38 protein-coding genes and 1 tRNA gene are annotated in these 43,571 nt (G+C 62.7%); 14 read left to right on the top strand and 25 right to left on the bottom strand.

Annotated features, from left to right (window positions below; translation table 11 throughout):
• The 3 genes from G7A66_RS14295 to msrB form a co-directional block, all read left to right on the top strand.
• A partial coding sequence (locus tag G7A66_RS14295; protein WP_232366833.1) for an ABC transporter permease occupies positions 1–809 on the top strand: 809 nt, incomplete at its 5' end.
• Between the two features lie 107 nt (positions 810–916).
• Positions 917–2,239, top strand: coding sequence for a cytochrome P450 (locus tag G7A66_RS11855; protein WP_174295845.1), 1,323 nt, complete (start codon positions 917–919; stop codon positions 2,237–2,239).
• 43 nt (positions 2,240–2,282) lie between these two features.
• Positions 2,283–2,774: a peptide-methionine (R)-S-oxide reductase MsrB gene (gene msrB, locus G7A66_RS11850; RefSeq protein ID WP_174295844.1), complete on the top strand. Its 492-nt coding sequence runs from the start codon at positions 2,283–2,285 to the stop codon at positions 2,772–2,774.
• A 46-nt stretch (positions 2,775–2,820) separates the two neighbouring features.
• Here the strand turns inward: msrB and G7A66_RS11845 are convergent, their stop codons facing one another.
• The 4 genes from G7A66_RS11845 to G7A66_RS11830 form a co-directional block, all read right to left on the bottom strand.
• Entirely contained in the window at positions 2,821–3,651 is an 831-nt protein-coding gene (locus tag G7A66_RS11845) for a PilZ domain-containing protein (RefSeq protein ID WP_206675178.1), read from the bottom strand.
• A gap of 94 nt (positions 3,652–3,745) precedes the next feature.
• Positions 3,746–3,832 (bottom strand) — tRNA-Leu (locus G7A66_RS11840).
• A gap of 68 nt (positions 3,833–3,900) precedes the next feature.
• On the bottom strand, positions 3,901–4,182 hold the full coding sequence (locus G7A66_RS11835) for an integration host factor subunit beta (RefSeq protein WP_174295842.1): 282 nt from the start codon (positions 4,180–4,182) through the stop codon (positions 3,901–3,903).
• 184 nt (positions 4,183–4,366) lie between these two features.
• Positions 4,367–4,723, bottom strand: coding sequence for a GntR family transcriptional regulator (locus tag G7A66_RS11830; protein ID WP_174295841.1), 357 nt, complete (start codon positions 4,721–4,723; stop codon positions 4,367–4,369).
• A gap of 257 nt (positions 4,724–4,980) precedes the next feature.
• Between G7A66_RS11830 and G7A66_RS11825 the strand changes: the two genes are divergently transcribed.
• From G7A66_RS11825 to G7A66_RS11805, 5 genes are all read left to right on the top strand, one after another.
• Entirely contained in the window at positions 4,981–6,630 is a 1,650-nt protein-coding gene (locus G7A66_RS11825; protein WP_174295840.1) for a peptide MFS transporter, read from the top strand.
• Positions 6,631–6,701: 71 nt separating this feature from the next.
• Positions 6,702–8,093 carry an amidohydrolase gene (locus tag G7A66_RS11820; protein ID WP_174295839.1) on the top strand — a complete coding sequence of 464 codons (1,392 nt, stop codon included), beginning with the start codon at positions 6,702–6,704 and terminating at the stop codon, positions 8,091–8,093.
• Positions 8,090–9,490 carry an amidohydrolase family protein gene (locus G7A66_RS11815; protein WP_408609262.1) on the top strand — a complete coding sequence of 467 codons (1,401 nt, stop codon included), beginning with the start codon at positions 8,090–8,092 and terminating at the stop codon, positions 9,488–9,490. Before G7A66_RS11820 ends, G7A66_RS11815 begins: the two co-directional genes overlap by 4 nt.
• A complete protein-coding gene (locus tag G7A66_RS11810; RefSeq protein WP_332310549.1) occupies positions 9,487–9,999 on the top strand; it encodes an FKBP-type peptidyl-prolyl cis-trans isomerase in 513 nt (170 codons plus the stop codon). Before G7A66_RS11815 ends, G7A66_RS11810 begins: the two co-directional genes overlap by 4 nt.
• A gap of 67 nt (positions 10,000–10,066) precedes the next feature.
• A complete protein-coding gene (locus G7A66_RS11805; protein WP_174295838.1) occupies positions 10,067–10,753 on the top strand; it encodes an NnrU family protein in 687 nt (228 codons plus the stop codon).
• 1 nt (position 10,754) lies between these two features.
• Here G7A66_RS11805 and dxs read toward each other — a convergent pair whose 3' ends face one another.
• The 7 genes from dxs to rpe form a co-directional block, all read right to left on the bottom strand.
• Positions 10,755–12,668 carry a 1-deoxy-D-xylulose-5-phosphate synthase gene (gene dxs / locus G7A66_RS11800; protein WP_232366832.1) on the bottom strand — a complete coding sequence of 638 codons (1,914 nt, stop codon included), beginning with the start codon at positions 12,666–12,668 and terminating at the stop codon, positions 10,755–10,757.
• A 112-nt stretch (positions 12,669–12,780) separates the two neighbouring features.
• Complete coding sequence (locus G7A66_RS11795; RefSeq protein ID WP_174296035.1) at positions 12,781–13,236, bottom strand: Fur family transcriptional regulator; 456 nt, start codon at positions 13,234–13,236, stop codon at positions 12,781–12,783.
• A gap of 112 nt (positions 13,237–13,348) precedes the next feature.
• Positions 13,349–14,023 (bottom strand): peptide-methionine (S)-S-oxide reductase MsrA, encoded by a 675-nt coding sequence (gene msrA / locus G7A66_RS11790; RefSeq protein ID WP_174295836.1) that lies wholly within the window; start codon positions 14,021–14,023, stop codon positions 13,349–13,351.
• Positions 14,024–14,040: 17 nt separating this feature from the next.
• A complete protein-coding gene (locus G7A66_RS14420; protein ID WP_269748200.1) occupies positions 14,041–14,172 on the bottom strand; it encodes a hypothetical protein in 132 nt (43 codons plus the stop codon).
• 153 nt (positions 14,173–14,325) lie between these two features.
• Positions 14,326–15,942, bottom strand: a complete 1,617-nt coding sequence (gene purH, locus G7A66_RS11785; protein ID WP_174295835.1) for a bifunctional phosphoribosylaminoimidazolecarboxamide formyltransferase/IMP cyclohydrolase — start codon at positions 15,940–15,942, stop codon at positions 14,326–14,328.
• A gap of 4 nt (positions 15,943–15,946) precedes the next feature.
• A complete protein-coding gene (locus tag G7A66_RS11780) occupies positions 15,947–17,812 on the bottom strand; it encodes a heparinase II/III family protein (protein WP_174295834.1) in 1,866 nt (621 codons plus the stop codon).
• 80 nt (positions 17,813–17,892) lie between these two features.
• Positions 17,893–18,564 carry a ribulose-phosphate 3-epimerase gene (gene rpe / locus G7A66_RS11775; RefSeq protein ID WP_174295833.1) on the bottom strand — a complete coding sequence of 224 codons (672 nt, stop codon included), beginning with the start codon at positions 18,562–18,564 and terminating at the stop codon, positions 17,893–17,895.
• A gap of 418 nt (positions 18,565–18,982) precedes the next feature.
• On the opposite strand from rpe, the gene G7A66_RS11770 reads away from it, so the two are divergent.
• Complete coding sequence (locus tag G7A66_RS11770; protein ID WP_174296034.1) at positions 18,983–19,468, top strand: DUF2141 domain-containing protein; 486 nt, start codon at positions 18,983–18,985, stop codon at positions 19,466–19,468.
• Between the two features lie 8 nt (positions 19,469–19,476).
• Here the strand turns inward: G7A66_RS11770 and G7A66_RS11765 are convergent, their stop codons facing one another.
• The 5 genes from G7A66_RS11765 to G7A66_RS11745 all read right to left on the bottom strand — a co-directional run bounded on the left by G7A66_RS11765 (position 19,477) and on the right by G7A66_RS11745 (position 25,202).
• A complete protein-coding gene (locus G7A66_RS11765; protein ID WP_174295832.1) occupies positions 19,477–20,367 on the bottom strand; it encodes a hypothetical protein in 891 nt (296 codons plus the stop codon).
• A complete protein-coding gene (locus G7A66_RS11760) occupies positions 20,364–21,431 on the bottom strand; it encodes a diacylglycerol/lipid kinase family protein (protein ID WP_174295831.1) in 1,068 nt (355 codons plus the stop codon). The genes G7A66_RS11765 and G7A66_RS11760 overlap by 4 nt, the downstream gene beginning before the upstream one ends.
• 96 nt (positions 21,432–21,527) lie before the next feature.
• Positions 21,528–22,310, bottom strand: a complete 783-nt coding sequence (gene fdhD / locus G7A66_RS11755) for a formate dehydrogenase accessory sulfurtransferase FdhD (RefSeq protein WP_332310548.1) — start codon at positions 22,308–22,310, stop codon at positions 21,528–21,530.
• Complete coding sequence (gene mobA, locus G7A66_RS11750) at positions 22,303–22,920, bottom strand: molybdenum cofactor guanylyltransferase (protein WP_232366831.1); 618 nt, start codon at positions 22,918–22,920, stop codon at positions 22,303–22,305. The genes fdhD and mobA overlap by 8 nt, the downstream gene beginning before the upstream one ends.
• On the bottom strand, positions 22,917–25,202 hold the full coding sequence (locus tag G7A66_RS11745; protein ID WP_174295830.1) for an FdhF/YdeP family oxidoreductase: 2,286 nt from the start codon (positions 25,200–25,202) through the stop codon (positions 22,917–22,919). Before G7A66_RS11745 ends, mobA begins: the two co-directional genes overlap by 4 nt.
• A gap of 205 nt (positions 25,203–25,407) precedes the next feature.
• Here G7A66_RS11745 and G7A66_RS11740 point away from each other — a divergent pair, with 205 nt between their 5' ends.
• Complete coding sequence (locus G7A66_RS11740; RefSeq protein ID WP_174295829.1) at positions 25,408–26,517, top strand: AI-2E family transporter; 1,110 nt, start codon at positions 25,408–25,410, stop codon at positions 26,515–26,517.
• 11 nt (positions 26,518–26,528) lie between these two features.
• Here G7A66_RS11740 and ruvC read toward each other — a convergent pair whose 3' ends face one another.
• Both ruvC and G7A66_RS11730 read right to left on the bottom strand, forming a co-directional pair.
• Complete coding sequence (gene ruvC, locus G7A66_RS11735; protein ID WP_174295828.1) at positions 26,529–27,041, bottom strand: crossover junction endodeoxyribonuclease RuvC; 513 nt, start codon at positions 27,039–27,041, stop codon at positions 26,529–26,531.
• Entirely contained in the window at positions 27,038–27,787 is a 750-nt protein-coding gene (locus G7A66_RS11730) for a YebC/PmpR family DNA-binding transcriptional regulator (RefSeq protein WP_174295827.1), read from the bottom strand. The genes ruvC and G7A66_RS11730 overlap by 4 nt, the downstream gene beginning before the upstream one ends.
• Before the next feature lie 69 nt (positions 27,788–27,856).
• Between G7A66_RS11730 and G7A66_RS11725 the strand changes: the two genes are divergently transcribed.
• Positions 27,857–28,585 carry a CPBP family glutamic-type intramembrane protease gene (locus G7A66_RS11725; RefSeq protein ID WP_174295826.1) on the top strand — a complete coding sequence of 243 codons (729 nt, stop codon included), beginning with the start codon at positions 27,857–27,859 and terminating at the stop codon, positions 28,583–28,585.
• A 4-nt stretch (positions 28,586–28,589) separates the two neighbouring features.
• Here the strand turns inward: G7A66_RS11725 and G7A66_RS11720 are convergent, their stop codons facing one another.
• The 3 genes from G7A66_RS11720 to G7A66_RS11710 form a co-directional block, all read right to left on the bottom strand.
• Positions 28,590–28,940: a heavy metal-binding domain-containing protein gene (locus tag G7A66_RS11720; protein ID WP_174295825.1), complete on the bottom strand. Its 351-nt coding sequence runs from the start codon at positions 28,938–28,940 to the stop codon at positions 28,590–28,592.
• Positions 28,941–29,041: 101 nt separating this feature from the next.
• Positions 29,042–29,278 (bottom strand): DUF2312 domain-containing protein, encoded by a 237-nt coding sequence (locus tag G7A66_RS11715; protein WP_174295824.1) that lies wholly within the window; start codon positions 29,276–29,278, stop codon positions 29,042–29,044.
• Positions 29,279–29,406: 128 nt separating this feature from the next.
• The gene (locus tag G7A66_RS11710; RefSeq protein ID WP_174295823.1) at positions 29,407–29,724 is read right to left on the bottom strand and encodes a DUF1244 domain-containing protein; all 318 of its coding nucleotides are present in this window, start codon (positions 29,722–29,724) and stop codon (positions 29,407–29,409) included.
• A gap of 49 nt (positions 29,725–29,773) precedes the next feature.
• Here G7A66_RS11710 and pyk point away from each other — a divergent pair, with 49 nt between their 5' ends.
• Entirely contained in the window at positions 29,774–31,243 is a 1,470-nt protein-coding gene (gene pyk / locus G7A66_RS11705; RefSeq protein ID WP_174295822.1) for a pyruvate kinase, read from the top strand.
• On the opposite strand, the gene gltX is transcribed toward pyk, so the two are convergent.
• The 4 genes from gltX to rpoB all read right to left on the bottom strand — a co-directional run bounded on the left by gltX (position 31,240) and on the right by rpoB (position 41,866).
• A complete protein-coding gene (gltX, locus tag G7A66_RS11700; protein ID WP_174295821.1) occupies positions 31,240–32,568 on the bottom strand; it encodes a glutamate--tRNA ligase in 1,329 nt (442 codons plus the stop codon). The genes pyk and gltX overlap by 4 nt on opposite strands.
• Positions 32,569–32,595: 27 nt before the next feature.
• Positions 32,596–33,096, bottom strand: coding sequence for a hypothetical protein (locus G7A66_RS11695; RefSeq protein ID WP_174295820.1), 501 nt, complete (start codon positions 33,094–33,096; stop codon positions 32,596–32,598).
• A 108-nt stretch (positions 33,097–33,204) separates the two neighbouring features.
• Positions 33,205–37,578 carry a DNA-directed RNA polymerase subunit beta' gene (rpoC, locus tag G7A66_RS11690; RefSeq protein WP_174295819.1) on the bottom strand — a complete coding sequence of 1,458 codons (4,374 nt, stop codon included), beginning with the start codon at positions 37,576–37,578 and terminating at the stop codon, positions 33,205–33,207.
• Positions 37,579–37,654: 76 nt separating this feature from the next.
• On the bottom strand, positions 37,655–41,866 hold the full coding sequence (gene rpoB / locus G7A66_RS11685) for a DNA-directed RNA polymerase subunit beta (RefSeq protein WP_174295818.1): 4,212 nt from the start codon (positions 41,864–41,866) through the stop codon (positions 37,655–37,657).
• 433 nt (positions 41,867–42,299) lie between these two features.
• Between rpoB and G7A66_RS11680 the strand changes: the two genes are divergently transcribed.
• Both G7A66_RS11680 and rplJ read left to right on the top strand, forming a co-directional pair.
• Positions 42,300–42,554, top strand: a complete 255-nt coding sequence (locus tag G7A66_RS11680) for a hypothetical protein (protein ID WP_174295817.1) — start codon at positions 42,300–42,302, stop codon at positions 42,552–42,554.
• A 421-nt stretch (positions 42,555–42,975) separates the two neighbouring features.
• Entirely contained in the window at positions 42,976–43,491 is a 516-nt protein-coding gene (rplJ, locus tag G7A66_RS11675) for a 50S ribosomal protein L10 (protein ID WP_174295816.1), read from the top strand.
• Positions 43,492–43,571: the final 80 nt, after the last annotated feature.

The raw sequence follows: 43,571 nt of genomic DNA, 5'->3' as shown, positions 1-43,571 counted from the left end.
GGCGGGGCGAGATCGCTTTGGTAGCACGCGATGCAGCGGGCGCTGGCGGGGCTGTGCCGAACATCACTCTCGCCCCTACCCAGAGCAGCGCGGCTAGCCAGCGAACCGCCAATGCCGCCACGGCCACGGCAGCGCTGACGCTGCTGTTCCTCCTCACCATGCTGCTGGCAGGCATGGTGCTGTCGAATCTGGTGGAGGAAAAGGGTAACAAGATCATCGAGATCCTTGCCGCCTCCATCCCGATGGACTCCTTGTTCATGGGCAAGCTGTTCGCCATGCTCGGCATCAGCTTCGTCGGAATCGCCGTCTGGGGCAGCGTGGCCGCCGCCGTGCTGATGCTGGGCGGCGCCGCCATTCCGCCCCTGCCCGAACCGGCGGTAGGCTGGCCGCTGTTCATGGCGTTGTTCCTGGTCTATTTCGCCATGGCCTATTTGCTGATCGGGTCCATTTTCCTGGCGGTAGGATCGATGGCGCCGACGGTGCGCGACGTGCAGACGATCTCGATGCCGGCGACGATCCTGCAGCTGATGGTCTTCTTCCTGGCGACCTACGCCATGACCGACGTGGGATCACCGGTGGAACTGTTTGCGGTACTGTTCCCGCTCAGTTCGCCATACGCGATGGTGGCGCGGGCGGCGCAGGTGCCCGACTTGTGGCCCCATCTTCTGATGCTGTCATGGCAGGCGTTCTGGGTCGTTGTGTTCGTGCGAACGGGTGCGCGCCTGTTCCGCAGCCGGGTCATGCAATCGGGGCCGCAGGCCAACCGAACCGGTCTGCTGGCGCGTTTCCGGGGCAGACCGGCGGGGTGAGGCGCACCACTTGAAACACGGCGCCTATTGACACTTGTGTCAGCAGGTTCACACTCTGCATCATAAAGCTGCCCGGCAAATGAGGCGGCACTGACGGAGAGACAGACATGGCCACGCAACCAGCCAGTTCGCCCACCTATCGCACCGCGCCGAGTGCGGTCGACGCGCTGGAGAAGCATTTACGAGAAAATCCGCAGCAGAAGTGGCATCATCCGCATCCGGACGATGTCAGCCGCAGCGACATCTATGCCGAGGATCGCTGGCACCCGATTTTCGCCGATTTGCGCGCCCGGGGGCCAATGCACTACGTTGACGACAGCCCTTTCGGCCCGCACTGGAACGTGGTGCAACACAAGGCCATACAGCACGTGGAATCGCTGCCCGAGCTCTATTCCAGTTCATGGGAACATGGCGGGATAACGATCCTGAGCAGGCGGGACGACATTCCCGAAGAAGAACGGTTCGAACTGCCCATGTTCATCGCCATGGACCGGCCGCAGCACACCGGGCAGCGCCGCACCGTTGCCCCCGCCTTCACCCCGGCCGAAATGAAGCGGATGGAAGCCGACATCCGCCAGCGAACGGGCGAGGTGCTGGACCGCGTTCCCGAAGGGGAAACCTTCGACTGGGTGGACAAGGTCTCCATCGAACTGACCACGCAAATGCTGGCGATCCTGTTCGATTTTCCCTGGGACGACCGCCGCCTGCTGACCTTCTGGTCGGACTGGGCTGGCGACACCGAGATCGCCATGGTGCGCGACCTGGACGAGTATCGGCAGGGCATATTGATGGAAATGGGCCAGTATTTCCAGGCGCTCTGGGCTGAGCGTGCGGGCCAGGAGCCTCGCCCCGACCTGATCTCGATGATGATCCATTCCGAGGCCATGAACAACATGAGCCCCAAGGAATTCATGGGCAATCTGGTCCTGCTGATCGTCGGCGGCAACGATACCACCCGCAACACCATGTCGGGCATCGTCCATGCCCTGCACAGCTTTCCCGATCAGCGGGAACTGTTCGAAGGCGACGCTTCGCTCATCCCAAACGCTGTGCAGGAATGTCTGCGCTTCCAGACGCCTCTCGCGCATATGCGCCGCACGGCCAGCGAAGATGCCGAACTGTTCGGCGAACAGGTGAAGAAGGGCGACAAGATCGTCCTCTGGTATCTGTCCGCCAATCGCGACGAGACGGTGTTCGAGAACCCGGACAAGCTCGACATCACGCGTGAGAACGCCCGTCGCCACATAGCCTTCGGTTACGGCATTCATCGCTGCGTCGGCGCGCGGCTGGCGGAACTGCAGCTGCGTATCCTGCTGGAGGAAATGCACCAGCGCCGGATGCGAATCGAAGTCGTCGGCGAAGTGGAACGCGTACGTGCCAATTTCGTGCACGGCTTCCGCAAGATGCCTGTGCGAATGAGCCGGTTCTGACACGTTCAGCACAGGTTGTGACATGTCTTGCTAGAAGCGTGTCATGACAACATCTCACCTTTCGCGCCGCAAGGCTCTGTCGTGGCTCGGCATCGGAGCCGCCGTTCCCATTTTAGGCGCCTGCGGCAGTCCTGCCGAAGCGCGCAGCTATCGTGTTTCCTTCACCGAAGCGCAGTGGCGGGCGAAACTGAGCAAGCAGGAGTTCACCGTTCTGCGCAAGGCGGGAACGGAGCGCCCCTATTCCAGCCCGCTGAACAAGGAAAAGCGCGCCGGAACCTACATCTGTGCCGGCTGCGACAACGCACTGTTCGCTTCCAGGACCAAGTTCGAAAGCGGCACCGGCTGGCCCAGTTTCTGGAAGCCGCTTTCAGGCGGTGTCGTGACAGCCACCGATTACAAGATCGGCTATCCGCGCACGGAAGTGCTTTGCGCCGATTGCGGCGGACATCTCGGCCACGTCTTCAATGACGGGCCACAACCGACGGGCAAGCGTTATTGCATGAACGGTGCAGCCATGGATTTCCGCACGGCCTGACCGGCGCAGCGCGCTTTCGGCGGCTGCTGGAATAAGCCGGGACCGGTCAGCGTGCGATTAGGGCGGGACATTGCAGCCCTGCTGCTAGCAATGCGAACTCGGGCAGCGCGAAAGTGGTTTCGAACACCAATCCGTATTGCTCGCCTTTTCGCCAGCGGACTTTCGCCCTGATCTCGGGCAGGTGACTTGCCCGCACTCTCACGTGCTGGTCCAGCGCCAGCGGCAGCGATGTGGACATGCGCGCACCCTGCTGGGACAGGTTCTCGATGCAAGCCTCGCCCGAAGCGGTAGGCGTCACGATCTGCACGGATAGCTGGATGCCGACGCGAAGCGCACGCTTCGGAAAGCTGCCCTGCGCCGCGATCACCCTGTCCACGTCCAGCGGCTGGATGAAGCGAAAACCCGCTTCGTTTTCCTCTTGCCAGACTCGCGCAACGGGATGTCGATCGCCATTCTGCATCTCGATTTCCATTCGCGTACCCGAGGGCAGGCGATGGAAGCTGCGCAGGCTGAGTCCGGTTTCTGAAATGTCGCGAAGAACGCATAGAAACTCGCCACGCGAACAGATCAGTTTCGCAGGCCGGATAAGCAGGGAATATCGCGGCGTGGTGCGCTTGTCATGCGGTATGGCCGGCTGGATCTGAGGCTGCGTACCACAGACCGGCGTGACAGTCTTCTGCAAGGGCAAACCTGCTGCTTGCCGCAGACTGCCGGCTCCGTAGCCTGTCGGTGCGGCTCTGTCCGCGACCAGTTGCAATCCATTCACACCCATTGCCCTGCCTACCCCGTGCATCCATCCAGGCAGATCTGCGATCCGTCTGCCTGATGATTCGCTGCGCCACCAATACGGCGGCGCCTCCCGCAGAGTTGGCGCCATCAGCGTCAATGCTGCGTAAGGATCAGCCTAGGCAAAGTCTCGTAGTGCGGTGCCTTCCCAGCCTTTCGGCGGTGTGGCAGCGGGAGCCAAGCAGTGGTGCGGGTGGCGGGACTCGAACCCGCATATCCATAAGGATGAGGGATTTTAAGTCCCTTGCGTCTACCAGTTCCGCCACACCCGCATCAGTGGCAGCGATTAGCGAAACCAGGCGGTCTGTTCAATCTTTCCTGAAATGCGGCAGGCGCTCTCTTATTTGACGTTGAGGCGAGCGCGCATTTCCTTGCCTGGCTTGAAATAGGGCACCCGTTTCGCAGGAACGTCGACGGACTCACCGGTTCGCGGGTTGCGGCCCGTACGCGCCTGGCGTTCTCGCGTGGAAAAAGCGCCGAATCCGCGCAGTTCGACGCGGCCGCCGCCCGCAAGCCGACTGGCAATTTCTTCAAAGAAAATATCGACGACCTGTTCGATTTCCTCTGCCTTGAGGTCGGGGTTGTCCCGCGCCATGGCCTGCAAGAGTTCGGACCTGATCATTGATTGCTCCTGTCACGACGCATTTTACCTGCACATGTCGCGAAACTAATGAAGGGCCGGTGCGTGCGCTACCGGCGGCTGGCCGCAAGACGACCGCTGGCGCTGAAACTGCGCTGCTCCGATCATGCGATAGTCTAAGACCTGATCGGAAAACAGGTTTCGTTTCTACACATAGGTTAATTATCTACGACGACGCAACCGAAGAATCCCTTTCGTCGAGGAGACTTCGGGCATTTAGCCCCAACCGGCTGATCCGGGCATGAATGTCTGGCCACTCTTTCTGAAGGAATTCTGCGCGCATCGTGCGGAGCAGCACTTCCGCAGCGCCGGGTGCGACGAACATGCCGACGCCGCGCTGCACTTCCACGATGCCATCGGCCTGAAACTGCTGATAGGCTTTAGCCACCGTCAGCGGATTGGCGCCTTGCTCCGCTGCGAAGGCGCGCACCGACGGAAGCATGGCCCCTTCCGAGTAATCGCCGTCGAGTATGGCGGCGGCGATGATGTCGCGCAATTTCAGATATACGGGGCGGTTGGGCATTCCATCTCCGGCGGGGGTTGCTTCGACGGATGATTGCGGCTGTCGCTGAATCCGGCAATCGCCCGAAAGCGTGGTGCCTCACTGCCATAATACAGCGAGTCGCGTCAAGCCAGAAGCGTGGCCATGCGCTCGGCAAGCCAGATCGTGTCAGGTGAAACTAGCGCTTCACACGGCGGATTTTGACGCTAGTGTCACGCCTTTGAACGCGGGCCGAGAACCCGTGCAGGGATATCATATCGAGGGAGGGCCAGAGCCCCATGTCGTTCGAACTCATTCTGTTCTGGGGGGCTGTGATCGTGCTTGGCGCGTTCCTGCTCGGCGGAGTCGTCATTACCACCACCAAGGGCGAAGAAGCCTTTGGCCATCCCAAGGGGCTTTTCGTCCTCTTCCTTGCCGAGATGTGGGAGCGTTTCTCCTACTACGGCATGCGCGCCCTGCTGATCTTCTACCTGGTGCAGCATTGGCTGTTTTCCGACGCGGAAGCTTCCGTCATCTACGGTGCCTATACCGCGCTCGTCTATATCACGCCGGTTGTCGGCGGCTATCTGGCGGATAGATATCTCGGCCAGCGCAAGGCCGTGCTGTTCGGTGCGATCCTGCTGACGCTCGGCCACTTTTTCATGGCCTTCGAAGGCGATGGCGGACAGGCCGACCCGGTCATCAACGTGTTCTGGATGGCGCTGGCGCTGATCATCGTTGGCTCCGGCTTCCTGAAAGCCAACATTTCGGTCATAGTCGGGCAGCTTTACCCGCGCACCGACATCCGCCGCGATGCCGGTTACACCATCTTCTACATGGGCATCAACGTCGGCGCGGCGACCGCGTCGATCATCTGCGGCTATCTTGGCCAGACCTATGGCTGGCAATATGGCTTTGGCCTTGCCGGCTTCGGCATGCTGATCGGCCTGATCTTCTTCGTGCTCGGCAAGCCGCTGCTTCGCGGACGGGGCGAGCCGAAAAACCCTGCAGTTCTCAAGGAAAAGTTCGCCGGTCTGCCGCGCGAATGGAGCATCTACGGTCTTGGTATCCTGATGGTCGCCCTGTGCTGGCTGGCAGTTCAATATCAGGACATGGTCGGCTGGGTGTTGCTGGTGTTCGGCGGCGGGCTGGTCGCCTATGTCATCTTCACCGCTGTCGTGAAGCTACCGTCGGATGAACGTGACCGTATCTTTGCGGCCCTGTTCCTCATCCTCACATCCATCATCTTCTGGGCCCTGTTCGAACAGGCAGGCTCGAGCCTCAACCTCTTTACCGATCGCCATGTCGATCGTGCCGGAGTCGAGGCCTCGATGTTCCAGTCGGTGAACGCCATCTACATCATCCTGCTGGCACCTGTATTCGCGGGGCTGTGGCAGTTCCTCGGCAAGCGCCGTGCGGAGCCGTCCACGCCGCTGAAGTTCGGTCTCGGCATCGTGCAAGTGGGCCTCGGCTTCCTGGTGCTGGTCTGGGGTGCCAATTCGGTCGGGGTTAATGTGCCGACGCCGGTGATCTTCATCTTCCTGATCTACCTGCTGCACACCACGGGTGAGCTTTGCCTGTCGCCGGTCGGCCTTTCGGCAATGAACCGGCTTGCGCCAGCGCATATGGCATCGCTGATCATGGGCACGTGGTTCTTCGCCTCGGCCACCGGCAATTTCGCCGCCGGCCTCATCGCGGCGGCCACGGGTGCGGAAAGCCTGGAAGGCGAAGCGGCCACCAAGTCGACCGTGCTCGAAGTCTACTCGACAGTCGGCTGGACTGCCGTGGCGGTCGGCGTTGGTGTCATGCTGGTCAGCCCGCTGGTGAAGAAGCTGATGCATCTCGACACGCTAAAGGACGACGATGTCGGCGACGATCTCGACGGTCAGGCGCAGGCCGGGATCGAAGCGCAGGAAGCCGGCATGCACCCGGCGACCCGCCCGCAATAATCCAAGAAGCAGAAGGGGCGCGGCGAGATCCGCGCCCCTTTTATCATACGAATTCCTGAAACGGGGCTTTCATGACCGCATCTACCCTCCGCCGGCCGCTCGCCAACAGCATCGCGGTGGCTCTCGCCGCAATTTCGCTGGCTGGTTGCGCTTCCACTTCTGACGAACCGACGCGCAGCACGCGGGTTGCGAGCACGGAGGTTCCTTACGCCTCCACCTATCGCGCCTATCCGGGTCAGCCCACCGCTCTGCTCGGAGCAACGATCTTCGACGGCGAAGGCGGGCGGATCGACAATGGCATCGTCCTGTTCGCCGATGGCGAGATCGTCGGTGTAGGTCCGGCAAGCCTGGCCATCCCGGCAGGCTACGCCCGCATCGACGGGGCGGGTAAATATGTGACGCCCGGTGTCATCGACATTCATTCCCACCTTGGAAATTACCCGACACCATCGGTGGATGCGCATTCCGACGGCAACGAAGCGACCGATCCCACCACGCCCGAAGTCTGGGCCGAACATTCGGTCTGGCCGCAGGATCCCGGCTTCAGTCGCGCCCTGGCGAACGGCGGTGTTACCGCGCTGCAAATTCTGCCGGGCAGCGCCAATCTGACAGGCGGGCGATCGGTCACACTGAAGAACGTGCCGAGCCGAACCGTGCAGGGGATGAAGTTTCCCGGCGCGCCCTATGGCATGAAGATGGCCTGCGGCGAAAATCCCAAGCGGGTCTATGGCGGCAGGGGCCGTGCGCCCTCCACTCGCATGGGCAATTTCGCGGCAAACCGGCAGATGTGGCTCGATGCCCAGGAATATGCCGATGGTGACCGCAAGGATCGCGATCTCGCCAAGGAAACTCTGGCGGGCGTGCTGGATGGCGACATCCTGATTCACAATCACTGCTACCGCGCCGACGAGATGGCGCTGGTCCTCGATATGGCGAAGGAATTCGGCTACAAGGTCACCGCCTTCCACCATGCCGTGGAAAGCTACAAGATTGCCGATCTTCTGCGCGAGGCGGGCACCTGCTCCGCCGTATGGGCCGACTGGTATGGCTTCAAGATGGAAGCCTATGACGGTATTCCCGAAAACGCCGCTTTGATCCAGAACGGGGGAGCCTGTGTCATCATCCACTCCGATGACGAGAACGGCATTCAGCGCCTGAACCAGGAAGCGGCGAAGGCGCAGGCCGACGGCCGCCGCATGGGCATCGACATTCCCGACGAGCAGGTGGTGAGCTGGTTTACCCTCAACGCTGCCCGCGCCATGGGGATCGACGACGTGACCGGCAGCCTGAAGGCCGGCAAGATGGCCGATCTGGTGTTATGGAACGGTGATCCACTCAGCGTCTATTCCCGGCCCGAGAAGGTCTGGGTCGACGGAGCGATGATGTTTGATGCGATGGACCCGAACCGCAGGCCGGTCAGCGATTTCGAGCTTGGCCAACCCGGCGAAGGAGACGTGAAATGAAGGCGCTGAACAGACTGGCCCGGACGATGGCCGCTCCTGCCGCGCTTTGTGCCGCACTGGCCTTCACGGCACCTGTCGCAGCGCAAGATTTCGCCATTACCAATGCGACCGTTGCCACCGGCGATGGCAGCGAACCCATGCAGAACGCGACCGTGGTCGTGCGCGGCGGCAGGATCGTCGCTGCGGGCAGCGGCATCGCAGCGCCAGCCGGTATGCAAACCGTGGACGGAAGCGGGCGCTGGGTAACGCCGGGCATCGTCGCGACTGTGACCGACCTCGGCCTCTGGGATGTCGGCGCGGTGCAGGAGAGCAACGACATCCGCTCTGGCAATTCGCCTTTCAGTGCCGCGCTGGACGTATCGCCGGCCATCAATCCCTCGTCCCAGCATGTGCTGGTAAGCCGGGCAGCCGGTATAACCCGCGCAGCTACGGTGTCGCAGCCGAGCAGTTCCATTTTCGGCGGACAGGGCGCGCTGATCGACCTTGGTGCGGATGCCAATACTGTCACGCGCCCGCGTGCATTCCAGATGGTGTCGCTCGGCGAAGGCGGGGGAAGGCTCGCTGGTGGCAGCCGGGTTTCGGCGCATGCGCTATTCCGCAATGCGCTACTCGAAGCCCGTAATCTTGCCGAAGGGACCGGGGCGATCTCCGGCACGGCATCGCGTCCGCCGGAACGCCGCACCGGCGACGATCTGCCCATCGATCCGAGGCTGGCCGACAATCAGACCGAGCGCGGTGACGACGTGCTGCTCTCCCGCTTCGATGCAGCGGCGCTGGCGCCCGTCGTCAACGGCTCGCAGCCGCTTTACGTCGAGGTCGAGCGCGCGTCCGATATTCGCGCGGTCCTCGCCTTGCGCGAGGAATTCCCGCAGCTCGACATGGTTCTGGTGGGCGCGAGCGAAGGCTGGCTGGTCGCCGATGCGATTGCCGCTGCCGGGGTCCCAGTGATTGCGGACGGGCTGGACGATCTGCCCGAAAGCTTCGAACAACTGGCCGCAACGCAGAGCAATATCGGACGCATGGTGCAGGCTGGCGTAAAGGTCGCGATCAACGCCGCGTCGATGGAGCAACCCCGCTACCTGCCGCAATATGCCGGCAATCTGGTTGCCTTGTCCCGCATGCCGGGCGCGGCGGGCCTGAGCTGGGGCCAGGCATTCGCCGCCATCACCTCCGTTCCGGCAGAGATAAGCGGAATGGCAGGTCGATACGGCACGCTTTCTACCGGAGCGGCGGGCGATGTTGTCATCTGGGACGGCGATCCTCTCGAAGTCTCTTCCGCCCCTGTCGCAGTCTATATCGACGGCGTGGAACAGCCGCTGAGCAACCACCAGACTCGCCTGCGCGAACGCTACCGCGATCTGGACGAAAGCGATCTGCCCAAGGCGTATGACTGGTGAAGAGGCTCCTCACCCCGATGGGCAGCGCCGCACTGGCGCTGGGCGCCTGCTTCGCCGTTACTCTGACCGCCATGGCGCAAGGCAGCGGCGGCCCTGATGCCGTGGATTATTCACAGGATGCGGCATGGCACAACAGCCAGCAGGCGGCTCTTGCCAGCCGTGCGGCAAGCGGCGACTGGCAGTCGCTGGATGACGGGTTGCTGTGGCGGCGCATCGCTGGCGATGGCAGCGGCGCGCATCCGTCGGCAAGCGACACGGTCACGGTGCATTATGCCGGCACTCTGGTGGACGGCACCACCCTCGACAGTTCCTTTGACCGGGGTGAACCGGCAACCTTTCCGCTTTCTCGCCTGATCCCGGCATGGCAGGCCGCGATACCGCAGATGGGTGTGGGCGATACGATCGAGATCGCTGCACCGTCCGGGGTCGCCTATGGCCCGCGCGGCAAGGGACCGATCCCCGGCGGTGCTACGCTGCTGTTCACGATCCAGCTGCTTGGGATCGAATAGGCGCGATTGCCTCTTTCAGCCTTCGAGCGTAGATCCTGCATCGGTCGCGACGCTGGGGAGAGCGGCGATGGATCCTGCACTCGGTTCACTGATCGCGGCGAGCGCCGCGCTTGTGGTCACGCATTTCATCCTGTCACACCCGCTGCGGCCGGTGCTCGCAAAAGGGCTCAGTGAAAGTGGGTTCCTCGGCCTGTATTCACTGGTCGCCGCAGCCTGCATGGTGTGGATGTACTTCGCCTTCACCGCCATACCGGTGCAGCAAGCGCCGCTCTGGCCGGGTTTTGACGATGTAAGCTGGGCAATAGCCAGCGTGCTCACCCTCGTCGCGCTGGTACTGTTCACGGGATCGGTGACCGGCAATCCGGCCCTGCCCGCACCGGGAGCCGCCAAGGCGGCAGAACGGAAACCTGAAGGCGTGTTTCGCGTCACCCGTCATCCGATGATGTGGGGCTTCGCCCTATGGGCCATTGCTCATTTGCTGGCTGCGCCCACCGCACGAACGCTGACGGTCTCCACCGCCATTCTGGTGCTCGCGCTTGTCGGTGCACGCTTGCAGGACCGGAAGAAGGCGCGCCTGATGGGCGACAGCTGGCGCATCTGGCAAGACAGGACAACTTACTGGCCGCATCTTGCAGAGCTACCGCGCGCCGGCTTCACAGTCTGGATTATCGCCACCGCGCTCTGGCTGGCGCTGACCTACGCGCATCTCCATGCGGGCAATTGGGCGGCAGGTATCTGGCGCTGGCTACTCTAGGTCAGGCGCGCGCTTCTTCGACACCTGCACTGTTGTGCCGCAGCGCCTTCAGCACCGTGTCGACGATCTGCGGCGCGTTGAGGCCCGCTTCGTCATATTGTTTTTCCGGCGCGTCGTGATCCTGAAATATGTCGGGCAAACGCATGGTACGAATCTTCAGGCCGTTATCCGTAAGGCCGTTGTCGCTGGCGAAGGTCAGGACATGCGCCCCGAGGCCCCCGATGGCAGCTTCCTCGATCGTCACCACCATTTCGTGGCTGCGCATCAACCGCTCGATCAGATCGGTATCAAGCGGCTTGGCGAAGCGCATATCGGCGACCGTCGTCGACAGCCCCTTGGCCTCCAGCTGCTCCGCCGCCTTCATGGCTTCTCCAAGGCGAGTGCCGAGGCTGAGCACGGCAATCTTCGTGCCTTCCTTCACCACACGGCCCTTGCCGATGGGCAGGCGCTCTGGGGTGGTCGGCAGGGCGACGCCCGTACCCGCACCGCGCGGATAGCGGAAGGCGATGGGCCCGCTGTCGTGGCAGGCGGCGGTATAGGTCATGTGGACCAGTTCCGCCTCGTCCGCCGCAGCCATCACGACGAAGTTCGGCAGGGTGGACAAATAGGTCACGTCAAAGCTGCCCGCGTGGGTCGCGCCGTCGGCACCCACCAGCCCCGCGCGGTCGATGGCGAAGCGAACGGGCAGGTTCTGAATCGCGACGTCGTGTACGACCTGGTCGAAAGCGCGCTGCAGGAAGGTCGAATAGATGGCGCAGAACGGCCTCATGCCCTGTGCTGCAAGGCCAGCGGCGAAGGTGACACCGTGCTGTTCGGCGATACCGACGTCGAAGCTGCGCGTCGGGTGGGCCGCGGCGAATTTGTCGACACCGGTGCCGCTGGGCATGGCGGCGGTAATCGCGCAGATCCGTTCGTCCGTATTGGCAAGCTGCGCCAGCGTTTCGCCAAAGACGTTCTGGTAGCTGGGCGGTCCGCCGCTGGATTTCGCCTGCTTGCCGGTGATCACGTCGAATTTGGCGACGCCGTGATATTTGTCCGAAGCGTCCTCCGCAGGGGCATAGCCCTTGCCCTTCTGCGTCACGACATGGATGAGCACCGGGCCCTCGTCCGCATCACGCACGTTTTCCAGCACGGGGACGAGATGATCGAGATTGTGCCCGTCGATCGGGCCGACGTAGTAGAAGCCGAGTTCCTCGAACAGGGTCCCGCCCGTGACCATGCCGCGGGTAAATTCCTCCGCCTTGCCCAGAGAACGGTGTACCCGGCGCGACAATTTGTTAGCCATGCGCGATGCGAGGCTGCGCAGGCCGAGATATTCGCTGCTCGACACCATGCGCGCCAGATAGCCCGAAAGCCCGCCAACCGGCGGCGCGATCGACATGTCATTGTCATTCAGGATCACGATCAGGCGATTGCCCGCCTGTTCGGCATTGTTCATCGCCTCATAGGCCATGCCCGCGCTCATGGCGCCGTCGCCGATCACGGCAATGGCCTTGCCGGGCGTTCCGGCCAGCTTGTTCGCAACTGCGAAGCCGAGGCCGGCGGAAATGGAGGTGCTGGAATGCGCGGCCCCGAACGGATCGTATTCGCTCTCGCTCCGCTTGGTGAAGCCGGACAGTCCGCCGCCCTGGCGCAAGGTGCGGATGCGGTCGCGTCGGCCGGTCAGGATCTTGTGCGGATAGGCTTGGTGGCCCACATCCCAGATCAGCCGGTCATCGGGCGTGTTGAAGACATAATGGATCGCCACGGTCAGTTCGACCACGCCCAACCCGCTGCCAAGATGCCCGCCGGTCTGACCAACCGCATCGATCATTTCTTCCCGCAATTCGTCCGACAATTGCCGCAATTGCCTGGCTTCGAGCTTGCGCAGATCATGCGGGGTATTCGTCGTATCGAGTAAGGGGGTCTTCGGCATCATGTTTTCCTGTGTTCCCCCGAGGTTAGCCGCAAGCGCGCGCGCTGTCGACTGGTGCTTGCCGGATTGGTGCCCTGAAGCGTCCTGCTCCGCCCGCGCGTCTGTCAGCGGCTCAAGCGGCGCAATCGCCGCAAAGGCCACGCAGTTCGACCACAGGGCGAATATTGGCGAAGCCCGCGCCCTGCCCCGCCTGACGCAATGCGCCGGTCACGCGGTCATCGTCGAGATGGCGGGCAGAACCGCAATCGTCGCATATGACGAAGATGCAATCGTGGCGGCAGCCCGGGTGCGTGTTCACCAGATAGGCATTGGCGCTTTCGATGCGGTTTGCCAGATTGTTCGCCACGAACAGGTCGAGAATTCGATATACGCTGTTCGGCGCCACGCGCTTTCCGCGCCTGGCCGAGAGGCTTTCCGCGATGTCATAGGCGCTGGCGGGCCTGTCCTGACAGGCGAGTTCGTTGAAGATGTCAGCCCGCATGGCAGTCCATTGTTCGCCCGAAGCGGTCAACGCATCGCGCGCGGCTGCTGTCAAATTCTCACCCGAATGTTCGCGATGCCCGTGCATCGGTGTGCTGGGTTCGGCAGGGGCGGACGATTGCGCGGGGACGGCTGCTTGGGTCATGAGCGGAACATAGCGTCCCTTGCCCCGTTTCGCCACCTTCCAGCCGCTGCGACCATCAATCCTTGACGAAAGTGGCGCTGTGAACCGACGGATACATCTTCGCCAATGCGCGGACCTTGGGCGCGTCCCATCGCGTGATGTAGGAATGGCGCGGGTTCTTCTCCATGAAATCCTGATGATAGGATTCGGCGGGGTAGAACTTCCGGTAGCTTTCCAGCTTCGTGACGATGGGCCCGTTCCATTTCCCCGACTTGTCCATCTGCTTCAGATAGGCGGCGGCAACGGCGCGCTGGTCCTCGTTCATCGGTACAAGAGCGGCGCGATACTGGCTGCCGCGATCCGGTCCCTGGCGATTTGTGAGCGTCGGATCGGCAACGACCGAAAAGAAGATGCGCAGGAGCTGGTCATAGCGGATCTGCGACGGATCATAGGTCACACGCACCGCTTCGGCATGGCCGGTCACGCCGCTGTTGATCCTGTCGTAACTGGCCGTCGCCTTGTTGCCACCGTGATAGCCCGAAACCGCGCTCTTCACGCCCTTTATCCGCGAGAAAACGCCTTCAACGCCCCAGAAACATCCGCCTGCGAAGATCGCGGTCTTGAGGCCGGATTCATTGCTCTTTTTCGCAGCGACAGGAGCCGCCACGACGGTTTCAGCCGCGATGGCGGCCTGGTTGCAACCGGCGACGGCAAGTCCGGCGGCGGCGAGAAGGGGAAGAAAGGGTTTCATCAAGCGTGTCGTTCCGTTCAGAAGATTGCAGCCAGCGTGTGCGGCACGAATTCCCAAAGTGCTCCACCCGCCTGCGCCGAAAGCGCCAGCGCACCGCCAACGAAGCCGATGGCGAAATTGCGATAAAGGTCGGATTTGAAAATGCGCATGGTGGATTTCCGCTGGTTCTGTTCTTGTTGCCTGCAAATTAGGGAAGGATCGCTGACTTCGCCCTGAATATGCGGGTTGCCTGTGGTTCATACGTAGGAACGGGCGCGCCGGCTTCAAGCTGGCGCGCACCGGGCGACTGGACGTCAAGGCGATCAGTGGCGGAAGTGGCGCATCCCGGTGCAGACCATCGCCAGACCGGCCTTGTCGGCAGCGGCGATCACCTCGTCATCGCGGATGGATCCGCCGGGCTGGATGATGGCGGTCGCCCCCGCTTCCGCTGCGGCTATCAATCCGTCTGCGAAAGGGAAAAAGGCGTCGGATGCCACGGCGCTGCCAACCGTGCGGGGTTCGGCCCAATCGTACCGCTCTGCCGCTTCTGCAGCTTTCATCGCAGCGATACGCGCGCTGTCGCGGCGGTTCATCTGACCGGCACCGATTCCCGCCGTAACCCCGTCCTTCACATAGACGATGCCGTTGGACTTTACATGCTTGGCCACGGTCCAAGCCATCATGCAATCGGCCAATTCCCGTTCCGTCGGCTGGCGCTTCGTCACCACCTCGAGATCGTCCGGCGCGACGTGACCGCTGTCGCGGCTTTGCATCAACAGTCCGCCTGCGATGGATTTCACGGTGTGACCCGCACGCTTCGCATTCAACAGATCGCCGGTCAGAAGCAGGCGCAGGTTCTTCTTGGTCGCAAATGCCGCGCGCGCCGCATCGTCGGCGCTTGGAGCAACGACGACTTCGGTGAAGATGTCGACGATGGCTTCTGCAGTCGGTCCGTCCAGAGGGCGATTGCAGGCGATGATACCTCCGAAGGCCGACACGCTGTCGCAACGCAGGGCGGCTTCATAGGCTTCGAGCAGCGTGTCGCCCGAGGCGACGCCGCACGGATTGGCATGTTTGACGATCACCACGCTGGGCGGCCCGCCAGCGAATTCCGCCACCAGTTCCAGCGCTGCATCGGCATCGTTATAATTGTTGTAGCTGAGCGCCTTGCCCTGCACCTGCTCGGCCGCGCCCACGCCGCTCGCCGGCCCCGAACTGTCGAGATATAGCGCCGCGTCCTGATGCGGATTTTCGCCATAGCGGAGAATGTCGGCACGGCGGTAGCGCAGCGACAGGTCGGCCGGGAACTGCGCTGCTGCCGACGAACCTTCCTCTGTATTCCGATCACCTTCGCTTGCGAACCATGCAGCAATTACACTGTCATAGGCGGCGGTGGCGGCGAAAGCTTTGGCAGCCATGCGCGTCCTGAGGCCCTGAGTCGTGGCACCGTCATTCCCGTCCAGCTCCGCAATCAGCGCCGGATAATCGGCGGGATTGGTCACGATGGTCACGTAACGGTGGTTCTTGGCGGCCGATCGCACCATGCTCGGTCCGCCGATGTCGATGTTCTCGATTACAACGTCCCGCTCCGCGCCCTTTGCGACGGTCTGCTCGAACGGGTAAAGATTGACGATCACGAGGTCGATCGCGCTAATTCCGTGCTGCTGCATTGCGGCGGCATGGTCGGCATCGTCGCGCACGGCCAGTAACCCGCCATGCACCATCGGGTGCAAGGTCTTGACCCGCCCGTCCATCATTTCCGGAAAGCCGGTCAGGTCCGACACGTCGCGCACCTCGAGTCCGGCATCGCGCAGCGCCTTGGCGGTACCGCCGGTGGATACCAGTTCCACCCCGCGCCGCGCCAGTTCGCGGCCGAGTTCGGGAAGGCCGGTCTTGTCCGATACCGAAAGCAGCGCACGCCTGATCGTCACTTTATTCACTTCTCTATCCCATTTTCTTCAGGAGCCAGGCGAAGCTGCCGCCCCCGCGGGACGTTAGCCCCTGTATCACCAATTGCTGAACCGGTTGCGGCCTGCCGAGCGCATCGACCCAAAGGCTTTCCTCGACCATAACATCGCCGCCGAGATCGTCCGTGTCACTGCCCTGACCGGCGCGGAACTGCCACAGCGAGCCGTCCGGCAGGCCGAGGCTGGCACCGCGCTTGTCGTCGGTCAGGCGCAGATCGACGCCCGGGCCGACATGGAAGCGGAGCGCGAAACTGATCTTGCCCCGCTTGCCGGGCTTTCCCGCCGGAATCAGCAGATCTTCTCCGCGCAGTTCCGTGCCATTATCGCGCAGGATCAGGATGCGGCGATGCAGCAGACCGTAGCGCGCGGCATAGCCGTCATGGCTCGCTTCGATCTTGGTGGCGGTGCCTTGGTTCGTCTTCAGCGTGCGGCGATCGACCTCGACCTCGCCCACGCCGCCGCCCAGCTTGCCGTTGATGAGAACGGCAGTGGAATTCGCATCGTCGAGCACCAACGTGGAATGGGCTGCCGTGGCGCGCAGCCCCTGCTCGATCCGCACCGGCACCTGTCCGCCTGCAAAAGCGGCACCGCCGCAATTGACAATGAGGCGATGAGCACCGGACGACAGTTCGAAGGCGAGGGTCGAGGCGCAACCGTGCCGCGCATGGCGGCTGAGCGGCGGGGGCGCGGCATCGAAAAGCAGGACGGATCGCCCTGCCGCGACTCGCTGATAGCCCCATTGGCGCACATCTTTCAGCGGCCGCGTGCGTATGCCGCTTGCCTCAACCAGACCGGCGATCCGCTCGTGCGAAACCGCGCCCGAGCCTTGCCAGCTTCCCAGCGCGCCATCGGAATGTACCAGCGCGAGCAGAGGCGGGATCAGCAGTGCCAGCAGCCCCTCCAGCGCAGAGGGAGGGTCCTGTTCGACTGCGCGGTAGCAGGCACGCAGTTCGACCAGCAGCGCGATGGCTTCCATCTGCGCCATGGGGCTGCGCGACAGGACTCCGCCATCATCGGCCACCAGCTCGCCAAGGGCGCGGATCAGCCCTGCTTCACCAAACAGGCGGCGCGGGCGTCCGTCAGGCAGCAGCAGACCGGCAGCGGTGATCGCGGTCCACCCGGCGACCTCGCCCAGCCGGTCGGGTGCGCGGGTAACATGACGATCGAGCCAGCGGGCGGTTTCGGCAGCGGCAGCAAGCACCTTTCCGCGAAGCTTGCTGTCCTGCCCGCCCATCGCCAGCGGCGCATGCACCAGCCAGTTCAGCAGGCGGTGCCCGGTGTTGTCGACCTGCCAGGCAGGCCCCTTGTGCGGCTTGGGATTGGCGGACATCCATGCCGCCAGCACGCGTTCCGCCGTTGCGGTACATTGTTCGCGCGGGCCGCAGGAAGCGAGGTCTCGCAGCCAAGTGAAGCCATGCACCACGCGCTCGAAAACCGGCGTCAGCCGCGCGGCGGGCGCGAAATCGATTTGCGCGATCGGCGCCTTGACGCCGTGGACGAGGAAATGTCCCGCCCGCAGCGCGACACCGGCAGCCCGCTCCCCCGCCAGAGGACTGTCTACGGTTGCCAGCAATCGCGGACGGGATGGTTTGCGAAAAGGCGAGGAAAGCGTCTGCCCCGGCACCCCCAGGCGATAAGCAAGACGCACCAGCCGGTCCGCAGCACCGATTGACGGCGCACGGAAATCGGCATGGACAAGCGACCTGCCGGGTTCGAGCACTTCACCCGGACCGGGTTCAGATGACCTTGCCGAGGCCGCATCGGCACTCTCTTCCAGGGGAGCCGCCGCACGGACCACAAGATCATCTTCGGCACCGTTGGCCGATCGCAAGGGCAGGGCCATGTCAGCCTTTCCAGCCGAAGATTGCTCGCGCCGCTTCGCAGGCCGATCCGCTCCTGATCGTGTCGCTGCCAGACCGCCTTTCAAGCTGCATTCCCGGCCTGCTTGAGCGCGGCGATATTGGCGGCGTAGCAATCCGGCCCGCCCTTGAAGGTGGCGGAGCCTGCCACCAGAACATCGGCCCCTGCTTCGACACAGAGCCGCGCCGTTTCCGCATTCACCCCGCCATCGACTTCAAGGCGAATATCACGCCCGCTCTTGTCGATCATCCGGCGCACGGCCTCGATCTTCTTCAGTTGCGAATGGATGAAGCTCTGTCCGCCGAACCCCGGGTTCACGCTCATCACCAGCACGAGGTCGATGTCGTCGATCAGATAATCGAGCATCTTGGCAGGCGTTGCGGGGTTCAGCGATATGCCCGCCTGCTTGCCCAGTGCCTTGATCGCCTGCACCGTGCGATGGATATGCGGTCCGGCCTCTGGATGAACCGTAATGATATCCGCCCCGGCTTCGGCGAATTCGGCCAGATAGGCGTCCACCGGCGCCACCATCAGGTGCACGTCAAATGGCTTGTCGGTATGGGACCGCAGGGCCTTGACCACGGCCGGGCCGATGGTGATGTTGGGCACGAAATGGCCGTCCATCACATCGACATGGATCCAGTCCGCCCCCGCCGCATCGATGGCGCGCACCTCCTCGCCAAGCCGGGCGAAATCCGCCGAGAGAATGGAAGGGGAAATCAGCGGGGAAGCCATGCGCATGCGCTTTGCTGTTGGCCGGGCCGTCTGGCGGGCGAAAAGCCGTGGCCGGGCGATGGACGAGACCGGCAGGAGAACCGGGCGCGACACGACTACCCGCGTGAGCCGGCAGTCTCAAGCGCAGCGGGCAGGCTTTTCCACATGGCGCGCCGCAGGATCGGCCACCGACCCATTTTGCTACAGTCCGGATTTCCGGTCGGCTCGGCAGTCCAAGCCAGTGTATGCCGCGCATCGATGGCCCGCTACGAACTTCGGCCCGAGCAGGGGAATGAGCGCAGCCACGCAATTCAGCGCCAATTCAGAGCTTCGCTGCCATATCGCCATGCAAGAGACACCGGGGCACGGTCACTTACCTCCTCTGTGCAGACCACTCGAACCGTTGCCGCAGGGCGACGAGGAAGCATGTGTTGCAATGATGAAAAGTCGTAATCTGGCGGCGGCGCTGGCCGTTGCCGGACTTGCCTTGTCCGCCCCGGCCCATGCTCAATATGGGCAAACCGTCAGCAACGATATCTCGAAGTGCCAGCGCGGTAGCGGGCCTGCCATCCTCGTGACGGTGGACGGCATAGAATCGTCGCGCGGCAGGATGCGTGTGCAGGCCTACCATGCAACTGCGACCGACTGGCTGAATTCGGGGCGCTGGCTGACGCGTGTGGAAACTGCGGCCAAGGCCGGTACCATGCAGTTCTGCCTGCCGGTTTCGGCGGCGGGCAGCTATGGTATCGCCGTGCGGCATGACGTGAACGGCAATGGCAAGACGGATCTGTCGGAAGATGGCGGGGCCATGTCGAACAACCCCAGCATCAACATCTTCAATCTGGGCAAGCCGAGCTATCGCAAGGTGGCCTTCAGCGCAGGGCCGGGCGTCACCTCGATCAGGGTACGCATGCGCTATATGTGATTGCGTCCTTAACGCTGCCGCTCGCGCCAGACGTTCCACAGCACGCCCGGCGCTGCCAGGATGGGGTGTTTTTCACGCCACGGAGTGAGCCTGACCTTCACGCCCGTATGACGTTCCACCTTCCATGCACCATACCGTGCCGCACCGTCGAATGTCGTCGTCGCCTTCATCAGGCGGGCAATGTTGAAGGGCTTGCCCATGGACTGGCGCACCGCCCACCACCGTCTGACCCGCCGGCGCACGCGGCGGGACAGGTCGGGGGTGATCCGTTCGCCGCTTCGCCGGAACGCGATGTGACGCGCGGACAGCGCCTGCGGCAACAATCCGTCGAAATGGGCAGGATCGTTCGTCAGGATGCTCTCCTCGCGCCCCGGTCTCTCGACCCGCAATTCGGCCTTGTACGTCGCACGGAACAATGCCCGCCAGTAGTCCCGAGATGTTCCGGTGGCAGGACCGAGTGCGACGGCGACCAGCGCAGCGGTCTTCGCTGCGTCAGCGACGGCGGCCCTGACCCTGTCGCTGACGTCGTCATCCCTGCTCCAGACCAGTGCCGAGGGCTGCACGAAACGGGTCCAGATCGTCGTGTCGCGCGACCGGCCCGCTGCCGCGCGCTCGAAGGTAGTCAGGGCCATCGTCGCGATCTTGGCCCGCAGGACCTCGCCACCTTCGGCGCATTCCCGGTAGCTGACCCGGGGCCAGATCCGGCCCTGTTCCGCCCCCGGCATCAGCACATAGAAATCGAGCACGCCTTCCAGGCCGCCGGTCCGCAAATTCGACCCGTAGAAGAGCACCGCCAGTCCGCCCGCTTCATGCGCCAAACGTTCGGCGAACCGCGAAACAGCAGGGTCGACAGGTCGCGCCAGCCGTTCCCTTACGCTCGCCTCCAGCGACAGGGTCATGGCAACACAAAAGCCAGTTCGGGCCCTTCCCTGACGACGTAGCGGCCGGCCGGGAAAGCCTCTCCATCAAGGATGAACTGACCGCCAACGTCAAAAGCGAATTCGCTTGCCTCGATCCGGTGGAAGCCCGCCTTTGCGAGCCACGGCGGATCGTAACCGAACAATGTCGCCGGCAAACTCGCCACCAGGGGGCGACGCATCTTGTCCATTACGAAAAGCTTCAGGCCGCGCTGTGCCTTGCCAAACAGCTTGATACCTGCCGGCAGCCGTTCCAGTGTCGTTGCCACCAGCACGTCCCGCCGGTCAGCCGCACCGTGGCCGCTATGCTGCATCGGCCGGCGTTCTGACCCGAGGCGAATGGTCATCGGCACACCGCGGCGCCACTTGTTCGATGCCGATCCGAACAGGGCCTGCATGATCGCCCAGATGACGGTCATGCCCACTGCGAGGCTGTTGAACGCGCCCATTCGGTGCGCATCCTGCCCCGCCTGGATGCCGGTGGTGAAAGCGCCTGCCCCCAGGATGAACCCCTGCAGGACGCCCGATCCAGCTTCGCTGCCAGCATCGCCAGCCTCATCGGCAATGATCTGCAAAGGCTTGCGATGAACTCGCCGGCCGCTTGCATGTGCGGCAATGGCGTCGGCCAACGACCAATCGCCCGGTGCCCCTAGGTCGATGTTGAGGGCGTTGGTCTTGCCCTTGGGCAGCACGGCAAGTGCTGGCCAGTCATTGCCGAACACCGGCTGCCCGCTGGTGAGAACGTCACGAACGGTGCCGTCCCCCCCATCAACGATCAGGTAATCGACGCCTCTTGCCGCAAAGTCGGCGAGCACTGCGGGCAGCCTGTCCCGATCCGCCGGCTCCGCAATCATCACGCCCGGCAATTCGATCCGTTCGCCGCCCGCTCGATTGCGATGGCTGCGGGGATTGAAGATCACGCCGATGCACGGATCGCTTGCAGGGGCTGGCCTGCTGCGGATGGCGCCCGGCGTAAGCACCCGGCCATGCGGCACGTCACTGCCGGTTGCCGGAATGCGAGTGAATTCATGGATGGGCCCGCTCATAACAGTGACGCCTTAGACCTCTATACCACTATTTCGCACCCATTTTTTCCAAACCCCGCCTTGCACCGGAATTGGCGGGCGGGCCGAACTCGTAAATCATACGGATCGCCGCCCCCTGTTCACCAGCAGCACGCTGTCGCCGCGCGCAAGGCAGTACAGCGTTAGCCCGGCATCTCGGGCGCGGCTGATCGCCATGCTCGTCGGCAGAGAGATAGTAACCAGCGTGGTTGCGCCCGCCCGTGCCGCCTTCTCCACTATCTCGTAGGAACATCGCGCTGTCGAAAGGATAAAGCCACTGCCGAGATCGGCGCCAGCAGTCAGCGCACCGCCCACCAGCTTGTCCACCGCGTTGTGCCGCCCCACGTCTTCGCGCACCATTTCTATTCGTCCGTCCGGCGCAGCCAGAGCAGCGGCATGGGCCGCGCGCGTGGAACTGCCGAGGGGCTGCAGTTTTCGCAGACCATCTAGCGCGCTGAAAATTGCCGCAGGTGCGATGGAGCCATGGGGCGTCACAGGGGGCAGCGGCCTGGCTAGCGCTTCGAGATTCTCGATCCCGCAAAGGCCGCAACTCGATTCGGCTATCCGGTTGCGCACCCGTTCCTGTAATTTTTCCTGCCCGACCCCCGCCAGAGAAGCACGCATGATCCATCCAGCGGCGACTTCCACAGCTGAAAAATGCGTGAGGTCCGGCGCCCGGGTCGCCAGCCCTTCCGCGACGGCGAAACCAAGCGCAAAATCCTGCAAGTCTGCCGGGGTCGCCATCATGACCGCATAGGAAAGCCCGTTATATTCCATCGCTATCGGCACTTCGGGAACCCACTCGCGATGCACGGTCCTTACCTGCCCATCGGCCGAAATCTGGAGCAGATCTTCAGTCACCGGTGCCGCCGGGCAGATCGTTCTGAAAACGGGCGAGTTCCTGCGGCGTGTTGATGTTGGCGAAATCCTCGCCGCCCGTGACCCGGCGAGCATCGACGGCATCGGCAAAGGCCCTCACAGCCAGACTCCCACCGGATTGCAGCAGCGTCCGGATCGCCGGGAGAGTGGCCACGGGCCAGAGGCCAATGATGGGCAGAGCCGCGAAGCACGCCGGACCAGGAGCCAGAAGTCGCGGCAGATCATCCGGAAGACCGGGCGTGTCCACACCGATGGTCAGAATGGCAACGTAGTCGTGCTTCCGCGCGTGCAGGAGCGCTCCTGCGATACCGCCGAGCGGGCCCATGCCGGGGCGCGGCCAATCCGGCACGATCACGACGCCATGCGGAACACCCTCGCGCGGCAGCGGGTCCGCGATGCCGCGGCCCTGACCTGCGACGACCACCGCCGGAACCATGCGGCGAAGACTGGCGATCGCGCGAACAAGCAGCGTCCGGCCTGCCAGTTGCGCCTGCGCCTTGTCGGTGCCGAACCGCCGCGAAGTGCCACCGGCGAGAACAACGCCGAGGATGCTTGGATTGTCCTGCGCCGCCTGCGGCATCGAAGCGCTCAAGCCGCCTCGATCCGCACCGGTATCGACTTCGAGCCGGGCGTCTTGGAAAGCTGGTCGTGATTGTCGATCGAGATCAGCACGTTGCACTCCGGATAATAGGACGCAACCGTACCACGCGGCAGGGTGTAGGCGATCAGCTTCAGCCCACCCAGCCGCCGGTCCACTCCGTCCTCCGCATCGCCAACCAGCCTGACGAACTGTCCGTCGCGCAGTCCGGCCTCCTCGATGTCGTCGGGGTTCATCAGCACCACGTCGCGCGTGCCCTCGATGCCGCGGAAACGGTCGCTATAGCCATAGATCGTCGTATTGAACTGATCGTTCGAGCGCATCGTCAGCAGCCGGTAGCGGCCCGGCTTGTCTTCGAACCCGGTCACGCTGAGGCGTTCGGGCGTGGTGATGATCGCCTTGCCGACCTCGGTCTTCCAGATCCGCTCCCGGGCCGAATTGCCGCGATAGAAGCCGCCGGGTTCCCACATCCGCGCATTGAAGTCGTGAAAGTCGTCGGGATAGGTCTGCGCAATCAGATCGCGGACCAGCGCATAATCGCCAACCCAATCGCGCCATTTCAGCTTCGGATTGGGCGCGAGCGCCGCCTTAGCAATCGAGCAGACGATATCCAGTTCGCTCTTCAGAGTGTCCGCCGCAGGCTGACGTCGGCCGAGCGAACCGTGGATCATCGAGAAACTGTCCTCGATGGTAATGGCCTGATTGCCGCTCGCCTGCATGTCAATCTCGCTGCGGGCGAGGCAGGGCAGGATATAGGCGTGCTTGCCGGGAAACAGGTGGCTGCGGTTCAGCTTGGTCGAGATCATCACGGTGAGATCCTGCTTCGCCCAGCCTTCCTCCATCCGCTGCTGGTCCGGCACGGCGCGCAGCAGATTGCCGCCCAGCGAGATGAAGCCCTTCACCTCTCCTGCGATCAGCCCGTTCACGGCATCGACGATATGCATACCGTCCTTCGTCGGCGGGTCGAAGCCGAACAGCGCCTTCAGCCGCTCCATCGGGATCAGATCCGCCTTTTCGGCGATGCCCACGGTGCGCTGGCCCTGCACGTTGCTGTGGCCGCGCACCGGGCAGGCACCCGCCCCTTCCCGGCCGATATTGCCGCGCAGCAGCAGGAAATTGGCGAACATGGCGAGGTTCAGCGCGCCATGACGGTGCTGCGTCAGCCCCATGCCATAGACGCCGATGACCTTTTCCGCCTGCATGTAGATGCGCGCCGCATCGCGCAGGGCGCTTTCGGTAAGGCCGCTCTCCCGCTCGATTTCCGCCCAATCGGCGGCGCGGCAATAATCGACATATTCATCGAAGCCAACCGTGTGTTCGGCGATGAAGGCGTGGTCGATCACTTCGGCCTCGCCCTTTGCTCGCGCGGCATCGTCGGCCTCGATCACCACCTTGCACATGCCCAGAATGGCGGCGACATCGCCGCCCGCGCGAAGCTGGTGGTATTGGTCGGAAATCTTCGTCTCCCGCCCGGTGAGCATGTCGACGGGGTTCTGCGGATCGACGAAGCTGACCAGTCCCTGCTCGATAACCGGGTTGAAGGTGACGATCTTCGCGCCGCGATCCTTCGCTTCCTTCAGCGGGTGGAGGAACCGCGGGCTGTTGGTGCCGGGGTTCTGACCAAAGAAGAAATAGGCGTCGGTCTTGTCCAGATCGTCCCAGGTGACGGTTCCGACTGGTGTGCCGAGCACTTTCTTGAGGCCGACCGAGGTTGTTTCATGGCACATGTTGCTGCTCTGCGGCAGATTGTTGTTGCCATAGGCGCGGGCAAGCAGGGCATAAAGGTAAGATGCCTCAAGCCCTGCGTGGCCCGAGGCATAGAAGACGACGCTTTCTGTCGGAAGGTCGCGCAGCCGGTCGCCGATGGCGGCGAAGGCTTCCTCCCAGCTTACCGCGACGTAGCGATCGCTTTGCGCATCGTAGCGCAGGGGGTGAGTCAATCGCCCCTGCATCTCAAGGTCATGATCGCGCCAGTCGCGCAATTCGGTAAGGCGATGCCCCGCCTGCGCAAAGAATTCCGGTGTGCAGCGGGCGCTGGTGCTTTCCCACAGGGTCGCCTTGGCGCCGTTCTCGCAAAATTCGAACGGCTTGTAATTGGCGGGTTTCGGCCAGGCGCAGGACGAGCACATGTGCCCCTTTGTCTTGTTCTGCCGCCGCAAGGTGTCCAGCGCGCCTGCCTCGGCCCAGGTCTCGCCAAAGATGCGGGCTATGCCCTTCATCGACCCCCAGCCCCCTGCAGGGCCGCTGGAATGAGGGAGATCGTCGCGTTCGGCCATGCTTGCTGATCCTTGCTGTGCCGGCGCTGGCGAAAGGCCAAGACCGGCTCCTAGATGCAATGCTCTGACGCGAGGATCGTTTCTCCACCGCCGTTGGCATTCCGCACGCATCCTGCCTGCCGGGGCGCTATCGATCAAGTTCGAGACGAAATGCGGGTTTTCAATCATCGTTTCGCAACTGCCGTTCCATCCGCTAGAGGCGAAGATGGAAAAGACCAAGAGGGCGAGGGCGGTGAACAGTTTCGATCAGGTAGGGCGCACGCGCCTCGAGCAGGGCGGGCTGATCCTGTTCCTCGCTACAATTACCCTGTTCCTCGGCGCGGTGGCCTGGCCCTTCATATCGGCGATCATGTGGGCTGCCATCGCCGCGATCATGTTCCAGCCGCTCTATCGCAGGATCCTGCGCCAGATGCGCGGCCATGAGAACCGCGCCGCGCTGCTTGCCCTGCTCACCATATTTGTCGCAATTGTCATCCCGTCGATCGTGATCGGCAGCATGATCGTCGATCAGGCCACGGCAGTCTATTTCGCCATACAGGCGCAGGAGATCGACGCGGCGGAATATTTCACCCGCTATTACGATGCCTTGCCCGAACGGATGCGGATCATGCTGGACAATTCCGGCTATGGCGATTTCGGTGCCATTCAGGCGCGGCTTTCGGAACTGATCCAGGAAAGCGTCGGGGCGATTGCCGCGCGTGTCCTGGCCATTGGTGGCGGTGCATTTTCATTCTTCCTCTCCTTCGCTGTCGGCCTCTATGTGACCTATTTCCTGCTGCGCGACGGCAGGCAATTGGGCCGCACCATCATCGACAAGCTGCCGCTGGAACACAGCGTCGCGGACCGTCTGGCGCATGACTTCGTCGCCATCGTGCGGGCGACCATCAAGGGCTCGGTAGTCGTTGGGCTGGTGCAGGGAACGCTGGGCGCGATCACCTTCTGGATCGTCGGTATGCCTGCAGCCCTGCTGTTCGGGCTGCTCATGGCGATATTCTCGCTTCTGCCCGCACTCGGCCCGGCGATCGTGTGGGTGCCTGTGGCGATCTACCTGCTGGTCACAGGCGCGATATGGCAAGGAGTCGTGGTAATCGCATCGGGCATTCTGGTCATCGGCCTCGCGGACAATCTGCTACGGCCAATCCTGGTCGGGCGGGACACCGGCATTCCGGACTGGATCGTGCTCATAACGACCCTTGGCGGTATTGCGGTGTTCGGCCTCAGCGGTATCGTAATCGGCCCGGTGGTTGCGGGGCTGTTCCTGGCGGGATGGACCATTCTGGCCGAGCAGCGCGGGCGAGCGGCAAGCCCGGCCTGAGACTGCTAAGGTCAGACCCTCCCCTGCACGCCTGAACCGAGATGCGCATCGGCAATCGCGACCGCCAATGCGTCGGCGGCATCGGGGCCGGCAACCTTCGCTGCCGGCAGCAAGATCTTGATCATCGCCTGCACCTGGCGCTTTTCGGCAGCTCCGGTCCCGGTCACGGCTTTCTTCACCAGCCGCGTGGCGTGTTCGTTCACGGAAAGCCCGGCTGCCCCGCAGGCGGCGAGGATCGCCCCTCGCGCCTGCGCCAGCTTCAGGGTCGATTGCGGGTTCTTGTTGACGAACACTTCCTCCGCCGCCCCGCGGTCGGGCCGATATTCGGCGATGATCTGCGCCAGCTCCTGTTGCAGCGCGGCCAGACGCAGAGCCATCGGCAGCTTCGCATCGCTGGGGAACTGGCCATTAGCGACATGCACCAGCCGCGTCCCTTGCGATTCGACGATGCCCCAGCCGGTGCAGGAAAGCGACGGGTCGAGGCCCAGGATGCGAACCGGCGCGCCCTGCACGGGCAGGCTCATTCGGCTTCCAGACGCTCCATGATCTCGTCGCTGACCTCGTAATTGCCCCACACCGTCTGCACGTCGTCATCGTCGTCCAGAGCGTCAACGAGCTTGAACAGAGTGCCTGCGTCCTTCTCGTCCATGTCGACAGTCAGATTGGGCTTCCATGCCAGCTTGACGGTCTCGGCCTCGCCGAGGGACTTTTCCAGGGAGGTGGCAACCTCGTGCAAATCGTCGGCGGCGGTCCAGATCTCGTGCTCCTCCGCGCCCGACTGGATATCCTGCGCGCCGGCTTCCAGTGCGGCTTCCAGCACCTTGTCCTCGCCGCCTACGCTGGCGGGATAGACGATCAGCCCGAGCCGTTCGAAGCCATGCGCAACGGAACCCGACGCGCCCAGATTGCCGCCGTTTTTCGAAAAAGCGGTGCGGATGTTGGTGGCGGTACGGTTGCGATTGTCGGTCAGCGCCTCGACGATAATGGCCGAGCCGCCAGGGCCATAGCCTTCGTAGCGGATTTCCTCATAATCGTCGCCTTCATTGGCACTGGCCTTGTCGATCGCGCGCTGGATATTGTCCTTGGGCATCGACTGGCTCTTGGCCGCATTGACCGCAAGCCTCAGGCGCGGGTTCATGTCCGGGTCGGGCATGCCCATCTTGGCCGCGACGGTGATTTCGCGACTGAGCTTGGAAAACATCGCCGAGCGCTTCTTGTCCTGCGCGCCCTTGCGATGCATGATGTTCTTGAATTTGGAATGGCCTGCCATGTCGGTAATCGTCCAGTGTCCGGATTGAAAAGCAATCTGCAATAAGTTTCAGGGGTCTGCATTAGCCGCATGAGCGACCAAGTCTCAAGACCCACGGGCGATTTCAGTCTGCCCGCTACGTTTCGGCGTTTCACCGCCTTCCTTCGCCGCCCGGATATACCCGGTGCAGCCACGGGGATGAATGCGGTAACCCTGCGGCGCACGGGCATGCTCTACCTGCTCGACTTGTCGATGATGGTGCCGCTCATCCTCATCGCCTTCGCGGCAGAAACGCTGGGTCTGACCTTTCCCGACAACGCGCTGGAGGATCTGGATCTCGGGCCGCTGGAAATCATGTTCGTCGTGCTGCTCGTGCCGGCGCTGGAGGAAGCGGTATTCCGCGGCTGGCTTTCGGGAAGGCCCGCGCATGTTGTGCCGTTCCTGCTTGTTGCGGCCTCTTATGCTGCGCTGGCTGGCGGTCTGGTACCACCCCACCTTGCCGGGTTCGGCATATTGTTCGCAGTGCTGATCGCCGCGATTCTCCTGGCCGCCATGAATCAGGGGCAGCCGCCCTACGCTTGGTTTCGAGCGACTTTTCCGGTCTTCTTCGCCATTTCCAGCCTCAGCTTCGCGCTGGTGCACCTGTTCAATTACGAAGGCGCCAGTCTGGCCTACGCACTGCCGCTGGTCATACCGCAATTCATCGCCGGGCTGATCTTCGGCTATGCGCGCGTGACCTATGGATTATGGTCGGCCATTCTGCTGCATGTTCTGCATAATGGCACGGCCATCGGCACTATTCTGGCTTTCGGCGGGTGAGCCGTCAGATGCGGATCGCGGTGCCCGAAACGCTGACCATCAGCATCGATCCATTCTGGCCCAGAACTTCGTAGTCGATATCCACGCCTACCACGGCATTGCCGCCAAGCGCGCGTGCCTGTTCAGTCATGTCCTCGATCGCCTCGTGCCGTGCCCGGCCGAGGACTTTCTCATACTGGCCCGAACGCCCGCCAACGAGATCGGTGATGGAGGCGAACAGATCGCGAAACAAATTGGCGCCGACGATCACCTCGCCCGTGACGATGCCGAGATATTCCTTCGCCGGGCGCTGCTCCAATGTGGGCGTGGTCGATACGATGATGCCGTCGGAAGACGTGCTCCAGGGGCTGGCCATGTCAGTGCTCCTTGTTCCTCACTGTGGAGGCGGAGAGCATACAACACGAAAGGGCGCTTGCCAAAGCAACCGCCCCTTCGTGCACGCTGCCTCGCGCGGCTTCAGCCGAGGCCGAGCGCGGCCTTGTAGGTGTCGAGAATGGTTTCCATCTCGCTGCGATCGTCGGGCTTCATCTTCCGCAGTCGGACGATCTGGCGCATGATCTTGGGATCGTAGCCCACGGCTTTCGCTTCGGCATAGACGTCGCGGATATCGTCGGAGATGCCCTTCTTCTCTTCTTCCAGTCGCTCGATACGTTCGATCAACAGGCGCAGGCGGTCATCGGTGGCTTCGGCCATCTTGTGTCTCCGGATGATGGGGTCAGAATCGGTTGGCGGCGAGCCTTAGCGTGCCGCCCTGCCCGGGTGAAGGCCGCGCGGCCAAGTCTCGCGGGATAATTCGTTTTGCCGCTTCTGCCCGGCAGCGATCAGGCGTTCTTCGCCACGCTTTCTTCCATGCGGGCAAGCTGTTCGGGTGTGGCGGGCTGCTGGTGGCGCGCCTTCCACTCATCCATCGGCATGCCGTGGATCACTTCCCGGGCGGCGATTTTGTCCCCTTCGAAACCCGCATCGCGAATCCAGTCCGCCAGGCAATTGCGGCAGAAGCCCGACAGCCCCATCAGGTCGATATTCTGCGCATCGCTGCGATGACGCAGGTGGCGCACCAATCGGCGAAACGCCTGCGCAGCCACAGCATCGTCGATGGAGTCGAGCGGGTCTGCGGCTTTGTTGTTCACGGCTTCCATATCGGTTTCATCCTTGTCTTGCCCGGCCGCATTGGCATAGGCGCTGCGAATGGAAAAGCTCGCAGCGAAACGCTTTCAACCCCGTGGCCGCAAGGTCAAGATTCTCGCAACGGTGGGGCCGGCCAGCCGCTCGCCCGACATGCTGCGCAAACTGGTGCGGGCGGGCGCCGATGCCTTCCGCGTGAACATGAGCCACGGCGATCACGAGACCCACGCCGAAACCATCCGTGCCATTCGCGAGGTGGAGGCCGAATGTCATCATCCGATCGCCATCTTCTGCGATCTGCAGGGTCCGAAATTGCGGGTCGGCAAATTTGCTGGTGGCAGAGCGGTAATCCGCCATTCCGGTCATTTCACCTTGGATCGCAATCCTGAACCCGGTGACGAGAACCGCGTCGAACTACCGCATCCGGAACTGTTCGGCCTGCTGGAGAAGGGCCAGCGCCTGCTGATAAATGATGGCAAGATCAGGCTGCGTGTCATTCGCGCGAGCGAAGACGAGATCCTGTGTTCGGCCGAGGTCGGCGGCGTCATTTCCGACCGCAAGGGCGTGAATGTTCCCGACGCGGAAATTCCGATTCCGGCACTCACCGAGAAGGATCGAAAGGATCTGGCTTTCGCCATGCAGCACGGCGCTGACTGGATCGGCCTCAGCTTCGTCCAGCGCGGCGAGGACCTGGCCGAAGCGCGCCGCCTGATGGGCGGCCATGGTTCGCTCTGCGCCAAGATCGAGAAGCCGATGGCGGTGCATCGCCTGTCGGAGATCATCGAACTGTCCGATTCGATCATGGTGGCGCGCGGCGATCTGGGCGTGGAGCTCGACCCCGAGGAAGTGCCGCCCCTGCAGAAGCGCATCGTCAATGAAACGCGCAACGCGGGCAAGCCGGTGATCGTGGCGACGCAGATGCTGGAAAGCATGATCGAAAGCCCCACCCCGACCCGCGCCGAAGTATCCGACGTGGCCAACGCGGTCTATGACGGGGCCGATGCGGTGATGCTGTCGGCGGAGACCGCAGCGGGCGAATGGCCGGAAGAGGCGGTGGCGATCATGCACCGCATCGCCGCCCAAGTGGAGCGTGATGAGGCCTACCTGGCGCGCGTCCGCTTCCTCGATACGCCGCCCGACGCCACCACGGCGGATGCGCTGGCGCATAGCTGCATGACCATCGCCGATACGGTGCCGATTGCGGCCATCGTGGTATTCACCGGCTCGGGCTCCACCGCCCGGCGCGTCGCTCGCGAGCGGCCCAGCGTTCCGATGCTGGTGCTGACGCCCTCAGTAAAGGCAGCGCGTCGCGTTGCCCTGCTATGGGGCGCGCATGCGGTGACCACGCGGGATATAGGCAGTTTCGAAGAGATGATCGCCAAGGGCAAGCGCATGGCGCTGCGCCATGGCTTCGGCACTGCGGGCAGCAAGCTGATTGCCTTGGCCGGGGTGCCGTTCGGCACGCCCGGCGCGACCAATCTGCTGCATGTCGTCACCCTGGCCGGCGACGAGTTGAAGCGTCACAAGAGCTAGGCCGCGGCGGCGCGCTCCAGCCGTTCGCGGGCGGCTTGCTCACCGATGAGCGGCAGGATCTGCGCCATGTCCGGCCCCGATGTGCGTCCCGTGAGTGCCAGACGCAGCGGTAGGAACAGGGTCTTGCCCTTGCGCCCTGTCGCTTCCTTCAGCTGGCCGGTCCAGTCGCGCCAGGGATCGGCGGACCATTCGAGCATGGGCAAAGCCTCTGCCAGATAGGCGCGGTCTTCCGCATCCAGTTCGGGAGTGACCACCGGACCGGTGACGATCTGCCACCAATCCTGCGCATCGGCGAGTTTCTCGAGGTTTGGCCTGACCGCCAGCCATCCAGCCTCATCCATGCCGTCCGGAAGCCGGTCCTTTACCGTGCTGTAATCGAGGCCATGCAGTATTTGAGCATTGAGCCGCTCAAGGTCCGCCTCGTCGAAACGCGCCGGTGCGCGGCCAAAGCTGGCCAGATCGAAACTGTCCACGAGCACCTGCATGGATGCAATCGGCTCGACCGGCTGCGACGAGCCGAGACGCGCCAGCAATGACAGAACGGCCATCGGCTCAATGCCGGAAGCGCGCAGTTCCTCCACCCCGAGCGAGCCGAGACGCTTGGACAGTTTGCCCTCGCTGCCGACCAGCAAAGCCTCATGCGCAAAGGCGGGCGGGGCCGCGCCCAATGCCTCGAACATCTGGATCTGCACTGCCGTATTGGAGACGTGGTCCTCGCCTCTCAAAACATCGGTGATCCCCATCTCGATATCGTCAACCGCGCTGGGCAGCATGTAGAGCCAGCTATTATCCGCGCGTCTGACCACCGGATCGGACAGGAGCGCCGGATCGAACCGCACCGGACCACGGATCGCGTCGGTCCATTCGATCGGGCTCCCATGGTCCAGGCGGAAGCGCCAGTGCGGATGCACGCCCTCGGCCAGCCGGGCAGCGTGATCGGCCTCCGTCAGATCCAGCGCGGCACGGTCGTAGATCGGTGGGCGGCCACGACCGAGCTGTATCTTGCGCTTCAGCTCAAGTTCCTGCGCGGTCTCATAGGCGCGGTAGATCCGCCCATCTGCGAGCAGCCGTGCGAAAGCCTGCTCATACAGATCCTGACGCGCGGACTGCCGTTCCTCGCCGTCTGGCACCATGCCCAGCCACGCCAGATCGCGGCGGATTCCCTCGACGAAGCGTTCCTCGCTTCGCGCTGCATCGGTATCGTCGATCCGCAGCATGAAGCGCCCGCCCCGCTTCCGGGCGAGCAGGAAATTATGCAGAGCGGTGCGAATATTGCCGACATGCAGATTGCCGGTCGGCGAAGGGGCGAAGCGGGTTTTGGTCATGTCGCCGCCGATAGCCCAGCGCGGAGCCTATTGCGAGAACAAGGTAAGTGAGCGGCCCTCTCCGGAGATCACGATGCCATTGGCCTGCGTACGCCGGGCGCGGGTAGCCGCGTCGAGAGCTTCCACCATCGCCTGTTTCGCCGGCGGGAGCGCGGCAGCACAGGGCAAGCCTTGCGGTGATGCGGAAGGTGGTTCGGCAGTCCCGGCGGACGCACGGCTGGTTGTCAGTTCGCCTTTGTCATAGGCATAGTTCCACGCGATCTGCTGGCAATTGTCGAAGCTGATCGTGTCGGCGCCGACAGACAGGGCTATGCCAAACTCGGCGTTCAACGGTTCGCCATCCACTCCCGCGACCCGGTATTCACTGACCAGACTTGCGGGAGCCAGGAGTTCATCTGCAGACCCGCTCTGCTCTTGCTCTGCCGGGGTAGCGAGCGCATCGGCCGGTACATCGCGCTGGGATTGGTTGGGCGAGCCTGCGGAACACGCACCCGCAAGCATTGGCAGCAGAAACAGAATGGCACGCATGGGCAGTTCCTTTTCCCGCCTGATGCAAGCGGATGGAGATTACTGCAAAGAAAAAGGCCCCGTCGCAATCACGACGGGGCCTTTGTTTATCCAGCAGTGGAAGAGGTCTTATTCGCCCTCTTCCTCCTTCTCGATCGCATCGGGCTGTTCGGCCTGATCTTCGCGCAGGTAATCGCCTGCGTCGGCGTCGGTGCCGTGCGTTTCGCCTTCCATGTCCGCGAAGCTGGCATTGCCCGTAGCGGCCTCGGCGCCCTGCGCCAGTTCCGCTTCGTGCTCCGCCTCGGCATCCTGAGCAGCGATGATGGCTTCCTGGGCCTTCTTCCACTGTGCCTTGATGGCCGCGTCGCGCCCGCTGGCCGCGATCCGCATCCGGTTCATGCCCGCGCCGGTACCGGCAGGGATGAGACGGCCGACGATCACATTTTCCTTCAGCCCGATCAGCGAGTCCTTCTTTCCTTCGACCGAAGCCTGCGTGAGCACGCGGGTCGTTTCCTGGAAGGAAGCCGCTGAAATGAAGCTGCGGGTCTGCAGGCTGGCCTTGGTAATGCCGAGCAGGACAGGCTTGCCCTCGGCATGCTTCTTGTTGCGGCCGAGCTTGCCGTTCACCTCGTCCATCTCGGTCCGGTCGACCTGCTCGCCCGGCAGCAGAGTGGTATCCCCGCCATCGGTGATCTCGACCTTTTGCAGCATCTGGCGAACGATCGTTTCGATGTGCTTGTCGTTGATCTTCACGCCCTGCAGACGATAGACTTCCTGGATTTCGTTGACCAGATATTCGGCCAGCGCTTCCACGCCCATCACGTCGAGGATGTCATGCGGATTCGGGCTGCCCGAAATCAGCGTGTCGCCCTTCTTGACGAAGTCGCCTTCCTGCACGTCGATGACCTTGGTCTTGGGGACCAGGTACTCCACGGCTTCCCCTTCCTCGGGTACGATGGCGATCTTGCGCTTGGCCTTGTATTCACGAACAAATTCGATCTTGCCCGAAATCTTGGCAATGATCGCATTGTCCTTCGGAATACGCGCTTCGAACAATTCGGCAACGCGCGGCAGACCACCGGTAATGTCGCGCGTCTTGGCAGCTTCACGGCTGGCACGAGCGAGAATGTCGCCTGCTTCCACCCGCTGTCCGTCATCGACCGAAAGCGAGGTACCCGGCGCCAGCATGTAGCGCTGGGCATCGGTTTCGCCATCATCGGACAGCTTCTCGCCTTCGCCAAGCAGGGTGAGGCGAGGACGCAGCTCCTCCTTCTTCGCACGGCCGGTCGAACGGTTTTCCGTCACGACGCGCTGAGCGATGCCCGTTGCATCGTCAACGCGTTCTTCCATGGTCTTGCCGTCGATCAGGTCCTGGAAGCGGACGGTACCCGACTGTTCCGTGATGATCGGCAGCGTGAACGGATCCCATTCAGCCAGGCGGTCGCCTTCGGAAACCTTGTCGCCATCCTTGAACATGAGAACCGTACCGTAAGGCACCTTGTGAATCTCGCGCTCACGTCCCTGGGCATCGATGACGGCGAGTTCGCCGTTCCGCGCCATGGACAGGATGCGGCCCTTCTTGTCCACGATGGTCGGCATGTCGCGGTAGAGGATCTTGCCGTCCGAGATGGATTCGAGGTGGCTGGTTTCATTGAGCTGTGCCGCGCCGCCGATGTGGAAGGTCCGCATCGTCAGCTGGGTGCCCGGCTCGCCGATGGACTGTGCGGCGATCACGCCGACAGCTTCACCGATATTCACCGGCGTACCGCGGGCAAGATCACGCCCGTAGCATTTGCCGCAGACGCCCTGATCCGCTTCGCAGACCAGCGGCGACCGGATCTTGGCAGACTGCACTTCGGCTTCCTCGATGGCCTTGACCATCGGTTCGTCCACCAGAGTGCCGGCCTTCACGATGACTTCATCGGTTGCCGCGTTCTTGATGTCCTCGGCCGTGGTGCGGCCAAGGATGCGCTCGCCCAGCGAAGCGATCACGCTGCCGCCCTGAACGATCGCACGCATTTCCAGCATGTTGTCGGTCTTGCAATCCTCGGTGACGATGACGCAATCCTGCGACACGTCGACGAGGCGGCGGGTCAGGTAACCCGAGTTCGCCGTCTTCAACGCCGTATCCGCGAGGCCCTTGCGGGCACCGTGGGTGGAGTTGAAATATTCAAGAACGGTCAGGCCTTCCTTGAAGTTCGAGATGATGGGCGTTTCGATGATCTCGCCCGAAGGCTTCGCCATCAAGCCGCGCATACCCGCCAGCTGCTTCATCTGGGCCGGTGAGCCACGCGCACCGGAATGGCTCATCATGTAGATGGAATTGATCTGCGCTTCCTTGCCGTCGGCATCGATCGGGCGCGACTTGATCTCGTCCATCATGGCGTCGGCCACCCTGTCGCCGGTCCGGCTCCAGGCGTCGATCACCTTGTTGTATTTTTCCTGCTGGGTGATCAGGCCGTCCTGATATTGCTGTTCGTAGTCGGCGACCTGTCCCTTGGCCTCGCTGATCATCCCTTCCTTGCTGTCAGGAATGATCATGTCGTCCTTGCCGAAGGAAATGCCGGCCTTGAATGCGTGGCGGAAGCCCAGCGTCATGATGGCGTCGGCAAACAGCACCGTGTCCTTCTGACCGGTGTGACGATAGACTTCGTCAATGACGTCGCCGATGTCCTTCTTGGTCAGAAGGCGGTTGACGATGTCGAACGGCACCTTGTGATTGGTCGGCAGGCATTCGCCAATCAGCATTCGGCCCGGTGTCGTGATGAAGCGCTTGAGCTCGATCTTGCCGTTCTCATCCGCCTGCGGAACCCGAGTGATAATCTTGCTGTGCAGCGACACCGCGCCGACATGCAGTGCCTGATGCACTTCGGCCATGTCGCCGAAGCGGGGCAGCTTCTCGATCTTGTCGCCGTTTTCGCCGTCGAGATATTCGGGCGTCTTTTCCTGACGTTCCATCGACAGGTAATAGATGCCCAGGACCATGTCCTGCGACGGCACGATGATCGGCTTGCCGTTTGCGGGGCTGAGGATGTTGTTGGTCGACATCATCAGCACGCGCGCTTCCAGCTGCGCCTCGAGGCTCAGCGGAACGTGCACGGCCATCTGGTCACCGTCGAAGTCGGCGTTGAAGGCCGAGCAGACGAGCGGGTGCAGCTGGATCGCCTTGCCCTCGATCAGCACGGGCTCGAACGCCTGAATGCCGAGGCGGTGAAGCGTCGGCGCGCGGTTCAGCAGGACCGGGTGCTCGCGGATCACTTCGTCCAGGATGTCCCAGACTTCCTTGCGCTCTTTTTCCACCCACTTCTTCGCCTGCTTCAGGGTCATGGACAGACCCTTGGCGTCGAGGCGCGCGTAGATGAACGGCTTGAACAGCTCGAGCGCCATCTTCTTGGGCAAGCCGCATTGATGCAGCTTGAGTTCGGGGCCGGTGACGATGACCGAACGGCCCGAATAGTCGACGCGCTTGCCAAGCAAGTTTTGACGGAATCGGCCCTGCTTGCCCTTCAGCATGTCGGACAGCGACTTCAGCGGGCGCTTGTTGGCACCCGTGATGACGCGGCCACGGCGACCGTTGTCGAACAATGCGTCGACGGCTTCCTGCAGCATGCGCTTCTCGTTGCGGACGATGATGTCGGGCGCACGGAGTTCGATCAGGCGCTTCAACCGGTTGTTGCGGTTGATGACGCGGCGATAAAGGTCGTTCAGGTCCGACGTCGCGAAGCGGCCACCGTCGAGCGGCACCAGCGGGCGCAGTTCGGGCGGGATGACCGGTACGACTTCGAGGATCATCCATTCCGGGCGGTTGCCGGAATCGATGAAGCTCTCGACGACCTTCAGGCGCTTGATGATCTTGGCGGGCTTCAGCTTCGACTTGGTAGTCGCCAGCTCTTCCATCAGATCGTCGCGCTCCTGCTCGAGATCGAGATCCATGAGCATGGTCTTGACCGCGGCAGCGCCGATGTCAGCGGTGAAGGCGTCTTCGCCATATTCGTCCTGCGCTTCGAGGAGTTCATCCTCGGTCAGCAGCTGGAACTTTTCCATCGGCGTCAGGCCGGGTTCCGTAACGATATAGCTTTCGAAATACAGCACGCGCTCGAGCTGCTTCAGCTGCATGTCGAGCAGCAGGCCGATGCGCGATGGCAGCGATTTCAGGAACCAGATATGCGCGACAGGCGCGGCCAGTTCGATGTGCCCCATACGCTCGCGGCGCACCTTGGTCACCGTCACTTCGACGCCGCACTTTTCGCAGACGACGCCCTTGTATTTCATGCGCTTGTACTTGCCGCACAGGCATTCGTAATCCTTAACCGGACCGAAGATGCGGGCGCAGAACAGGCCGTCACGCTCGGGCTTGAAAGTGCGGTAGTTGATGGTTTCCGGCTTCTTGATCTCACCGAAGGACCAGGAACGGATACGTTCGGGCGACGCAATGCCGATCTGGATCTGGTCGAAGGTTTCCGGCTTGGAAATCTGGTTGGTGAATTTTGTAAGTTCGTTCATTTTTCAAATCCCTCGGGGGAAAATCCGGTGCAGGCAGTGGGAGCGGGCGGCCGCGCGCTGCAGCCGCCCCACTCTCTTATTCTGCCGCGATGGCGAGCCCGTCATCATCCTCGCCATCATCGAGCGATGACAGTTCGATGTTGAGACCCAGGCTGCGCATTTCCTTGACGAGCACGTTGAAGCTTTCCGGCACGCCGGCCTCGAAAGTATCGTCACCCTTGACGATCGCCTCATAGACCTTGGTGCGTCCGATCACGTCATCGGACTTGACGGTCAGCATCTCCTGCAGGGTGTAGGCCGCGCCATAGGCCTGCAGCGCCCAGACCTCCATTTCGCCGAAGCGCTGGCCGCCGAACTGGGCTTTGCCGCCCAGCGGCTGCTGGGTGACGAGGCTGTAGGGGCCGATAGACCGGGCGTGGATCTTGTCGTCCACAAGGTGATGCAGCTTCAGCATATAGATGTAGCCGACCGTGACCTTGCGGTCGAAGGCATCGCCCGTGCGCCCGTCGAACAGGGTGACCTGACCGGAACCGGGCAGGCCTGCCTTCTCGAGCATGGCGGTGACGTCGCCCTCACGAGCACCGTCAAACACCGGAGTGCCCATCGGCACGCCGTTGACGAGGTTGCCAGCCAGTTCGATCACGTCCTGCGGCGTACGGCTGTCGATATCCTCGTGATATTGTTCGCCGTAGATGTCTTTAAGCTTGTCGATCACCACCTGCGGCGGCTTGGCATTCGCCATGTCCGCCTCGGCATTCGGATTGGCTTCGCGCCATTCCTCCAGTGCCGCCGTCACCTGCTGGCCAAGACCACGCGCCGCCATGCCAAGATGGGTTTCGAAGATCTGCCCCACGTTCATGCGGCTCGGCACGCCCAGTGGATTGAGCACGACGTCTACCGGCGTCCCGTCTTCCAGGAACGGCATGTCCTCGGCTGGCAAAATGCGGCTGATGACACCCTTGTTGCCATGGCGGCCAGCCATCTTGTCGCCCGGCTGCAGCTTGCGCTTCACCGCGACGAAGACCTTGACCATCTTGAGCACGCCGGGCGCGAGTTCGTCCCCGCGTTCCAGCTTCTCGCGGCGATCCTCGAACTTGTCGTCGATCCGCTTCACCGCTTCGTCATACTGAGTCTTCACGGCTTCGATCTGGCTCTGCTTGCCATCGTCCGCGACGGCAAACTTGAACCATTCGTGACGTTCGATCCCGTCGAGCATCTCCTCGGTGATTTCCGAACCCTTCTTCACTCCCTTGGGCGCAGCAGAAGCGGTCTGGCCGACGAGCATGTCGCGCAGGCGATTATAGGTCGCCCGGTTGAGGATGGCGCGTTCGTCCTGACTATCCTTGCGAAGGCGTTCGATTTCCTCGTTCTGGATGGCACGGGTACGATCGTCGATTTCGATACCGTGACGGTTGAAGACGCGAACCTCGACCACCGTGCCGGCAACACCCGGGGGCAGGCGAAGCGAGGTGTCACGCACGTCGCTGGCCTTTTCACCGAAGATCGCCCGCAGCAGCTTCTCTTCCGGCGTCATCGGGCTTTCGCCCTTGGGCGTGATCTTGCCCGCCAGGATATCGCCCGGATGCACTTCCGCGCCGATATAGACGATGCCCGCTTCGTCGAGGTTGCGCAGGGCTTCCTCGCCGACATTGGGAATGTCGCGCGTGATGTCTTCGGGCCCGAGCTTGGTATCGCGGGCCATGACTTCGAATTCCTCGATATGGATCGAGGTGAAGACGTCATCCTTCACGATGCGTTCGCTGATCAGGATGGAGTCTTCGTAATTGTAGCCATTCCAGGGCATGAAGGCGACGAGGCTGTTGCGCCCCAAGGCCAGTTCACCAAGGTCGGTGGAAGGACCGTCGGCAAGAATGTCGCCCTGCTCGACCACGTCGCCCACCTTCACCAGCGGACGCTGGTTGATGCAGGTATCCTGGTTCGAACGCTGGAACTTCTGCAGGGTGTAGATGTCCACGCCGGACTGGCCGGCCTCGACATCGCCCTGTGCGCGGATGACGATACGGGTTGCGTCCACCTGGTCGACGATACCGCCGCGCGTGGCGGAAATCGCGGCGCCGGAATCGCGGGCCACGGTCTCTTCCATGCCGGTGCCGACGAAAGGCGCTTCCGCCTTCACCAGCGGCACGGCCTGGCGCTGCATGTTGGAGCCCATGAGCGCACGGTTAGCGTCATCGTTTTCCAGGAATGGAATGAGCGATGCCGCGACCGAGACCAGCTGCTTGGGCGAAACGTCCATCAGCGTGATCTGATCGTTGGGCAGCATGACGAACTCGCCACTTTGACGCGCCGAGACGAACTCTTCCACGAAGGAACCATCGTCATTGAGAGCTGCCGAAGCCTGCGCGACGGCGTGCTTCTGCTCTTCCATTGCCGACAGATAGACCACATCGCTGGTCACCTTGCCGCCGTCGACCTTGCGGTAGGGCGTTTCGATGAAGCCGTATTTGTTCACGCGGCTGAAGCTGGCGAGGCTGTTGATCAGACCGATGTTCGGGCCTTCGGGCGTTTCGATCGGGCAAATACGGCCATAGTGGGTCGGATGCACGTCACGGACTTCGAAGCCTGCACGCTCACGCGTGAGACCGCCGGGCCCAAGAGCCGAAACGCGGCGCTTGTGCGTCACTTCCGAAAGCGGGTTCGTCTGGTCCATGAACTGCGACAGCTGCGAGGATCCGAAGAATTCGCGCACGGCGGCAACGGCGGGCTTGGCGTTGATCAGATCGTTCGGCATGACCGTCGATACATCCACGCTGCTCATCCGCTCCTTCACCGCGCGTTCCATGCGCAGCAGGCCAACGCGGTACTGGTTCTCCAGCAATTCGCCGACCGAACGGACGCGGCGGTTGCCGAGATTGTCGATATCGTCGACCTCGCCCTTGCCGTCCTTCAGATCGACCATTTCCTTGACCACGGCGAGGATGTCTTCCTTGCGCAGAGTAGTCACAGTATCTTCGGCATCGAGGCCGAGGCGCATGTTCAGCTTCACACGGCCGACTGCGGAAAGGTCATAGCGTTCGCTGTCGAAGAACAGGCCTTCGAACAGGGCTTCGGCAGTTTCCTTCGTCGGCGGTTCGCCGGGGCGCATCACCTTGTAGATCGCCTCTAGACCCTCGTCGCGGTTCTCGGCCTTGTCGGCCTGCAGCGTGTTGCGGATCCAGGGGCCGGTATTGACCTCGTCGATGTCGAGCAGTTCGATGCGCTCGATGCCGGCCTTGTCCAGCGCTTCGAGATTGTCGGGCGAAACTTCGTCGCCTGCCTCAATGTAGATGCGGCCCGTGCTTTCGTCGATCATGTCGCGCGCGGCATAGCGCGCGAAGATTTCCTCTGTCGGGATCAGCAGCGTGTCGAGCCCGTCCTTCGCGGCCTTGTTGGCGGCGCGGGGGCTGATCTTCTGGTTAGCGGGGAACACTTCCTCGCCCGTCTTCGCATCAACAAGCGCGAAGCCCGGCTTCTGGCCGCGCCATTGCTCGGGCACATAGGGCATCTTCCAGCCTTCGCCGGCCGAGCCCGAAACCCGTTCCCACGTCACCGTTTCGTAGAAGGTGTTCAGGATGTCCTCGGCATCAAGACCTAGGCCGAACAGCAGCGAGGTGACGGGCAGCTTGCGCTTGCGGTCGATACGCACGTTGACGATGTCCTTGGCGTCGAATTCGAAGTCGAGCCACGAGCCGCGATAGGGAATGACGCGGGCGGCGAACAACAGCTTGCCCGAGGCATGGGTCTTGCCGCGGTCATGGTCGAACAGAACGCCCGGCGACCGGTGCATCTGGCTGACGATGACACGCTCGGTACCGTTGATGATGAAGGTGCCGTTGCCCGTCATCAGGGGCATGTCACCCATGTAGACGTCCTGCTCCTTGATATCGAGAACGGAGCGGGTTTCGGTTTCCTGGTCGACTTCAAACACGATCAGGCGCAGCGTCACCTTCATCGGCGCTGCATAGGTGATGCCGCGCTGGCGGCATTCGGTCGTGTCGAACTTCGGCGGCTCCAGCTCGTAATGAACGAAGTCCAGCTCGGCGGTGCCGGCGAAGTCGCGGATCGGAAAGACGGAGCGCAGCGTCTTTTCCAGACCGGACACATAGTCGATCGACGGGTCGGAGCGCAGGAACTGCTCGTAGCTTTCGCGCTGGACCTCGATCAGATTCGGCATTTCCACCACTTCGTGAACATCGCCGAAGATCTTGCGGATGCGCTTCTTCGCGCTGCCATGAGCCGTCTTCGAGACATTGCCGGAGGAGCGGGGAGCTTTCGCCTTGGTCGCCATAAGGTGATTCGCCTGTCAGATAGAGCCGGCGACGGAGCGCCACCGGCGATAGAATTCTTGCCATGCACGTCGTAATGCCATGATCGCGAACGCGGCAAAGCCGCAGCTTCCGGCACCCTTTTCAGGGTGCTGCTGCGGCAGTGGCCTCGCGACGTTGGATAATCGCTGCTTCCTTCCCGGGCCACCCCCGCGCATGGGGCGCCTTGCTCGAAGCGTTGCGACAGGTGGTGACATAGAGAGCCTGCCCGCCGCTGTCAAACTTCCTGCCATGCAGAACATATGAAGCGATCCAGGCGCTCCATCATAACCTCGCTGACACTCTGCTTTGCCGAATTGTGGCGAAAATGGGTTACAAGCGCCACCAGCCGCGCTAGACACTGCCGATGTATCCTCGGGGGTGCATGAATTCCAAGGTAATCAGGGAATACATAACATGAAGAAAATTGCTCTCGTCGCCCTCACCGCCGCTTTCGCTCTGACAGCCTGTGACGGCCCCCGTGAAGAAGCCGGTGAAGACATCGACGATATCAACAATGCAGACGGCGTTCTGACCGAAGGCCCCGCCGAAGAAATGGGCGAAGTCATGGACGAGCGCGCTGATGAACTCGGCGACGATGCCATGATGGCCGACGACACCATGATGGCTGACGATGCCGTTGTTGCGGACGATACAGTGGTCGTCGAATAAGCATTGTTCCTGCACCTTTCGGGTGCGATTACGATGATGGGGGTTCGCCAGCGATGGCGAACCCCTTTTTGCTTGTGCAGCGGTCCGCATCCGGAGATCCCGGCTTGACGGCGGCGGACAATGGTCTAGAGCGCAACCCGGATCGGCATTCGTCCCAAGGGGCAGCCGGTCTTCCGTCCGAGACAGCCGGTGGAAACATCCGTTTCCTTAATTGCCGGCCTAGGCGGGGAAACGAGTTTCTTTCGCGCGGCTCACAAGGCTCCGCATCGCGTTCGCCAGTTCCGTAAACGAACGGCAACGCACCTCCTTCCCCAAAAACGGACTCGCTCGCACCGTATCAGCGGTGCGGACAACGAAGCCGGTCGCGGCGCGGTTGCCCAATTGGGTTGGCGCGTGGCGATCATATGTGAAGGAGTACGGCATGGATCGTTCGCAGAAATCCGAATCGGTCGCCGAACTGAACGCAATCTTCAACGAGGCAGGCGTGGTGGTCGTCACCCGCAACCTCGGCCTTTCGGTGGCGCAATCCACCGATCTGCGGCAGAAGATGCGTGACGTTGGCGCGACTTACAAGGTTGCGAAGAACCGCCTCGCCAGGCTCGCCATCGAAGACACCGATTACAACGGCATTGGGGAATTCCTCACCGGTCCGACCGCTCTCGCCTACAGCGCAGATCCGGTCGCAGCCGCGAAAGCCGTGGTGGATTTCGCCAAGACCAATGACGCACTCGAAATCGTCGGCGGTTCCATGGGCGGCGAGATGCTCGACGAAAACAGGGTACGCGCGCTCGCGTCGCTACCCTCGCTCGACGAGCTGCGTGGTACGCTTATCGGTCTCATCAACGCGCCCGCGACGAAAATCGCGCGCGTCGTCAACGAACCGGCGGCAAAGCTTGCCCGCGTCTTCGGTGCCTACGGCGCCAAGGAAGCGGCATAAGCGGTTTTTCTTTCTCGAATACCGGTCGGGGCGCGCCACTGCGCCTTGCCCGGCCAGTCATTTAGTTGGAGCACAATATC

The organism is Alteripontixanthobacter muriae (genome assembly GCF_013336795.1).
Classification (GTDB): domain Bacteria; phylum Pseudomonadota; class Alphaproteobacteria; order Sphingomonadales; family Sphingomonadaceae; genus Pseudopontixanthobacter; species Pseudopontixanthobacter muriae.
This window is presented reverse-complemented; position numbering and strand designations above follow the sequence as displayed.

Coding starts and splice junctions, on each gene's coding strand:
- G7A66_RS11855 (WP_174295845.1), top strand. CDS start 917: ATGGCCACGCAACCAGCCAGTTCGCCCACCTATCGCACCGCGCCGAGT.
- msrB (WP_174295844.1), top strand. CDS start 2,283: ATGACAACATCTCACCTTTCGCGCCGCAAGGCTCTGTCGTGGCTCGGC.
- G7A66_RS11845 (WP_206675178.1), bottom strand. CDS start 3,651: ATGGCGCCAACTCTGCGGGAGGCGCCGCCGTATTGGTGGCGCAGCGAA.
- G7A66_RS11835 (WP_174295842.1), bottom strand. CDS start 4,182: ATGATCAGGTCCGAACTCTTGCAGGCCATGGCGCGGGACAACCCCGAC.
- G7A66_RS11830 (WP_174295841.1), bottom strand. CDS start 4,723: ATGCCCAACCGCCCCGTATATCTGAAATTGCGCGACATCATCGCCGCC.
- G7A66_RS11825 (WP_174295840.1), top strand. CDS start 4,981: ATGTCGTTCGAACTCATTCTGTTCTGGGGGGCTGTGATCGTGCTTGGC.
- G7A66_RS11820 (WP_174295839.1), top strand. CDS start 6,702: ATGACCGCATCTACCCTCCGCCGGCCGCTCGCCAACAGCATCGCGGTG.
- G7A66_RS11815 (WP_408609262.1), top strand. CDS start 8,090: ATGAAGGCGCTGAACAGACTGGCCCGGACGATGGCCGCTCCTGCCGCG.
- G7A66_RS11805 (WP_174295838.1), top strand. CDS start 10,067: ATGGATCCTGCACTCGGTTCACTGATCGCGGCGAGCGCCGCGCTTGTG.
- dxs (WP_232366832.1), bottom strand. CDS start 12,668: ATGCCGAAGACCCCCTTACTCGATACGACGAATACCCCGCATGATCTG.
- G7A66_RS11795 (WP_174296035.1), bottom strand. CDS start 13,236: ATGCACGGGCATCGCGAACATTCGGGTGAGAATTTGACAGCAGCCGCG.
- msrA (WP_174295836.1), bottom strand. CDS start 14,023: ATGAAACCCTTTCTTCCCCTTCTCGCCGCCGCCGGACTTGCCGTCGCC.
- G7A66_RS14420 (WP_269748200.1), bottom strand. CDS start 14,172: ATGCGCATTTTCAAATCCGACCTTTATCGCAATTTCGCCATCGGCTTC.
- G7A66_RS11780 (WP_174295834.1), bottom strand. CDS start 17,812: ATGGCCCTGCCCTTGCGATCGGCCAACGGTGCCGAAGATGATCTTGTG.
- rpe (WP_174295833.1), bottom strand. CDS start 18,564: ATGGCTTCCCCGCTGATTTCCCCTTCCATTCTCTCGGCGGATTTCGCC.
- G7A66_RS11770 (WP_174296034.1), top strand. CDS start 18,983: ATGAAAAGTCGTAATCTGGCGGCGGCGCTGGCCGTTGCCGGACTTGCC.
- G7A66_RS11765 (WP_174295832.1), bottom strand. CDS start 20,367: ATGACCCTGTCGCTGGAGGCGAGCGTAAGGGAACGGCTGGCGCGACCT.
- G7A66_RS11760 (WP_174295831.1), bottom strand. CDS start 21,431: ATGAGCGGGCCCATCCATGAATTCACTCGCATTCCGGCAACCGGCAGT.
- G7A66_RS11745 (WP_174295830.1), bottom strand. CDS start 25,202: ATGGCCGAACGCGACGATCTCCCTCATTCCAGCGGCCCTGCAGGGGGC.
- G7A66_RS11740 (WP_174295829.1), top strand. CDS start 25,408: ATGGAAAAGACCAAGAGGGCGAGGGCGGTGAACAGTTTCGATCAGGTA.
- ruvC (WP_174295828.1), bottom strand. CDS start 27,041: ATGAGCCTGCCCGTGCAGGGCGCGCCGGTTCGCATCCTGGGCCTCGAC.
- G7A66_RS11730 (WP_174295827.1), bottom strand. CDS start 27,787: ATGGCAGGCCATTCCAAATTCAAGAACATCATGCATCGCAAGGGCGCG.
- G7A66_RS11725 (WP_174295826.1), top strand. CDS start 27,857: ATGAGCGACCAAGTCTCAAGACCCACGGGCGATTTCAGTCTGCCCGCT.
- G7A66_RS11720 (WP_174295825.1), bottom strand. CDS start 28,940: ATGGCCAGCCCCTGGAGCACGTCTTCCGACGGCATCATCGTATCGACC.
- G7A66_RS11715 (WP_174295824.1), bottom strand. CDS start 29,278: ATGGCCGAAGCCACCGATGACCGCCTGCGCCTGTTGATCGAACGTATC.
- G7A66_RS11710 (WP_174295823.1), bottom strand. CDS start 29,724: ATGGAAGCCGTGAACAACAAAGCCGCAGACCCGCTCGACTCCATCGAC.
- pyk (WP_174295822.1), top strand. CDS start 29,774: ATGGAAAAGCTCGCAGCGAAACGCTTTCAACCCCGTGGCCGCAAGGTC.
- gltX (WP_174295821.1), bottom strand. CDS start 32,568: ATGACCAAAACCCGCTTCGCCCCTTCGCCGACCGGCAATCTGCATGTC.
- G7A66_RS11695 (WP_174295820.1), bottom strand. CDS start 33,096: ATGCGTGCCATTCTGTTTCTGCTGCCAATGCTTGCGGGTGCGTGTTCC.
- rpoC (WP_174295819.1), bottom strand. CDS start 37,578: ATGAACGAACTTACAAAATTCACCAACCAGATTTCCAAGCCGGAAACC.
- rpoB (WP_174295818.1), bottom strand. CDS start 41,866: ATGGCGACCAAGGCGAAAGCTCCCCGCTCCTCCGGCAATGTCTCGAAG.
- G7A66_RS11680 (WP_174295817.1), top strand. CDS start 42,300: ATGAAGAAAATTGCTCTCGTCGCCCTCACCGCCGCTTTCGCTCTGACA.
- rplJ (WP_174295816.1), top strand. CDS start 42,976: ATGGATCGTTCGCAGAAATCCGAATCGGTCGCCGAACTGAACGCAATC.